The following is a 54,515-nucleotide window of genomic DNA, read 5'->3' on the forward strand; positions in this document are numbered from 1 at the left end:
CGTTGGTAAGACCTTTGAAATACCACTCAAGTTCTACAAGTAATGGCTTCTGGTTAACTGCTTTACCGGAGATCATTGGAATAATGCCCCCATCCAAATGATAGAAGCTCGGAATGAAGCAAAGCCCGATTGTGCCAACACCAGTTCTGTCTGTACTGGACGAAAGGCCGAATTGAGCTATATCTGAAACAATATCACGATACGATTCATCATTAAGAACCGGGAAATTATTCTGGCTGGCTGGTTTGTTTGATTCTGTCATTTTAAATTATCACCGTACTCATTTACTTACCATGTTTTATATAAGTTAGTTAGGTAGCAAATAAAAAAAAGCGCACTTGTTAGGCGCGCTCAAGGATGGCATTTACTATAAAAAGTCTGTCAGCATTAGTAACTTTATTACCGATAACAGCAAATAAGGCATAGTAAATATTAATAGGTATTTATTTACTTATCAATACATATTTTATAAGGAATTACATTGTTCAACAAAAGGTGTCAAATCAACAGGTGTATAACTCGGTGACTTCAATATCTTATCGTCTGAAATACGATAACCAATCATTCCATCACGAGAGATACAGGTACGGAACGCTAAATCTGCTGGATTATATTTACAGTTAGCAATCTGCCTTTTACGAATTTCAGTGTCAGAAGACCACAATTTCGACATGTTAGATTCATGAATAGCCTGAATCAGCCCATACAAAGGTACATTACTTAAGTGCAATACGTGCCGAAATACCATCAAACAGTCTGAAATGTAAGTTGGCAAACGAGAAATGTCTTCACAGGCACACTCCTCCTCACCAGCGTCTAAATAATCAGCGATATCAACCAACAACCCAGCTGTAGTAATAGCTAAATTAAAGCCTGTTTCTAAATCTCTCATAAAGCCTGAACCAATTTCAGTTGCCATTATGTTGAAAATTGTTGCAGCACCTAACTGAAAATGATCAAGTGATAAAGCATGGCTCATTGAATTCTTTATAACAACAAGAGTACCTGCTAGTACATAAACCGTGTCGCCCACCGCATCAAGAATTTCCTTCGCATTACCTTCATCAATCGCAGCTAAGCCTTCTTCTGCTTCTTCGCGAATCAAATTAGCACGTAAATACAACATGTCAGGTGTTATCGCTGTTTCGTCTATCGGGTGACCAAAAACCTGATGAAATTCCTTCACCAATTCATAGATTGGTTTAATGTGGTTGTTAATAGTAATTGCAGGTTTATCAGAGGATTTTAGGCTAAGTGTCAGGCTATTTTTCTTCATTAAATTATTTTCCAAAATAAGATATTTTTGTTAATTAGATAATGCTAATAACATTAAAAGAGTGAAGAAGGCAGTCACTCTTTTTTGAACGGCGCTTGAATTAAATTTCAAAGCCCACTAAAGAACCTGCGTTCACTTGAGAATCAATCTGACCAGTTAAATAGTCTGCCTTTTCGGCCTCTTGAGGGGCAACTTGCACATTGTCGGATAGCAACCAACTATCCATCCACGGTAGTGGATCGTTTTTCACATCATCAAAGATAGGAGTAAAATGAATACGTTTCATCGCTACATTCGCGCGATGCTTAACGTATTTTTTCAACATATCAGCGTTAAGGCCAATCATTGAGCCGTCTTTAAACAGGTATTCAGCCCAAGCCATTTCCTGCTCGGCAACAGACTTCATTGTATCAATGACAAAATGGCGATTACGTTCAGCTATACGCTTCCACATATCACCCTCACGACCGGAATACATCAGTTTGATCATTTCCTGAGTAACGTGGCAGTGTAGAGCTTCGTCACGGGCAATAAACTTCATAATCTTAGCGTTAGCTTCCATTACACCACGTTCGCCGAATGCAAACGTACAAGCGAAACTCACATAAAATCGGATAGATTCAAGGGTATTCACCGCCACCAATGTTTTAAACACTTGTTCATGAATTGTCTCCGCGCCGTATTTGCGTTCAAATACCTCAATGCCGAGATATTCACGAGCAACAAAGAGCTTAATCAGTTTGTCATATTCCTCTGAAACAGATGCGGCGCGAGCCAGAATCATTTCGTCTTCAACGATTCCATCAAAGATGGTATCGGGATCATTAACCAGATTACGAATAATGTGGGTATAGCTACGGCTATGAATAGTTTCAGAGAACGACCACGTTTCTATCCATGTTTCCAGCTCCGGCAGCGAGCAAATTGGCAAGAAAGCAATATTTGGCGCGCGGCCTTGTACTGAATCCAACAGAGTTTGATATTTTAGGTTAGAGATAAAAATATGGCGTTCATGTTCCGACATGGCTTGGTAGTCAATACGATCTCTACTTACATCCACTTCTTCCGGTCGCCAAAATAGACTTAATTGGCGCTCAATAGCTTTTTCAAATAAACGATGCTTTTGTTGATCGTAACGAGCAACGTTTACGCTTAACCCGAAAAACATGGGTTCCTTAGTAGCATCATTTTTCTCTTGTCGGAATACGGAATAACCTGACATACTTTTTCCTTTCAATTTAGTATTTTTATATTATTAATCAGTCAATTAGGTGTTTAATTCGAATAAAAAGGCGGGTTTTCACCCACCTTAAAGTAACGATTAGGAGCAGTTAGATTTTGCAGGCATCACCGCAATCATCACCGGCTGGAGCTGCTGGGGTTTCTCGCTCATCCTCTTCGCCAGAACGGTCACGAGTGTTGTGGTAATACAATGTTTTCACTCCCATAGAGTAAGCCATTAGCAGATCACGCAATAACTCCTCCATCGGCACACGTCCTTTAGGATAAATTTCAGGGTCATAATTGGTGTTGGCAGAGATAGATTGGTCAACAAACTTCTGCATAATTGCTACCTTAGTCAGATAACCCTTGTTGCCGCCCATCTGCCACAAGTATTCATACTGATCTTTTAGAAGCTCATATCCCGGCACGACCATTTTCACCGCTCCTTCTTTGCTCATCTTCACAGAGACAGGGCCACGAGGTGGTTCAATACCGTTAGTACTGTTTGTAATTTGGCTAGAAGTTTCACATGGCATCAAAGCAGAAACAGTTGAGTTACGTAGGCCATAGGCTTTGATATCTTCGCGTAATGCTTCCCAATCCATTTTCAGAGGTTCAGTAACGCTACTTGCCATCTTATCTAACTGCTTACGATAGTGGTCGACAGGCAATTCTCCCCTTGCATAGCGGGTGTCGTTAAACATAGAACATGCACCGAATTCTTTCGCCAAACGGTTAGATGCTTTTAACAGGTAATATTGGAAAGCCTCAAAGGTGTCATGGACGAACTGATCACCAGCAGAATCAGAGTACTTAAATCCATTATTCGCCAAGTAATAAGCAAAGTTAGTCACTCCCACTCCTAAGCTACGGCGGCCTTTTGTAGAACGTTCAGCCGCTTTCAGTGGGTAGTTTTGATAGTCCAGTAATACATCAAGAGCAGCTACCAATAGATAGGAAAGGTGTTCAAGCTCATCGATATTGTCTATTGCACCTAAGTTAAATGCAGAAAGAGTACACAGAGAAATCTCGCCGTTAGGATCATCTGCATATTCCAATGGCTTTGTAGGCAATGCTATTTCCATACAGAGATTGGATTGGTGAATTGGTGCAAGAGCAGGATTAAATGCACCATGAGTGTTCATGTGATCTACGTTAGCAATATACACTCGACCAGTAGAGGCACGTTCCTGCATCAAGGATGAGAAAAGATCGACTGCCGGAACAGAAATTTTCTGAATATTTTCATCTAATTCTGCCGCTTCATACAAACGAGCAAATTCAGATTGCTCAGCAAAAAATGCCTCATAAAGACCTGGCATATCGTTAGGGCTAATCAATGAAATGTTTTTACCGTCAATCAGACGCTTGTACATATAGCCGTTGAGCATTACACCATAATCCATGTGGCGAACGCGGTTTTCTTCAACACCTCTATTATTTTTTAACACCAGCAAACTTTCGGATTCTCTATGCCACAGAGGATAAAATGCCGTTGCTGCGCCGCCTCGAACTCCCCCCTGAGAACAAGATTTTACCGCAGCCTGAAAGTATTTAAGGAACGGGATTACCCCTGTGTGATTCGCTTCACCACCACGAATTTCGCTACCAAGAGCACGAATAGCGCCAAAACCAAGACCGATACCAGCGCGTTGGGAGATGTAACTAACGATAGCTGCTGCGGTTGCGTTAATTGATGGCAGGGAATCACCTGCTTCCATGACCACGCAAGAACTGAATTGACGGGTAGGGGTGCGTAAGCCTGCCATGATCGGAGTAGGTAAAGACAGTTTGAAAGTTGAAGTAGCATCATAGAAGTCTTTTACCATTTGTAGACGAGTATCTTTCTTCCAGTTTTGGAAAAAACACATCGCCGATAACATGTAGACATGCTGTGGTGCTTCATAAAGCTGTCCAGTAACGCGGTTCTGAACTAAATATTTGCCACGTAGCTGAACAGTTGCAGCATAACCAAACAACTCATCACGATCAGGTTCAAGGTATTCACCAAGTACCTTAATTTCTTCCTCAGTGTATTTTGTCAGTAAATCTTTATCATATTTATTAATGGCAACGATTCGCTGAATGTGCTCAAACAGGTCAGGATATTCATAGCCACCAAAGGCCTCTTTGCGAATCAGGCCGATATTGAGGCGAGCAGCTACTTGGCTGTAATTAGGAGAATCAACCGATATCAAGTCAGCCGCAGCTTTTACCATCAGAGCATGAATATCAGTAGTTTTAACTCCATTCTGTGCGCCAATATGCACTCTCATAGCAATAGCAGATGCACTTACACCATCAATACCCTGTGTACCATACATAGCAACACGATTGAATTTTTCAGTATCGAACGGTACTTGTGATCCGTCACGTTTAGTAACTACTAAGGCCATACATATTTCCATTCATTTGATAAATTTTGATGATAATAGGTAAGTATTTACCTATTATCAACCACACAAAAACTATATCTTGTGTGGTTGATTTTTAAGTAACCAATATATTGGGTTAGATTAGAGAGGATAGAACGGAGGCTATTTGACGGTACTGATCTGTTTGCATACCTGTATGGATTGCAGCAATAGCATCAGCTAAGTGTTCATTTTTATTGACCAACTTAACTTTGCCTTTTTCTTTACGAGTTAACCACGGGGCTTCTGGATGCTTTTGTGTCGCCCAAGCGATTATTTCTTCTTTAGTCGTTGTCTTTTTGCCTGCAACAAACTTTTTGATTTCAATAGGTGTAACTTGAATCAAAGGCTTATCTATACAGGCCAGAACGCCAATACAAATGCCGTATGATGTTTGTGCCCGACTTGACTGGCTCCCAACCGGTAACTCGCAGAATATTAACTGAGCCTGTTCTATAATGGGTTTAGCCTTTTTCCAAATCTCCGATGCTCGGCGTAGGTCATCGCTATTCACCCGAACAGATTTTTTAGTATCGCCGGATTCTGTTTGCGTCAACTCCATACGTTCAATTTTCACAACCGTGTTATTTCCGATGTCCAGCTCCCCAAAAACGATACCAAAATTAGAGAGAGAGGGGTCGATACCAACTACTTTGATAATTTTATTCACTGTGTTACCTGTGTTTTTAGGAATTAAAAAGAACCAAATTCAAATGCTCTACCGTTAACAGCAATACACACAGTGCCCTCATCAATGCTCATTTCCGACACTTTCGCTATTTCGATCTTTGTAGTTTCAGGGATTCTTGTGGCTAAATTAAATTGTCTGAGATTAAATTGTTCTGACACCGTGTAGTTTTGTGATAAAGCCGCAATTGCGTTTAGATCTTGAGTTAGTTCAGAACATTCATGCTTTACCATTACTTTAAACACGAAGTCTCCACACGTTACCCCATAAATATTGTCTGTATGGCTCATACAGCGCTTTTTTGAAACTGATAGCCACTCGTATCGCCAGAATCCAAAAAACTCCTCTTGAGCGTTTTAGTGAGTTTTTGAATAGCAGAATGATAGGAGGTTGCCATTTGTAGTATTGCGTTTAAATCAAGGTGATTAATCTCCTCAATCAGGACACGTCGGTTCTCCTTAATATCTTTGCCATCTCCGTCAGTCAGGATAGGCATGATGATATATTCACTTTTTCCATCAAGCACCGTGTTAATACGGTGAAAATGAACCATTGCAGACTCTTTTCCCTCTAGCATTTTCATCGACAACCAACTATCAACTTTTTCAATAGCTGCGGACGACATAACTTTTTGCAGTAACGGTTTAGAAATACGCCATTTTTCAGAAGTAATAGCAAAACTGCCTGTAGAGTCTGATTTCTCGAACTCCATCCCAGCCTCAGCTACACATAAATTTTCATCAATTGAATGGGAGTAATCTAAAACCGGAATCCCTTTAACGTTCATGATGTTGTAGATGCGACTTAGATTGATTGTATCAGCAATAGCTATTGCCGAAGCTATAGCTGATTCGATAGGTAACTTAGTTGACATAGGAACGACCACCTTTTGATTCGACAGTGATTGTTTCCCTGAACCATGATTTCATTTCTTTGTGGGAAATAATCATCACTGTTCCGCGTTCACGAGCCTTAACTTCAAGAATCGCCATCAAGCGCTCCAGACCTGCTACGTCCAGTGCATCATCAATTTCATCACCGATAAATAATTGAATGTTCTTAGTTGCGCGATTAGCAACGAGATCTTGAAGTGCTAGTGCGGTAGCAATACGGACTTTACGCTTTTCACCGCCAGATAACCCAGCAAAAGACTTAGACGCTCCCTCTTTAGAGACAGCAATATTAAATTTGTCTTTAATTTCGCCTTTTTTGGTAGTTTCCATCGTAGACCAAACAGCCTCGATAGAACCGTCAGACAGCGTATTGAGATATTCCGCAGTACGGGAATTCAAGAAAGGAGTAACATTAGATAAAATATGGCTTCTGACACCAGATGGAGAGAATACTTTCCGCGCATGTTCTAGCAAAGAACATTCTCCATCTAAAACTACCTTATTCTCTTTTAAATTCTTTAAATTATCTTTTAGGAGCAAGGCTTCTTTTTTGGTCTTTTCAATGAGTCCGGTGAATGGGTTTACTTCCTCTTCAATCGCTTTTAATTTATCAGCTTCTGCTTTGTAATAAACTTCTGCGGCTTTCTCATTTGCTGCTGATTTCTCAATATAAACTCGTTGTTTTTGAAGGTTAGCGATGTTCTCCATCTGAACATCAATGTTTGGACGAGAGGCTTTTAAGATAACCAACTGTGCCTTTGCTTTTGTAAGCTGATCAGTGATTTTACTAATCTCCGGTATAAGCTCAGCAGTAATGGTAGCCATATCTGCTCTAGCTTTATCAACATGACCTTTTTTTACCGTCTCCAAATCGCCTTCACAGTAAGGTTTACCGCATTCAGAACATGGCATACCGATTTTAGCCACTACTTCTGTAGCATCGGTCATAGCACGTTTAGCCTGTGCTTTTAGACGATCTATTTCATTCTGTTTAATTGTATGCATTGAACGAATTTTGGCTATTGCCGACTCAAACTCACCGACTTTGCAATCGTGTTCTGTTACACCAGTTATTTCAGTGCGGATTACTGCAATTTTTTTGTCAATGGACTCTAGTGAAGGGCTGTCTTTGCTAGACAATTGCAATTCAGCCAGATTAACTTCTGCCAATTCAATTGTTTTTTTCACCTCTGCAATGCGTACCTTGCGTTGTGATTCCCATTTTTCAGCAGAGCGTTCAGTTTCCTCGGAGGTCTCCAGAGCACTGATAAATGCACGATCGGCAACAGTAATTTTCCCATCAACACCATCACGTTCAGCAAGTTTTGTATTGTGCCTATCACGAGCGATTTCATACGAATAGGTAAGACGATCAATTCCTGCCGCTTCTTCAACAATAGCTTTCAGGTTCTTATCGGTCATACCCGGTAAATCAGGCATGTTTTCCTGACTGGCATAAATTGAAGCTAGAAAAACCTCTTTAGACGCGCCTATCAGCTTTTCGATAAATTCTTGAGTGAGCTTGTCAGTGCCTTTTGTTAGATCACCGTCTTCGCAGGACACTATCAGGCGGTTCTTATTAGCTGTGTGGGCACGGTGGCGGATTATGGAGTAGCGTTTGCTGTCTTCATCTTCAACAATGATAGAAACACGGCAGTTCTTTTCAAATCCGGTGCTTAACACATCATCAGCTTTCAACCCATTAGCGGTTTCACCGTAAAGTCCCCAGCATAACGCATTCATCAGTGTGGATTTACCTGAACCATTACTGTTAGCGGAGGTATCGTCAGTATTTTTACCTTGAATCAATATCAGACCACGGTCATTTAGTTCAACTTCTGCTTCGGCAATCCGCATGAAATTTTCGACGGTCATTTTGATAAATTTCATTATTCTTTACCTTCTGCTTGAGATAAGACGTCTTCACATACGGCTGTCAATTTTGATACATCGATAGAGGTATCTGATTTCCCTACAAGCGCACAGTAATTACTAACAGACTCTTTAAGGCTGTCGATCTTGGCTGTTCCTGCTGTAACCGTCCCAACACTTATCAGAGAGGATTCTTTCGTAAAATTACGAGTAATTCCGCTTGCTCCCAGTAGTTTTGCCATTTCTTCTAACTTTTTGCCGTCTTCATCGTCTTTGATAACAGCACGAATTCGAACGTAATTGCCTTTTACCATTTCAGGAGGCAACTCATTATCTAATTCGAGGAAAATAGGGGCTTTGGTCGAATGTTGGTTATATGTTCCGTCTTGATTTATCAGCATATAGCCCGCTGTAGTTCCTATATCGCCCCAGTTTTGGTGAGTCAGTGCCCCAACTGAAATAACGCCGGGAATGACTTCTTTATGATTGTGATAATGACCGGAGAGGACATAACGAAAACCTAAACCTTCAAATTCCTCTGCTTCCATGCCTACATCTGGCATACCGGGAATAGCTTTATTAATTGAAGTATGAATAATCAGATCATTCGGCACAGATGTATTGATAGTTTTCGCTAGTTCTTTGACTGTGTTCAGCAGAGATTTATGATCGCTATACCAGCTAACCATATGAACTTTTACACCATCAATATCAAATGATTGTGGTGTTTTAGAACAGACAATATTAGCTCCTATCTTTGAAAATGAAGCCGAAGCATTCGCTGAAAAAACTGAATCATTAGTTTCTAGATCGTGATTACCAGCAAGGATATATACTGGTAAACCGAGTGTATTAATGATCTTGTTATACAGTTCTGATGTGAAATGAAGGACTGTAGGTGCAATAGAACCACGGACATGAAAAACATCACCAGCATGGAATAACGCTTTTGCTCCAGCCTCTTTAGCTACTACAGCTGCCTCCCAAGTAGCGTCTAACTGGATTTTTAAGCGAGAATTCATTCCATCATGTGAAGTGGTCGCAAAGGCGTCCCAAACATGGTAATGCGTGTCTGATATTAAGCCATATAGTGCTTCTTTCATTTACATTTGCCTTTATGTAAGTATGTGGTTACGTATAAGAATGAGGATAATAACAGAATAGAAAAGGCAAAGAAGAAAGAATACAAGGCACTATTGATAGTTAGCGCCTTTAAAAAGGGGATTAAGTATTATTTGTTACGATGCCAAGATAGGTTAATCACATTCGATTGAATAGCTTCAGGTGGATCACCGAGCTTTCTATCTATCTTATCGATAAGTGAATGACTAACTTTTTCAATATAGATAGCGGTTAATTTGGAATCAGGCTTTAGAAAGTGGCCGTAGGACTTTTGAATAACAGTTTTCACTTCATTGATAGATTTACCACCCATAGCTAGATGGTTGAATTGAGCGTGTATCTCAAGCATTTTATCGATAGCACCAGAAACAACGTTACGTACCATCCCAAACCGTAGAATTTCCCCTGTTTTAGAGTCAGTAAGTGCAATAACTTTCCCTTTAACCAATCTTTCCTGCCATGTTGTACCAGCTCTTAGTGTATTAAAAATAGGAAACTCTAATCCAACGTAGGGCGCTCTGAACGAGATAGAGGGTACGAATCTGGCACAAGTACGTATGGTGGCTTCTGCATGATTTTCAGTGAGTTTTAGAGCACGTTGAATAGGGCAGTTAGATATGATGGAGCAAATTTGACATAGATGGTCATTACGAGATCGCAGGGATTCTGGTTCGATGGTATAGACACCAGTTTCCAAGCGTCTGACCTTTTTCTGTTTTTGTTTATGATCGGTCATTAATTTGTCTTATTTACGGCATGTCAGATTATGCGATAAATCATATCTGAAAAAATAAAGTTATGCTGCTTTGCTTGCTTTTATTCTCAAGCGTGAATATTTAAAATTAGTTATTTAACAAATAGTTATGGATGTATAAGTAATTAAACGGCAAGTTACTCATATTTTCCACAGGATAGATCTAATAATAAGACCCTAAGAGATCTATATAAGATCAAAACAGATCCCCGTAGCTGGGAACCCGCATCATATAAGGTATAAGAGTAGATCTATGACCACTATAAAGAGTATTTCAACCACTATCATGAGCGTTTATGACTACTGTAGAGAGTAAACAAACCACTATAGGAAGAAGCTACGACTACTATGGAGAGTAAAGTGAAATTCTATCCACAAGGACATTGTTTGTAGCGTTTCTACATATCAACAGGCCAGATCCTAATAAATAAGTACCAAAGAGTTCTATAAGTACCTAGAGATCCTTGTTCTTATTTTCTTTTTTATATCAAATAGATTCAGCATTATTTGACCACTATGAAGAGTGAAATGACTACTGTAAGGAGTAAATAAACCACTATAGAGAGTGACATGACCACTATCGGCAATAATAATAGACTACTATGATGAGTAAACGAGCCTAATTAATTCAATTGAGAGGGGACTGTTTTGCCTGAAAATACCTTATTTGACGAGGAATTAATTCAAGCTTTTTCAGAGGTGAGAAAAGAAACAGGTGAATTAGTCACGTTAATGCCAAACACGAATAATACAGTTCAGCCAGTGGCTTTAATGCGCCTCGGATTGTTTGTTCCAACCCTTAAATCGACGAATCGTAGTAAACGTAATCTAATGGCTTCGATGGATGCGACTGATGAATTGAAACAATTATCGCTCGCTAAATCTGAAGGTTATACGAATATCAAGATAACTGGCGAACGGCTTGATATGGATAACGACTTCAAAACGTGGGTAGGCGTGATCCATTCATTTGCCAAACACAAAGTCATTGGTGACAAGGTCACGTTGAAGTTTGTTGATTTTATTAAGTTATGCGGTATTCCTTCATCCCGCTCATCAAAGCGATTACGTGAAAGACTAGATGAATCTTTGAGGCGTATTGTCTCTACAACTCTCTCGTTTACCAATGATACAAAGGCGTATCACACCCATTTGGTTCAGTCAGCCTACTACGACATGCAGAAAGATACGGTGACGTTACAAGCCGACCCGAAAATTTTTGAGTTGTACCAATTCGATCATAAGGTTCTATTGCAACTTAGGGCTATTAATGAATTATCGCGTAAAGAGAGCGCTCAGGCACTTTATACGTTCATTGAGAGTTTACCCTCAAATCCAGCGCCGGTGTCGTTAGCGAGGCTTAGAGCACGGTTAAATTTGAAATCTCGTGTAAACACCCAGAATGCCACTGTTCGCCGTGCTATGGAGCAATTGAAAGAAATTGGGTATCTAGACTTTACCGAAACGAAGAAAGGGAACTCAGTTTACTTCATGATCCACGAGCGAACGCCTAAGCTCAAAAAAAACAAGGTTATCAAAACAGTTGGGAAACGAAAGACCACTAAAGATAGTAAAACCACTAAAGGAAGTAGAGGGGAGAGTGATACTGTCCTTGCTGAACTGACAAGGGAAGAGTTAGAGTTACTAGAAAAAATAAGAAAATCAAAATAATAACTCGATAAAGACCACTATAAAGAGCAAGTATCTAGTGACCACTATAGAGAGATATCAACTCCTTATAGTGGTCTTTTTATTTCGATGATTTTCCATTGTGACAACGTCACAATAAAAGTTTCGACTTCTAGACGAGAGAATAATCAATGGGTTGCCATAGCCTTATAGAAATTAGGATTTTCCTGTATAACCGCTAATACTTTTGCGGCTAGTCCGGTAGGGTTCCGGTAATTTGATCAATGTGACCACTATAGTGAGAACTAAGTAACTCTTTATAGTAGTCTCTTTATCTAAGGTTTTCAGCGAGGTAACTGTGAGATTGTTACTTCGCTGTATTACTTACATCATTAAGGTTATAAATCTGGTTTTAGTGTTAGCTTCCTTAGATATTTGCTGCCATAATTATATAAACATCAAATTTTAAAATATGAGGTATTATGGCAAAACATCCTGTAGAACAATCACCTAAATATGATTTTTTATCTTCAAATTCTCAAGATTTTTTTAGATACCTCAATGAGTATGGCATTGTTGATAGTCAAGGTAGATATCTTCATTGGAGTCAACTTAAGTGGCGAGTTCCCAGTAAAGAAGCTGAAGGTATTTGGTATGCTGTACAGTTTCTCAGAAATCAAGTAAAGAAAGGGACAGGCTTGTTTGATAAAAGCGGGAATGAATTTCATTTCTGTATACACGATTCGCTAGAACCAAAGTTACACAAAATTGTACAACTTGGTGCAGGTAAAGTTGCCGCAATTGCAGGATCTCAAGCATCAGATAATATTCAACAGAATTATTTGGTTTCATCTTTACTGATGGAGGAAGCTATCACTAGTGCTCAATTGGAGGGAGCTGCAACTACTAGAGCTGATGCAAAAAAGATGCTAGAAGAAAAATTAATACCTAGCACTTCTGATGAGAGAATGATTCTGAATAATTATATGCTATTAAGACTAGCGAAGAACAGCAAACAGGAATCCCTTACAAGGGATTTGATACTTGAATTTCATAGAACAGCTACTAATGGTGTATCTGAGAACGAGAATGTACCGGGAGAATTTAGATGTAGTAATGATATTTACATTGGAAATGATGATAACCCATTATTTTACCCTCCAAACTATGAAGATTTAGAAAATAGGTTGGGGAAATTATGTGATTTTGCTAACGAGAATCATGATGGAGAGGGTGGTAGAAAATTCATACATCCAGTAATAAAAGCCATTATTCTTCACTTTATGATAGGGTATGAACACGCATTTAGAGATGGGAATGGGAGAACTGCAAGGGCAATATTTTATTGGTATATGCTAAAGAATGGGTATGATATTTTTGAATATATTTCAATAAGTAAGGTTATCAAAGAACATGCCAAAAACTATGGTATGTCATATCTTTATGTTCAAAAAGATTATGGAGATCTCACTTATTTTATCGATTTTAATGTGGATGTTATTCTGAGAGCATTTGATGAACTACAAGAGTATTTAAAAGTAAAAACAAACGAATTTTATGAAATTGTTAATTTGTTGGAAAAATCAAAATATAAAAATAAATTGAATTTCATTCAGAAGGATTTAATAAAGAAAGGTGTTAAAGAACCCGGGAAATTGTTTAATGTTAAATCAGTTGAAAGTATATATGATATTAGTGAAAATACAGCTAGAAAATTGCTTAGAGAGCTTGAGGGTATGAATATATTCTTTTCCACAAAAATAGGGAGAACCACTCACTATATAGCTCCCGCAGATCTACGAGGTAGATTACATAAGGTATCAAAATAGCAGAGTAATCTTTCTTTCTCCCTGTGTTGCTTGGAGTAGGGGATTTTTTGCGTTTATCGCTGTTATGAAAACGCCTTAAATATAGTCTTATCTTTAAATTGATGAGGGATACATGAATTTTATTGATTTTGTTTTAGAAAATCATACCGCTATTTTAGCTATATCTGGTGCATTTTTTGGCGGGGCTTTGGGGGTGATGCAATTAATTCATAAAGGGGTGATTTTTTTTAAAGATAGAAATGTTTCGAAAAATATGAATTATCTTGATAAATATTCTAGTGTTTTAAGTCCTGAAAGTAAAAGGTATATCAGTGATATTATAAATGCAAAAATAATTATTAATGTCACAGAAGGAGTATCAAAGCGTTTCATTAATTTAATTTTAAAATTAAAGCTTGATGGTGTTAGGTCTGATTTCATCCATGATATTAAGTATCTAAAAAACTATATGGTTTTTATTTCGGACATTCCTGAAATAAATGTCGGTATTAACTATAAAATAGCTAGATTTCTTAAGCAGATAGTAGGTTTTATGTTTATTATTATTGTGTTTATTATGCTACCTTATGTATCTGATCCTAGTATATCAAATAATAACGATGTATCTATTGGATTATGGATTGGCCTCATGTCATTTTTTGAATTTTATGGGGTATATCTAATGTTCTCAAGTCCTTCCGATAGACGAATTAGAAAAATAAATGAAGTGCTATCTGGGTACCCTACCAATACTTTACTATAAGTACTTAAATGAGGTAACTATGAGATACCCGATCTATTTACATCAGGCTGATGACGGTTCATTTTCCTGCTTCGTACCAGACGTAATTGGTTGTTACTTCGCTGGCGATACTATAGATGACGCAATTTCTGATGCCACAAATGCTTTAGATACTTACTTTGAATATATGAGTGAGAATGGCAATACACCTGTAGAGGCAAAAACTGTAGCCGATTACCTCAATGACGATGATTGTCAAGGCGGGATTTGGGCTTATATCGATATAGAACTAACTCACTAAATACGACTAAATTAAACATCACATTACCACAAATTTGTGTTGGTAAGAATTGATGACTATGTAAACTCACATCGTGAGTACCACAGCCGTAGCGGATTCTTTGCAAAATTGGTTAGGCGTGCACTAGCGAAACACTCGTAACTCAAAATATCCTCTTTGCAAAATCAGAAAAACCCGTCTTATGTGTGGGTTTTTCTGTTTATCACTACTATAAAAATCAGGGTAATAACTACTATGAGAAGTAATTATTGAATATTGAATGCCATTTTAAAATAGGGAAGGGGATTCAACTTCTTTGACATAGGCCTCCCAATCAGTATATGGAGTATCCTTTTTGGACTCATGTATTAACAGAAGAGGCGGTGTTCGGTTGGTAATAACCATGTTATTTACATAAACTGGGACTTCAAGACTAGGTGCATGGCTGGTTATAAATAGTATTTTCTGATCAGGGGTTACACATTTAGCGTCTATTATTTGCGCACCTTGATTTCTGCAATATTGTTGAACATTAGGTAACAATGTGGGACTAACAGCTAATGTTACTCGTGAAGCTCCCGGTGTGCGAGCGTCGGTGGTATAGTTTTTTTCCATGTATTCTATAACTCCACCAGGTTTGGGTTCTCCTAATTTAATGGTGCAACCAGTCAGTATTAAAGTAGTAGCAATAGGAAGTATTATTTTGAACCGCATTAAATAGTTAGATATTGTCATTATATTTATTAGCATTGAATAATTTTAAAGTTATTAATTAACTAATGAAAAGTTAATTTAAACTACAATCAACTAATTAGCATGAATTTGGAGAAAAATATCTCCTCTTTGGTGATAATAAGGGAAATTGTTATTTTATCTCTTGTTTGTCTTTTTTTTGCGATAAAAATCACATAATGATGGAGTTATTGTCAGATGATTTTGGTGGAAGATATTTAATCTAAAATATAGATAACAGTAATATTTAGCAATTATTTAGAAATTAATTAGCGATCTCCCCATTCCGAAATGCCCTATTACGATTATTTTCTTGAACGCTGTTAAGTAAAAACCAGCTTTTCTTAAGACTCATCACAAGCCTTACGTTCAATGAGTTGACTATTCATATCAAAATAGCGACTAGCCCAAATTTGGATGGGTGGAGTTTAAGGCTAAGAGCAACATGCCGCCTAATGCGGCTTTTTCCATATTGATTTAATCGAATAAGAACCTGACTGTATACTAAATCGTTCAGAAAAAGTAGTTATCAATCTGACTACTTCCGATTTGATGTGAGGCCAACAAATGAACATCCACAGCCAGCATTTTAAAAATGGATGTTGCTTGTTGCGTCGCAACAAAGATTCGAGCATTAAGCCAGCTCCGCCAATGTAAAGTATGACCAGTACGGTGATTGTATTATTCATAATATGTTTTGTATGTATTTAGATGCGTATTATATTGATTTGTTTTAAGGAGTAAAGATAGAAACAATGACAGTACCTAATTTATCTTATTAAGATAATGAAGTTATTTAATTAATGATGGTATTTTTCCAAAATGGAAAAGGTGATCAATAAAATACCTTTAAAATTAATAAGATGAGTCATTTTGTTGTTCTTGATTCGGCGGCCAAAGGGGAATTGTCAGTTTGATAGCCATCTTTAACTGGGTTTTCTGTTCTGGAACTCTCTAAACCTTGTCCTTCGTAGTATTAGCATATGTTGACATATGTATGAGTTGGGATATACTATACATATGTTAAGTTTGTGGAGAGGAATATATTATGAGAACAAGAACAGTTTCTGTGTTTAAAAATGGCAATAATAGAGCCATTCGTTTACCGAAAGATTTTGATTTTGATGGAGTGAACGAATTAGAGATTACCCGTGATGGTGATAGCATCATCCTACGCCCAGCCAAACCTAATTGGATATCATTTCAAGAAAAAGAAAAAGCAGATGATGATTTTTTGATTGAGCGTAATGATGTTATCGAAGATGGACGGGTTATTCTGTGAAAAAAATATACATGCTTGATACAAACATTTGTTCTTTCATTATGAGAGAACAACCTCTATACCTGCTTGAAAAACTTCAAGAGTGTGTAATGAACCGCCATACTATTGTGGTTTCAGCAATTACCTATTCAGAAATGCGCTTTGGGGCAATAGGAAAGAAAGCATCGCCTAAACATAATGTCTTAGTTGATGCATTTTGTGAACGTCTTGATGCAATTCTATCTTGGGATAAAGAAGCAATAGATGCAACAGTTACGATAAAAAAATGCTTATCTGATACTGGGATGCCAATAGGTAATAACGATACTGCAATAGCAGGACATGCAATCGCTGTTAATGCAATATTGGTCACAAACAATACCCGTGAATTTTCACGAGTCGAAGGGCTTCAACTTGAAGATTGGACGAAACTCTAATAAGTATTAGTTTCCATTTTGTCGGCTTATGGTTGCTGAGTTAATCCTGCCTCCATATGCAGGGTTATTAGTTCAAACTCAGACTCTAATTCATCATAATCTTGCTTTACTTCTGGATTTTGTAATGCCTTATCCTTAAGGGATTGTAAGATATTGATCTATCACCATTCCTCAGTCCAACCATTGTTTGTGCCCTTATCTGGATTGCGTTCTGTAATAACTAGTTGTAGTTCTAATGCAGATAATAATTTAAATAATGTTTCAATTTTGCTTCTTTCTGGATCATTCTCGAAAGCAGATACCGTACTCTGCTTCATTCCTACAAGTTCAGCGGCATTCTTTTGGGTGAACTTCATTTCTTTGCGTTTATCTCGAATTGCTACAGCAAGTGTTTTAGGCGTAGTGATCTTCATAAGTATCCCTCCTAAAGGATAATTTAACAATATCCCCTACAGAGGATAATTGCAATATAACTAAATTAGTAAACATTAAATATAAGTTATTTATTTAATTTTTTTATCTTTTTATTTTTCTTGTTGTTTAAAACAATAAATTTTTATGTAATTGATATAAAAATAAAAGGGCGCATAGTGCGCCCTTGTTGATGATTGTATTATTCTTCTTCGTGGTCTTCCGGCTCACTACCATCCATTGCAGCATCTGCAATCTCTGCATTTTCAGTATGCCACTTTTCAAGCAACTCTATGATTTTCTCAGTAGGGAGCTTCTTGAAGTTTTCGATAACCTCTTTGCGTGAGTAGGCTTTATCACCCAAGAGAATACGACCGGATGCATTCTTTTGCAGATAACCGATATTCAGCATGTGCTCAACTAGAGATTCGGTTGAGTCAATACCAATGTCGGTATCGTAATAGAAACTCCACGATGCAGTTTTGAAAGGTGGTGCTACTTTGTTTTTAATGACTTTTGCTGTTACAACGTCACCTATACGCTCAGCTCCCTCTTTGATTTGTGCTTTGGATAACTGGATGCGAACGGAAGCGTAAAAGGCAGGAGCTTTGCCGCCCGGTGCTTTTGTGTTATCACCAAAAGTGACACCTAAATCTAGACGACACTGGTTCAGAAATATCATGCACACGTTATATTTATTCGCCCACTGTGCGAGAGCAGGGAAGTGTGAAGATGTACAACGAGCCAATGCAGTATTGTCGTTCATGTTCAGATTATCTTTATCTTTCCCTTTCCCAGAAGCTTTATTTTCGAATTTCTGGAAAATCTGATTCGGCACCATAGATGCTAGTGAATCGAAGACCAGAACAATAGGCGCTTCCGGTTTTATAACCTTGCTATCACGCATTGCTTTGACAATTGAGGCTGAGTATTCAATCGATTCCTCAAACGTCTCCGGCTGTTGGTAAATCCAATCCCCATCATCTCCTACATTAAGGCCGCATTTTTCGCCTAATAGAGAATCAAAGCTCTTTTCATGATCCATAAAGATAGCAACACCACCTGCTTGTTGTGCGGATTTCATTACTTGGGTTGCAATATAGGTTTTACCGCTGGACTCCCAACCAAAGATCTCAATGATGCGACCACATGGCAGACCACCACTGTATTTACCTGAAACAGCTTTGTTCAGATGAGGTAAGCCGGTATTGAGCCACACTTTGACGTGTTGCTGTTTAGCGTTGGATTTAACAGTGCTTTTAAAGAATTTTTTTAATGCGTCGTTCGTTGCCATGATTACACTTTCTCCAACGGGTAAACGGTTTTTAATACGTCAATTTCAATGATGGCCTGATTTAAGTATTTACAAATACGGCTATAAATAGTCAGGCAGTGGCCATACACAATTTCCAGCTCACGTTCGGTTACAGAAATTTCGCTATTTGCCAGAATGGAACGAACACGACCTAAACCATCACGACCGTATAGATTGATAATCTCTTTTGCTAATTCGGTTGGGGTAATTTTCAGGTCTTTGGTTATGAGTGAAGTGATCATGTGGTTCTACCTTTTAATCCATATCGTTCAAACGGGACAAGAAACACGTCTAGGTCTTCCAGAATTGACTGGAAATTTAATTTGAGCAGTAATTGCCGTAGTTTTTCAGGATCGTAATCCATCGGGATTTGTCGGATATTATCTGGTTTTAATGGACAGCCACGCAGCATCATTAGCTTGAGGTTGCGTTTGAAAATATCCATCATGCCAAGACCCTGCTTTTCGTTAAATTCGTTGCGTGACAGCTTTTCAAACGATTTACGAGCGCGGTTCTTCATTAGCTCTTCGCCAGAAAGGACGATGCGACGAATTTCGGCTACAGAACCATATTCAGCCATAAACTCTTTTGCTCCTTTTTCACCAATTCCACCAACTCCCGGTATGGTGTCAGAGTTATCGCCATGAAGAGCTTTCCCTTGAACGAAAGCTAGTGGAGTGTGGTAACCGGTATCTTCAAAGAATTTATCAAGGCGCAAAATATTATCGTCACGCTGATTGATATAAGACACATTTTCATCAACCAACTGCTTCCAGTCACCGTCACCGGTCAGGAGGTAAATGTGATCATATTTGTGTTTTTCTGTGTTAACCAGAAGACCAGCCAGATCGTCAGCCTCACCGTCTTCTGCAATAAATTGTTCAACGCCTAAATATGAAAATGCTTCCTGAATGAGAGGCCGTTGCTGCTTAAACTTCTCTTTCATTGCCTCCATATCAGGATTTGGCTCGCGTGTTTTGTATTTAGGAAACAAATCATTACGCTTTAGCGGCTTGCCATCCCAAAGGATGATTACACGGGATTTTTTGATGGAGGCGATACGTTTTACAGATCGCAGAGTATTGAAGATAGCCTGTACTTCCATATCTCCAACTTTCAATGTTGCTGCTGATTGTTGGTGATAGTAGCCTTGACTGTGTGCATCAACCAATAAAAGGTTCATCATTTCTCCTAATGATAAGGGCGCACGAATGCGCCCTTATCCACAACCAAAGTTACAATTACAGACCTTCTAACTGTGCCATCATGTCAGCCAGTTCATCACCGCCCAATGCTTCGGATGATGCAGGAGCAACGTGAGCTGTCTGTGTTTCAGTAACACTTTCAGTACCTTTAAACTCCGCCGCTACAGCTTCCTTTGCCGCATCTTTAGCAATATTACCTGTTGGAACAGATGTTGAGCCTATGCCAGTAGCAGGGCTTGAAAAACCCGGTAATGCAATGCCAGTTGTACCGGTGGCAGGGAGAGCCATAGTAGAACTAATAGAAACAGAAACACCGGTTAGTGTCCCGATTGCTTTACCAGCAATAGCCAGTTTATTAGCATCATTCAGGCCATTGGCGAAATTTTCGAGATTATGTACTGAAGAAAGATGTTTTGCGGGAATGGCAGCTTTACCTTCTTTACGTGATGGTGACACGCTGTACTTAGTATCACGACCAGCACCAGTACGTTCGATCTTAAAGCAGTAACCTTTTTCGATATCCAGAGGCTCGCCAATTTCATCGGACATATCTTCTTCAATGGATTTAAGAACGTCTTCAAACACAGTTTGAGGCAGTTCAACCAGTTGAGTTTTTTCGGCCAGATTGATATCGGGTGTAGTTGTTAATACACCGTTGACAATGTAGCGTTGGCTTGAACGGGTTTCGGAAATCAGCTCTTCCATACTAGGATTGCCTTTATGGACTGCTTTTGCCTCCATAATTGCTTCACATAATTCACAATGTTCACCGTATGTAGCTGTCTTACAGACAGAAGCGACGGTTTTATCTTTACCTGCATCTTTGGTTTTAACAAAGTGCATGCCGAATGGTTGATAAAAGATCGCGTTTGGATTTTCTACATTAGGGAAAATGCGAAGATATTGGACGCCACTTTGTAATTTGGCAGTATCAATGCCGCGGCTTGCGCGTTTTGATACCAGCTCTTTACGTTTTCCTTTAATAAGCTCTAACAATGTAGACATACCGATTTCCTTAATCTGTTTGTTTATTGGTTTGTGTGTTTAGATTGTTAATTAATTTAGTCAGTTAATTAATGTTCCTGCTTACTCATTTTTATCTCACAAATAATAGATCAGTAAATACATACATAAAAGCTGTTTTTTAAGGGAGTTTCATTTCTTTCCGGCAAATGTTCCTGCATTTAGATATTCGTAATCTAACGTGGCTTTCTTTGAGGCTTGAATAATCATGTCTCTACGATGGCGAAAGGCTTCTGTGGCGGCTTTATAGAGGTCTGATAACTCTTTATTGTGGTTGTAATTGTGTCGAGCCGAAACAAGAGCACGAGCAATCGCAATAACCTTTTCCGGCAATTCGTCGATAAAGGATGTGTTGAGATTTAGCTTTGTTTCTTCACCGGAATAATAGCGTTCTATCTGGCTTACCATTGCATCTATAGCTGACTCAGAACTCTTTGTGCCGTTCATGCTACGTGCTGATCTGACGATGTTATAAATAGCTGCTTCAAGCCCTTCAATACGTTGTTTTTCTTCTGAGCAGATGCGCTCAACATCTGCTTGCTTAGCTGCATATTTCATCATTAAAAGGGGCTGTGTCGTCCAGACTGTATCGAGGTCATTTAGGTTGGTCTTAAGGTCTTGCTCTATCTGGTCAATGATAGTTTCTTTGATACTTGGATTAGGTTCTTTCATATAAATAAAATTCAGTGGAAATTTAAAAGTTAATTTTATAGGTATTTAAATACCTACCATTAAGGGTTGAAATTATGTGTCAATAATCCCACATGACACAAAGAGTTATTCACAAGTACCGAATGATATTTGCTACTACGCAGCCTTTTGCCTTTCTGCTTCTTGTTGTCTAAATAAGTGAACCTTTTTGGTCAGTTCCTCGCGTGGTACGCCTTGTTCAATTAAATCGTCCAAATCGCCGCCAACAAACTCGTTCATTAAGGCTATACGTTCCTCTGCTGAAGATAGAAACCTATTACGATAACTGACAAGGTTTTGAAATGCTCTTTCTGTGTTATTACTGAAAGCAATCTCTTTGAGAAGCCGATTCAGTTCGTCCAATTCATATTTATCGATCATTCCTTTAGCCACGTCACGAAGGCGGCGATTGACACGCATTTTTTCTTTTTTTGCCAAAGCTATGACGATTTCTAACGTGGTTGTCACACTGATAAATCTCCCGTAAGGTGAGGCGAGTACCATTGATTTAGCCTTTTCACGGATCTTATCTGTAATAATCGGTTGTGCTTTTTTCATTTCCATTTGGTTTATCTCTTAACTACTTGTATTGAAATAATAAGCCATCCAGAAAGGTGTTAAACCATAACTGGACGGTAGTAGTGTTAACTTTCATTGATCGCGTTTGCTAGTTCTTCAACGATTTTTACCAGCTTTTCGTCTTCTTCTGGTCGGAAGTAGAGAATGTTAGGGTTGAATGCATAGAACACGGTTGCATCCATCGCTGAAAAATATTCTTTTCTGCCAACGAGATCTGATGGTTTTGATTTATTGTTGAATAGCGAAGCAGCTAAACTGCCACAGGTTAAGATATAGGTGGGTTTTGCTATTTCTATCTCTGCTTTCATATACTCAGTGAATGCAGAAATATCTTCTTTGGAATAGGCTTTCATCCCTTCATCTTTAGGCTTTTTAAGTACACCAGTGATGTAAATATCGCCCATTAGGAAGCCGGCATTTGTTAAAATAGATTTAAATTCGTTATAACCGGACTCCATAAAGTAACCGTGTGTTGCATCTCCTTTGCTTGCACCGTCAAGAAGGATCATAAAGCGTGGCTTACGACCAGTGCGTGGCCGGATAAGACCATCTTTTAATCCTGTTTCACTGGCTATGCGATTCATCAATAAATTGATATTGGCATTAACCTTTTCATTCATTACAAATTCACGGGAAGTTTTGACAGCTTCAACAATGAGATTACCCATCATTTCAGCCTGATTTTTCCGGCGAGATTCATCCGTGGCCGATGGTTGATCCATCTCTATCGCCGCAAAAGCCCCGACTGAATCCAAAGCCTCAATGACACGAGAATTACAAGAACGCTTGTTAACAGCTTCCACAAACTGAGCTTTGCTCTCAAATTTACCACCGACCTTATCTCTGGCATCAACAATCGCCACACTACCTGTAGATGAACAGCCTTTAATAGCGCTAAACGGAGCAAATAGAGCAGGGCGACCGTCAATGTCTCTAATCTCCATTCGCTGACTGGATATATTGATATCAGGAGGCATAATGACAATGCCGTAATCTAATGCATCATTGACGAGATCTTGATGCTTATCTTCCCCTAATATCGTCAGTGCAGCAGCAAAAAATTCAGCCGGATAATAAGTTTTGAGCCACATAGATTGGTAGCTAATTAGGGTGTAAGCCACGGCATGAGATTTATTGAATTGATATGATCCGTTTTTTTCCAGAGCTTCCCAAACTTCATTTGCTTTTTCTTCGGATAAACCTAATTGCTCTGATCCTGAAACAATAGAGTTAACTATCTTGTCTTCAATAAACAGCTCAATACCGGCATTCAGAGCATCTTCTACGGTTAACTTAGTGTCTCCACATTTAAAATGCTCTGCGCGATGCACGGTTTTGATTGCTCCATCCTCGAATAACACATCAATCCAACCAGCTCCAGCTTGTGCTTTAAATAGAGTACCCATTAAAGCCATTTTTGCTAAATCCTTCTTGCCGATTGCGGAACGGACACCATCAGCTTCGGCAAGTGTAAAACCACCGAGTATCTGTACTGTTTTCATGGTCTGTTCTTGGTAGAGAATAACACCGTTTGTTTCTTTGGTTAGCTCATCAAGTTTCGGGTGAAGTGAACTTGGTTCATGGAAGCCTTTAGCGACACCAACAAACGTATCTAACATGCCTGATTGAATTGGGCCGGGTCGGAATAATGCTGTTGTCGCAACAACCGTTTCAAAAGATATGGGGTCAAGGCCACCACCTAAATCTTTAAGTAGCTTACGCATTGGAGCAGATTCTAGCTGGAAAACACCTTTTGTACGTCCATCAGCAAAGTTTGCCATGACTTTAGGATCATCAAGAGACACTTCGTTTAACTTCACTGTACCGGAGCCATAACGCTCATCTATATAATCGACTGCCAATTGCAGCAAATCGAGCGTAGCCAGCCCTAACACGTCTAATTTGATTAACCCCATGTCTTCGCAATGGCGTTTATCCCAGTTGATTACACGCTCATTGCCGCGCAGTTCTATTACAGCCCGTTCACGAATTGGCACACTGGATACAATCATCCCAGCAGCATGGCGACCATAGCTTCGCATCATGCTTTTTAACTTACAGGCAGCGGAAAAGGCTTGTGGGTATTTATCTGCATATTTGTCTAGTGATGCCAACTCGGTACGGAGTTCTTCGAGTGGGAGGTCATCACCTTCTTTCGCAGCCCAACCAACTTCTTTTGAAACGGAAAGGTCACTTGCTGGAACGTTGAAAATTCTTGCTGAATCGCGGATTGCCGATGCTGCGCCTAAATATGAATAGTTAACGATACCAGCAACATAGTCCTGACCGTATTTACTGTAGAGATATTGAATGGCAAGGTGACGTTTGGCTTGGGAAAAGTCTAAATCGGCATCGGGCAAATCCAGACGTTCAGGATTAATGAAACGTTCAAACAACAGACCGTGACGGATAGGGTCAACGTCAGTGATCCCAACACACCAAGCTACAAGAGAGCCACCTACAGAGCCACGACCAGCCCCTACCGGTACTTTGGTTTTTAAGGCGTGCTGCATGAGGTCTGAAACCAGCAGGAAGTAACCACAAAAGCCTAAGCGACTTAACACCTCCAACTCGTATTTCAAGCGGTCGATATAAACCTGCCATTGTGTTGATGGTGGTGTATAACCAAATGATTTTTCTGTCAGCTTGGCTTTGAGTCCGGCTGCGGCCATTGCTTTCAATGTTGCAGTTTCATCATCTGCCATTTTAGGTAAAGCAACATCCATTTTATGCCACCGCCACTTGCATTTTCCTATTAGTTCATCTTGGATAGTGGAAACCATAGTTGGTGTGACAGGCGTTGATGTTCGCGTACTGAATTCTTTAAGGTTCTTGAGAAGATGAACACGATCGTTAATAGCATTATCACGTACATAAGGGATTCTCATGCGGTATATTTGGTCTGATTTGACGTTATTGCACACCTGATACGCTACATCTTTCAGATCCGCATCTTCGGGTATTTCGTAATACGCAGGGTAAAAAGCTATCTTTTTCAGTGAAAGAATATCGGCAGCAAGAGAAGATTTAATATTAATCTGGTCAAAGAAAGGCGAAGTCATAGGGTATATGGCTGCATACAGGTCATCACGATTTATGAATGCCAGTTTTTCCATTATTGCCATGTAGTCGCGACGGCGAAATACACTGTCAAAATCGGCAGTCATTAGAACGATATTGCCTTTTCGATATGTATCGATAACTTGGTCAATATCCAGCCGTGGTGTTTTATAAAATTGCTTGCGCTCATATCCGAGGCTTATTAACGAGCAAAGATCAGAAAATCCAGCTTCGTTTTTGACCATAGCAATAAATGAGTAGCTAAAATCACGCACAATCGGAAGTAGTTCTTCGTCAGCCTCTTTACGTACTTTGTTCTCTGATTCCAGAAAAGGATTATCAACAATACACAGCCGACTTCCCAACACTACTGAGAGTTCGTCAGAAGCCGCCAGTTGCATTGGAATAACAGCGGATATATTCATCGTGTCAGATGAGATAATCGCTTTGTAGCCTTTCAACTTTGCAATTTCGACTGCTTTCGATGCCTTAATAGTGGATTCACCTAGTGAAAAGTCGGTTCTAGCGAGTAGCGCTTGCATTCTTTTTACCTTTTTTCTTCCCTGCGTCCATTGGGAAACCTTCAAATTTGCCAAAGATGATGATCATTCGTTTTTGCGCCTCTGCATGACACGCATCTTTATGTGTACAGACACAACAAAGAGATGATTTTTCTGAGGCAGTGGTGATAGAGCCAAAACAGCCGATCATGCGGCCTTACCAAATATCCGTTGTGCAAACTCACCAGTTGCTACAGCAGACGCAGAAGGCAATTTATTGATGTAGGACTTTTGCAATCCGAGTACGGGGTCGTTACGCATTACACCGACAATACCGGCATTCAGTAGCTCACGAGGGCCAATTGGCTGGGATACTTCGTGAGCCTCATAAGCATCACGACAGCGTTTAGCAAACTTGACCAGATTTTTAGCCATTTGTTCAGGGATGCCGTGTGAAACCAGAATTAATATTTCTTGTGCTTCCGGCATGTATTCCACTTTTGATACCAACGCAAAACGTGAGTAGTTAGCGGCATTTTGTTGGTTTGTGCCCTGATAGAGTCCAGTTTCATCTCCAGAACCGTTAGTGTTGCCAGTAGCTACAAAGGCGAAATGTTTATGGCGAGTTGTCTTGCGCCACTCCGGTGTTGCTTCTTTCAGGATCAGCGGTTCTCCCTCTAGCACCGGTTGGTACAAAGATAGAATTTGCGGATAAGCAAAATCATATTCATCGGCGAGATAGATAAAGCCATGCTTCATCGCTAAGGTCAAAAGTCCCGGTTCAAAATAAGTACGGCCATCTTTGGCAAGTATCTGACCAGTAATGTGTGATTCTTCTGTGGATGCCGTATGCTGGGAGCGGATCAACGGACGACCTAAACGAGCAGCAATTTGCGTTGGTAAGGTCGTGTTGTGTGTAACAATAAACTCCTCAGTAACATATAGGCTATCTTCCGCTGCTACTTTGATGCACATACACTCAGCTTCACCGTCAGCATCAATTGAAGTAATAAAACGACTTGGCGGATTCTTTTTACTAGGCGACCATTCAACTAATTTTCGTGTCGAGTGAAATGGGGAAAATAAGGTTTTTACGTTGATTTCTGCGTAGTAACCGCTTTTGTGTTTTGCTTTTTCATATTCTTTGACAATTACAGTACCGCCGAGTGACTGAACTAAAAATTTAATACCTTCAGCTAACTTGCGAGATGTTGTTGAAAAGCCAGTACGGTTAGAGCGACATGTTCCGTCCGTATCCATCAAACCACGCAGTAATTCGAGGCGATTTTCTCTTGAGTCAAATAGATATTGTTCAGGGATGAATTTGTTACCTGAATAAACGTTCAGACCTAAACGAACAATTTCTTTTTTGATCCGATTGCCATGAAAAATGGTGTTGTCTGTAATACTGAATTGGCGTCCGTTTTTACTGGTAACGCGAACTCCACCAGTTTCAATACCTTCTGGAAGTAATGAGTCCACACGGCTTTTAATGTCTAAATCGCCAGCCCCTAAACTTATCACAGGCGTTGTACCTAGCAATCCACCATCACCAATCATCACACCTAAGATATACGGGTGGATGAAGTGCTCCTTTTCCGGCCATTCAACAGCTTCAACTAATGGAATTTTAAATTTATGGCCTGTGGCATGTTTAATCCCAGCATCAAGCATTTCCTGAGTTGTGCGAACCATAGGTTTTTGCTTATATCCACGCTTATATTCGTGCGTGGGTAATGTAGTCCACAGATGTTCTTTACATGCACGAGTTGAAGCACCGTCTCTGAATATGACGCGAAACATAGGTTTTATTCCTTGAGGAAATATACCCACAACGCTTGTAGGTTTTCCGTCTGAGCCAAATACCTTGTCTCCCACTCTTAGATCACCAAAGCGTTTCATACCGTCTGGTGTTGGAATAATGGTATCTATCGGTTGAGCTTTTCCTGTTCCTGCATGACCCCATAGATAGCCCGGCATTCCAGTAGTAAACATCATTAATGTATCTTTGATTAATTCAATATCATTGAAGACGTATGATTCTTTAACTTCCGGCACAAATTCTGGAAATGGACGATTAATAAAGACCTCAGTGACAATTGGCTTGCCTAGTGCATTGCATAGATGCTCAGTTGGAAGACCAAGTACTTCGTTTACCGCCACTCGTTCAGTGCGGTATTCTGTTACACCTACATGATGGCTATGCGCGGCAGTTGTTTTTGTGTCAGATTTATCTGCCGTAGTAGACATTGCTACCTTTGTACTTTCTTCGGTTAACTTTTCCTCCTGTTTTTTACGCCATGCTTCTAGTGCGCTAGGTGAAATCGTCTGCATGTTAGGATAGAGACGTTTGTATTCTGTGAGGGCATCGTCTGGATTCATTGGGGTATTATCTTCATAGGTCGGATGCTTAGAACACAGATATTCACCATCTTTGGGAGTGAAGTGCCGCTTCATCATTACGTCTGGCTTTCCGCAAAGTGCACAGTGAATAGCGGCAATCTTTTTTTCGTCAGTTTCTTTTGGCATTTTCTTGTAACCTTAATTTGCATTGATGTTATTGTTTAAATTTAAGATGATATCTTACATAAAAATAATAGGTAAGTAAGTCAATACCTATTATTTTTTTGAGTGTTTCTTATAGAAGATCTATAAATATATTATGGGAGCACGGCATTCATTTTTAGGTAACAACTTTAACTTTAAAGGGCTATAACATTCCCTAACAGCACGTTACGGATTGCTGCAATCACTGTTTTCGGCAAATCATCCACAGAATTAACCTTAGTGTGATACTTGTAAAATTTTTCCGGATCACTTGTTTGTATGCCAATAGCCAGCAAATCAATTTTGGCTTTGTTTATCAAATAATCAGCAGAGTCGACTAAATGTTTACCAAAACCGTTACCTTTAGCGCAGGGAGCACCATCAGACAGGATAAGCATGATTTGTTTATCCTCAGTTCTGCCCACATGGTGACGCGACAGGGAGAGAATGCTTTCCCCATCCACGTTATTGCATAATGGAATGTAACTAACACACGTTCCCAATCTAGCCATTGCGATACTGGAGTTAACCTTTTCGTTCCAGTTTTTTAATGTTGGAAGGAACAAAGGTTCATAACGGTTGCAGCTAATATCACTACCGCGCATCAAACCAACGGTCGTAAAACCAGTGATTATGTTAGGCACTTTAATTTTGTCTAAGGCATCAGATAGGGCGTAGGCGGCGGCAGTTGCGAGCATAATTCGTTTTCCGCCCATAGAACCGGATAGGTCAATAACAAGCTGGACGGCGGCGTTAACTGCTTTATGGTCGTATTTCCTAGAAAATACGCGATCGTCATTGATAGTAGGTAGAGCAATCTTCCATAAACTTGACGAGTTAATTTTGCCCTTACGTAATCCATTAACCTTTTGGACTCGGTTTTTGCTGGCAATTGCCCGTTCTAAATCTTTTGATAGCGTTTGAGATTTGTTAGTAAGTTGAGGCTCGATAAATTTCCTGAAACTGCTAAGCCCTAATTTTTCGTTAAATTCATAATAAATATGTGAACTATCAGCCCAAACAGCTCCACCAACCCGTTTTGTTCCATTCTTGATAAATTCAGATGCATTCTCTAACAATCCCATAAAATCATTAACGCGGGTGAGTGGCAGATAAGCACCGGAGTGGACGGATTTAATTTCATCAGAGATCATTTCACTGGCGGCATCTTCTACGCTTTTAGACTTTGGAGCATCGTCAGACTCTAATTCAGCCATATCTTCTGCCGTCAATTTTTCCGGTTCTTCTGAATCAGATAGTAATTCTGGTTCAGAAGAGTTAACTGTATCGCCTGTATCAAGTTCAGAAGATGGGCTATCACCACCTATGGTTGTATCGATTTTTTTCGATTCATCACCTGAATTTGAATTATTTTTTGACTCCCGATCATCTATTGTGGGCTTAGATTCGCTGCCGTCATTTAGTTCTGGTTCTCTAAGTTCATCACTATGTGCATTTTTTGAGTCTTTAGTGTCCTCATTGTCTTTTGGTATATCATTATTTTCTGTTTTTTTATCTGTATCTGTATCTGGATACGTATCTTCTTTATCGGAAGAATGAGGTTCTTTTTTGATGATTTTTTTATCTTTTTTTGTTTTTGAAACCTTGTGGTCTAAGTCTTCCTCAGTTGATTCTAGTTCTTTACTTGCTTCGGTTTTAGATGGTTCCTCAATTTTTTCTTTCTTTGTCTTTTTTTCATCAAGACGGAATGCACGTAACAAATCAGCAGCTAACTTAGCTGATCCCTCTGATTTGGTGATCCGGTTTATTCGAACTTTATAATTGATTGAATCGAGCACGGCTAACTCACTTTCAAACATATCCCAATATGACTCCATGAAGTCCATAAATGGTGTATGACCGCAGAATGCCCGTGAAATCGGCATCAAGAATACTTCTAAAAACAGAGCGCGAGTATTTTCTGCATAGCTGTGAATGTAGCCATCAATTTTAGAGGAGAAGTAATTTTCAATGATATATTTCTGCGTTTTTAGTAAGTTTTGTCGACTTCCCTGAAATATCGAAGACATTTTCCGCTCAATGTATGTGTCTTCTATGACATTCCAAACATAGTGCGCCTTTTTCTCAGATAAAAAGGTTGAAATTTTATGGTCAGTAAACAAAACGTGCGCGACTTCATGATCTATAAAACCACGTATAGCATTAAGCAATGTATCAGAAGCGGTGTCGGGAATTGACGGGATATTGATGTATTCGAGTTCGCCAGTCTTTTTGTTATATGCGCAATATGCTTGCGAACCAAAATCTACCACCTTGATTTTCTTCGAGGCTAATAGGCTGACGACCGTCTGAACCGACTCGCGAAAAGTCAGAACTTCTGGCCTTATTTTTCCATCCTTTATCATTTTATTTTACCTTACCTTTTCATGGTGCTATGTGATTTTTGGTGTATGAAAATAATAAAAAAAGCGTATAGGCAGTCAATCTATACGCTTTTTATTTGGAGGGGATGTGAATTTGCTAGCGTTGAGTTAAAACTCGTGTAGTCCCTGTATCTGTCAACATATAAAACTCACCATTGACTGTAAGGTGATGAATAATGAGGTCATTAGATGTGTAAATTTGCAAAAGATTGTTAGAGGCTTCGCCCATGATTTCAGCCATGTCATTTTCAGTCAAAAGAACGTATTTGCCTGAATCCATTTTCTCAAGCAATCCTGTTATCGCTGCCATGTAATTAACGCCTCTTTTGTATGTAACTAAGTACTTATATTGTTCATGCTTATTTGGGGGTTAGATTATATAAATTAGAACTCAATAAAGGCAATTGTTTTTATTCTCATTTTTAAAAACGATATAGTTTAGTCAGTAAATACACAATGTTGCCTTGAATTAGGTGACATAATGAGTGACTGTTAATAGATATGTATTTACTTATATTGAGGTTAGCGTGTATATTGTGAAAAACGTTGAAATTATAAAATTCATATTAAATAAGGCATAAAGAATGAGTAAAAATATTATCGGCGACTTTTTAGCTGCTGCAATTCTTGCAAGTGGAAAGTCGCAGGCTGAGATTGCGGAAGAAGTAGGGTATTCAGCCCATAATAATATTTCTATGCTAAAAAGTGGCAAGATGCTGTTTCCTGCAGAAAAGATATCCGTTTTTGCAAAAGCATTAGGTATTGATGAGGGGGTCTTATTCAAAATAGTTATGCAGACCCGCTACCCTGAAATCTTTGCGCTGTATGAAAAAAACGCTCGTACACTTTCCCAAGATGAAGTAAAAGTGTTAGAAGCGTATCGTAACTTTAAAGGTGGTGATGTTAGCGATATTGCACTAGCAGCTATTAGAGCTGATGAATTTATCGGTAAAGCAACAAGCAAATAATCAGTCTTCACAATAGATTTTTGAAGTAGGTGGCAGTGATAGGCTGCCTACTTCAAAGTCGTGATTTAAATTTCGATAAGAATCTGTTTCTACAATCCTTTTTACTTCATTTGAAAACAAATCAAGCGCATCCCGCATTTGATCAAAGTAATCATGCCTATCATACACTCTGTCTATACCTTCAAGAGCGTGGTTCATTATCTTGCGCGCCACATCATTTTGAATTCCTAACGCAGCCAGTTTGGTTCTAGCTGTTCTGCGTAAGTCGCGAGGTGTAAATTCTTCTAATCCAAATTTAGGATAATCACGAACCATGCGGCGTATACACTGTGCAGGAGCACCTTTCGATATAAGTTCGTTTGGATATTTAGGTGATGGGCAAAGCCACTCACTGTTAGGAGAGGCTTCAAAGAGATTGTTTAAGCATAATCGCATCATTTCGCTAATAGGTAATGAATGATTGCGGCGTGATTTGTTACGGCTGCCCTGTCGCCATATGCCGGACTCAAGGTTGAATTCGCTTTTTTTAGCCTTGAAAACTTCATCTGGCCGTCTGGCGCTTAACAAACAAAACCGTAGCCCCCATCTAATTTGATCGCTGAAATCCCACATGTCTAAACCATGCCAAAAACACCATATTTCAGCGTCAGATAATGAGCGACTACGCGGTTCAGGAGCCTTTCCACCAATATCTTTACGTGTCATTGAGGCTAGTGGGTTTCGCTCGATGTATCCCTGATGTTCGCACCATGAAAGAAACTGTTTTGTAAGAGCGAAAACTCGTTTTGCTTCGTTGACTTTGCTATCAGAAAGTAAGCGATTGAATACTCGGTTCAATTGAATTTTTGTGCATTTCCTTATGTCGATATCACCAATAATAGGTAATAGGTGAGCAAGTAATGATGAAATAGCAATCTCTGGTCTGCGTCTAGTTAGTAGTAAGGAAACCTTTACCCATATACTAATTAAATCTCTCACCTTATATTCATCTTTCAATTTATTTTCCAATGTAATAAGTGAGTAATTACTTATCATATTTAAATAATTTATGGTATTTATGCCTACATACTCATTTATACGGTATGATGCTTCATTGTTCATTTTATTCATATCAATGCCTTATTTTTATAGATTACTTATTTATATAAATAATGTTTTTTTAATTTTTTATTTGGATTAAATATAGTCTATTAGATAGCGAGACTCCAGACTAACTAAGTCTGGAGTCACAAGAAGAGGTTTTGAACGGATTTTGCACCCTTCCCCCCCCCTCCCGATAAATAAGTTCTCACTGCACAAAAATCAAACCATCTTTTTCAATCTAAAGTTAGGGTGTATCGGCTGCTGTAGATTTTTTATACTCTCCTTGGAATATGGTTACTGGTGATTACTTCCTATTTTGTCTATAATGTACATTCGAGCCATTTTAGACGGTAGGTGATTTATGGAAGTTATTCCCGCACAACTTGCTAAGAATCAGTTTGGTGATCTGCTTATGAAAGTTCAGCGTGAGCCGGTGGAAATAAGTAAGCATGGTAAGCGCGTGGCCGTAGTCATTTCTCCTGAAGAGTATGATCAGTTCGCACAGCTTAAGTTACAAAGTTTGAAAGCCATTCTTGCTGAATCTATTGCACAAGCTGATCGTGGCGAGCTGCATAGTATTGATGATGTCTTTGCACCTTTGACGGTCGATGAACTTGAAGATAAGGCTTAGAAATGAGCGTTCAGTTTACCAAGAAGGCTAGAGAGCATATTCGTGCCATAAAACGGTATTCCTTGCGCCGATGGGGGGCGAGCGTAGCAGAGGCTTACACTAATTCCTTGCGTGTGACTATGACTGATATTCTTGACCGGCACCCATCCCCCGGACGTGATCGTAGTGAGGATCTTCATGTTGGTGTGCGGAGTTTCCCTGTTGAGAGTCATATTATCTACTATCGAGAAGTTCCGGCTGGTATTGAAGTGTTGGCCGTATTGCATCAGACACAAGATCCACATAACAATCTGTAATCAATGAGTCTGGAACTTTTGTTTCCTCTGTGTCAGCCCCCATGTTGGGGGCTGTGTATAGGATTTTACTACTTGAATAATGGCAAGTGGTTTTCTGTGCGCCATTTTTTAACGCGGGCCACTACTCCTTCTGGTGAGTCATCATCACCGTCCTCTGGATAAAAAATCACATCACTGCCATCTGGATGTTGAGTTAGGCGTTCAAACTCGATAACAGCATCCACATCTTGTTGTTCCGTATCGTGATCACTATTAAAAATTTTTGTTACGAAGGCCAAAAATTCAGCTTCAGTATAATCTTCAAGTTTATTCTTACTCATAAATCAATCTCTGTTATTTGGAATGAATTTTAATGTGGTTTTTCGGGGTGACAATACGCAAGTTATCAACATCATAGACTTCACCGCCATGTTGAATTTCTTCAACATGATGTAATTCAAGTTTCTTTCTGCCTCCAACCTGATCTTTTTTACGTGCAAATGGTGCTCTGCCTTTTGCAATCGCTTTTTTATTGGCCTTTGTTTTTATGTTTTGTGCTAATTTAGGTACTTTTCCAATTTCGGTCCAAATAGCCTGTCTAAATTTATCAAATGAACTGAATTTCTTCCCTTTTAATTTTTTTGCTACCTCTTTAGGGATAGGATCTCCTAGTTCTTTAGACACACCTTCCAGCCATTTTTCACCAACATCTGTACCATCTCCTGTTGCTGTGCCGGGCTGATCCCGCTTTTTCTCCTTCTTAGCCTTTTCTTCTTTTTCTTTTTTCTTATTTTCTGCTTTTTCCCGCTTTTCTTGAGCAACTGTGAGGGCATGCTCTGATTCAGCAATTAAGCGCTTTTGTTCCAATAACTTTTGTCTGGCAAAATTAAGCTCCTCTATTGCCATTTCTGTATATATGCTGCCTGTTTCTAATACATCCTCAGTGTCACCTCGACTAATTTCTTCAAGGAATTGTCCTGGCGCAGCATATTTTTCAAATACATCTTCCCAACTAACTTCTTCTGGATAAAGTGATTCAGCTCCCTTCTCCAGCAATGAGTTAAGATTTTCTCTAGAGTTAACAACTGCATAAAAATTAAAATCAACCTTGGCATACGGTGCATAAATCGGAAACTCAATACGCTCATCCCATTTTCGCGTGACAGGATATTTTTCGGGGTTTGCCAGTGTTAATCCTAGCGGTTCATTCCTTTTAGTATCTAGAGTCTTACCAGCTTCAAGAACAGTAGCTTCTGCATCACGTAATTCTTTATCAGCTTCATCTAATTCTAATTCTGCGGCCAATAGAGGGTTCGCTGCTGCCCATTCCTGCTCCCTTTTTTTAGCCTCTTCCAGTTGTGCTTTTTTTTCTGCTTCTGTAGGCACTTTGGAAACAGAAATATAAATCGGCTCATGCTTACCATCAAAATCAAGAATGGCGTGATGGGTATCACCCGCTGATGTAGGTGAAAATATTCCCACCTCAGAGGCTGTATTCACTTGATTTTTATTTAGTTGAGACGACGGTATTGAATTATCAACAGTAATTTGCATGGGTTTCATCCCAGCCACAACCTGAGCTGAATAAACGTTGGGTTTACTTGTTTTTTCGGCCTTGACCACACTAACTTCAGTTGGCTCTCTTGTTATAGCTATTTGGCGTTGTCCGTTTTTCGTGTCAACAACAGGCTGACTTACTACATCAGCAAGTATTTTACCTGCTTCACGAATGCGTTCCATTGGAATATGAGTAGCAACTATTGCGGCCATTGGCAGTGCAGTTACGTGAAAAACATCAGTGACATTAACACGCGCTGCATCTTCTTTAGCCTTGTCGATCATTTGCTGCTGTAGTTGTGCCGCCTTTTCTTTTCGACCTTCTTCCAGACCCATCAGGAATGATCCAATTCTCCCTAGTGGAGTCCCTCTTACCGCTGCACCTGCTAAGCGGGCAGCCATAGGCTTAGCATTATCTATATAGCTTCCCCAATTCATAAAAGTGTTTTCAGGCACATTGGTACAAACAGTTGCATTTATAGTTCCACCAATGGGAAAAGTTGGTGCTGGATAGCCGGGTTTGACTAATCGGAGATCAGCTACAGCATATCTTGATGAATTGGCTGCTTGTCTACCGCCACCACTGCTCCCACCACCGTTATAATCACCAAAACCATTTGAATTTCCCCATCCAGCATCCCTTGAGGGGCCAGGTGCAGATACTGTCATTGAGTCTTGCATTGTTTTTCCTTTTTATTGATTTTTTTCCTTTCGACATACATGCAGTTATCATTTTATCTGCATAAAAAAATGTCGTTTCCACTTATCAAGAATAAAAACAATTAATTAAATTAATCTATTCATTCTTGTTTATGATATTAACAGTGGCTTAATGAATTTATTACCGAATGCAATTGTCTGACTGGCTGTACAAGGCGGGGAGAATTATAGATATGCTGTTATGACCGATTCCATTTTCATTACTCATAATGAATCTCCTTTTCAATGAGTTTTTATTAAATTTTTGTTTATTATGTATGTCCGTATACATATTGAACTTATGGATACTGTATTCATATACAGTATCTGGGCTATAAATTCCACAGTAAATAAAGTCAAAATTTTTTTATCAATTACATGTGCTATTTTTATCGATATTGTAATTAGAGTTTTACAAAATGTAAGTTGGGGTGAGAAATTGACGGGGATTAGTCTGAGATATTGAGGTTTTGCAGATAGATTACCCACTTAACTATATGAGTTAAAAATAAAATGATCCTAATTAATTTTTAAGGGATTGACATGTTTTTTCCCAAGCTCCTAATCGATATTATTTTAATGGGCATCTTCATAAACCTCAGCCAAAAGTGAATGATAAATTTATTGATTGATATCACAGGCCAACGAAATCAAATCATGTAACTCGGTCGAGCAATTATTGCTGGTTTTATCGAGAATAACTTCAAATAAAGAGGTTCCTAAACCCGCTAAATACATCGTCTGATCTAATGAAATAGAGTGTCGATGTTTTACGTAACTCAGTAGTTTTTGTGCCAATGGTTGCGGTGAATGCTTTAAAAGGGCGTGGTGAACATCCCGATTGATATCACTCACCAGTGCAAGCAGATTATTTAAATCTACTGAACATTCCTTTTACGCTTTTTCGAAAATGAATGCGAATAGAGACGTTGCTAAACCTGCACGATACACTGCTTGTTTTAGCGGGATAGGGTTATTACACACAACTTACCTCTACAATTACTACTGAACTTGGATAATTTTATTCCTGAGAATTGTTGCGAGGATTACGCTCAATTAATCGGTCATACGAATCAAAATAGCGGCTATGCTAGATTTCTGAAGGGTGTACTATAATCCATTCACCTTTCGGCCACGGACGACTGAGAATATTTGCTAGTGTGGATGAGCTGAGTCTTGCTTCACGGGAGACTGCTGCTAATGTTGCACCGCGCTTACGTAATGCAGCGATGCTTCTTAGCTGTACCAGAATTTTTGATTCCACCATATTGACATATAATCTATAACTTATATTATTGTGTATAAGTTATAGATTATATGAGGTGTGTTGTGTGGACAGTAATATTGACGGACTGTTTTTATTTTTGGTTAGCAGAACAGGATGGTGATACTCAGGAAAAAGTTTTAGCTTCCCTCGGAAATTTAGAGAGGTATGGTCCGAGATTATCCAGACCCTATGCTGACACAATAAAAGGTTCTAAATATCCAAATATGAAAGAATTAAGAGTTCAACATACAGGAAAACCGATCCGTGCATTTTTTGCTTTTGATCCAAAAAGACAAGCTATTGTTTTATGTGCTGGAGATAAAAGTAATGATAAAAAATTCTATCAAAAAATGATTCGTATTGCTGATGATGAGTTCACTACGTACCTTGCATCAATGGAGGATAAATTATGAAAACGTTAAAAGATGCAATTGCTGAACGTTCCCTAGATAGCCAGTTAAGAATTAAAGATCTTACTGATGAGATGACTTTAGAAATAGGCTTACAGCTTTTAAGAGAAGAGTTGAATATTTCACAGAAAAATCTGGCGAATAGCCTTGGCGTATCTCAGCCTGCTATCACTCAGATAGAGCAAAGAGGAAATGATGTAAAACTTGCTACGCTAAAGCGCTACATCGAAGCTATGGGGGGGAAACTTAGCTTAACAGTTGAGTTACCAACAGGTGATGGGCGAGTTTTTCATATCTGATTTTTAGTAAATTCCCTCCGTAAACCCTCGCCCAATGCGGCGAGGGGCAGTCACCCAATGCCCTTAAACAGAACAACGATGTTGTGACTATTATGAATTACTTGTTTGTTACAATGGATTCGCCGGATTTTGAACAAGTGATCCAGCAACTGATTGAACAGACAGAGAGCCATCAGGAGGTAATTGTGAATATTGCACAACGATTGTATGAAAAAGGCTGGAAAGAAGGTTTTGAGGAAGGCCTTGAACAAGGTAGGAAAGAGGCATTAATGAATATTGCGCGTGTCCTCTTGAAACATGGTGTCAGTATTGAACTGGTCATGAAAATGACATCAGAAATACAGGTTTATACCTCACTGCTATCCGATATAAAAGAACGTATTCGCAGCGGTTAGCATAGAGCAGTTCAAGCCGTTAATGCAGAGTCAGACAAAAGATCAAATATTGGCAGAATACGCGTTGCGCGGCATTCAAAAACCCATCGGGGTTTCGGATTATGAATTAACCCGCTCATTGCCAGAGAACTTGAAATCCAGTTTGCCAAATATTCGTTATTTTAGAGTGTTCTTCCACAGCCACCTTAAAAATAAAGCACCTGATAGCGCTTTGCTGATTAGATATTTAGTGTCTACAAAAGGAGATTGAAATGGCAGTAAAAAATGGAAATGTTGGTAGTAGCGTAGTAGCAGAATTTGGTGAACGGTCTATGTTGGCAGCCGGTGCAAAAGCGGGTTTAAAGCCGACATTTGCCATGTCTGCGTTTGTTAATAAATCTGCGGGATCAATCGTTACTTTTGCGTCTGGTACTTGGTCTGATTATTCGGATGGCTACTCTGATCGACAACCATTTTGGGGGTATTCGGGAATTTCACCAGAAAAAACTATCCTTGTGCCAAATATACAAATAGGAAATATAGAGCCGCAGTTATACTACAAAAATACTCAGTTGGTTTTTTTTGTTGTCCTTTCACACTTAGTTGGTGGATATCGAACGAAGGAAAATGCATATCTAGGATTTAAAGACTACGCTAACGTAGGCGGTTCTATAACGGTCAAAATCAATGATAAGCCTTATGTTTTTACTGGCGGTAATCACCCTGCAGGACCGAATCGAGCACTTAGTCCCTATATATATATTTGTAACGATAATACCATTAATGCGGTAATTAAAAGCGGTGGTGGAAAAAAAATATCTATTTTATAGATATATCCGACCATACATCATAGTATTCAATTACATTGTAAGGATAGCTTAATTTTATAACTCAGACTCAGCCTGATGGAATCTGGTTATTTACACAAATTCTATCAGGCCAAGTCATAACTAATATGCATAAACAGTAGAAGTATCTTTCAATTTAATTTTTACTGTTCTAAGGTTACGGTATTAGGACTTTGGTAATGACTCTGATTTGTTTACGGGATTATAGTTATATTGATAGATATAGCTTCTTGATTTTCTATCTAATATTTTAAGCTCAACATCAATTATGTTTCCAAATAACTGATTGTCTTTTGAATACACATCCATGTACATGGTACCGCTGTATGATATATCGGAATCACGCTGTGCTCTAAGATTCTCAATTTTTTTAACCTGAATATTTTCAGTTACAGGCAAGCTACAGAAAATATCATTTTTGATAATTATACTGACATGTTGAGGATTGGTTATTTGCCTCGGTTTGCCTTTACAACCGAGGTTATCTATCGGAAAGCTTTTTGTTATAGGGTCGTATTCTGACATTACTGGGAGTGCAAATGCCAAATCTGCTCTCATAAAGACTCGGCTGTCGATCTGTAATGAATAGTATTTATGATCTTTATACTGTTTTAAATATTTCTTAATTCTTTCCAGTTCAGTCACTCTGATTTTTTTCTTTTCAGAAAGGTCGGTTTCATGGTTGTAATCATAAGAAAGCAAGTACAGTATCTGATCATCGGTAAAGTCGCCTTTAGCAACAAAAAGTTTAGTCAACGATAAGTAGCTGTTTATGCTCTTATATTCAGACTTAGAAATTATAGGCTGAGTGCTTGCGCAACCAGAGAGCATCAACGATGTTGCTAATATAATAGATGTTTTTTTCATTTAGATCCTTTAGATTCCGTTCGCTACTGCATACCTCCAAGAGTAATGAAAACAATAGCGGTAGGTAATCACATTTATAATAAAATTGATTATCAACGCATTACTATTCTACGTCTATCATTACGGAGTTAATTGCTGAAGTAGAGTCAACCAGAGTTTGTGTTCGGCTTATAGTAGTTGATGGTCTACATGAAAACCCCACTTTAGGGGTTTATGTGTGTAGATGATATGAATTTTAAAACATACCAGCCATGCCAGCTAATTTAGAACCACGCAGTTGAATTTCCGCTATCTTCGATGAGGCTGCTTTTAATCCGAATGAAAGAGCTTGCTCTTTCATCATTCCAACTTCCGCAATCGCATTAGAGGTAAGACGTGCAGAACGATTAATTACATTGTCTGCAAAGGCGTTAGCATGGAGTACGATTTCTATTCCTGCACTAAGATTCGGTAGTATCTCTGCTCCCTGACGATCTTTAATAAAATTGAGAACTTCATTGGAAGAACCTTTAATGTCCCGATAATCAGGCATATTGGCGATAGCTTTACGATATAAAACTGATTCATCAGCTTCTTCTCGTTGCACTGCTTTTGCAAAGAGTGACAATGGCAATTCGATAAATTCCTCGTCAGATTGATGCCTATAGGCTTTAGTGAAGAGATCGAACATTTCCGACACTGTTTTCTGTTCAAGATTTGATACGGTGGCTACGAGTGCTCGGTCGTTAAAACCAATCATATAGGTGACGGGTTTATCTGTTTTATTACGAGCTATATCTTTCATGTATATAAGGTCATAGCTGACACCGTCATCGTTAGTATGAATATGGTGTATCTCTAAGCATGGAGTGTTTGGCGAATAAGGAAATTTTTCAGCAGTAAGTCGTTCGAATTCATTTGTCATCGCTTCCATACCTGCGTCAATGACACTTTGTTTTTCATTACTCTTAACGGCACCGAATCCTTCTATGGACTCAATTTTTTTAAGATAAACAGACTTATTCATTTTATAATTTACCTCTTTCTTGGTCTTAACTAAATCAATGTAATATGCATTCAAATACCTATTATTAATGGCGGATTGCTTTATGTCCTTTGATTAGCATTTCTAACGCTAATCGATGATTGAAAGGCTTAGAGCAAAAATAGGCTTTTAGTATTTCATCATCAGACGATTCTCCGGCATCTTGCCCCTCACGAGTGAAAGCAGCGATCTTCACATTCAGCCCGATCGACTGTAGTTTTTTAGCAGCCTTAATTGTGTTCTTGACCGCCTGTTTCTCTGAATCCCACAGGAAAATCACGCTCTTAAGGCCGGTTTCTTTCAGTGTTAAGAAACTACCTAGTTGATCCTGACCTTCTTCTGATAAAGCGCCTGACAAGTGCATACCAAAAGTACCTATTGGCTCAACGTAGTCGCGTAACGATTCATCACCGAATAAAGCGCGTTTAACGGCAAATACGTCAAACACCCCTTCTAAGATAACGATTGTAGATTTTCCCATAGCATTATGACCGTTATATAAAAAACGCCCTGATGCGGGTAACGTGGATGGGAACAAGTACTTTTTATCTGCGATGTCAGTGACATCACGTCCCTGAAAGGTACTCAATTTCCCCGTTAAATCGTAGATTGGAATAAGTACCCGCATTGAAAAATCTTGCGTTGATATACGACTGCGATAGTCTTGATAAACATGTGAGCCATTCACAATAAACCGCAAGTCAAAATATCGAATAAGTTCAGAAGATATGTTTCTCTGAACAAGATAATCAGGAATACGACCATCAGGTAAAGGAAGTAGATAATGTGGCGGGAGTTGAACTTCTTCTTTCAATTCCACCTTGCTCTCTAAGATGACCTCTTGTTCTTTTGGTCGCCAGCCTTGTTCAATTAATTGAGAATCAATGTAAGCATGAAGCTCTCGCCTAGCTAAACCAGAATGCTTCTGCAAAAATCGGTATAGATTGAATTGCTCATCCTGTGGGTGGCTGCCAGCAAAACACACCCCTACCTTCGTTTTTGGATTGAAATAGACTTTCCAATCATAATTGCCGCAAGTCGGGCATTCTCTGATGTTTAGCTCAAGTCCATCTTTACCGGTTGTTCTGCGATAAGAGATGCCTTCAAGATCAAGAAACTGCTCAAAATCGAATTCATTTAATTTTTCCCTAAAGTCACTGTTTATACTCATCACTTAATCTTTCTTTTTATGATAGAAGCCACAAAGAGAGGAATGAATTACCTGACAATTTGTGGCTCATTATTTAAAGGTGTTAGCTGCGTAGTTTTATATAAATTTAAGTTGATCGGGAGTCACAAATTTTAGGTAATATCGACTATTCGTTTAATAAATCGCATCTGATCAAGGTTCTGTTCGATACGAATACTGACATCACCTTTCTGGTTACGAGAACCTGCTATGAACAATCTCGCTTCGCCTTTGGCTTTTTCTTCTTCTGTTTTGTTGATAGTAATAACTAAGTCAGCAATACGAACTTTCTCAACGTTATCTGCTGCGTGCATCATAGTTGCAACTTCTGATGAACCACCTTCACGGTTTGTCTGTGATGCGGTAATACCAGCTACATTATAGGTATCAAAAACTGCTCGTAGATCTGTATAGATGCTTTTCACATCCTCCCGAACATCACCACTGCGGTAGTTAGATTTCATCAGGTCGGCATAGTCCACAACCAGCATATCTAGTGTGACACCGGTAGAAATAATTCCTTCAACAATACGGACAACATCATTTGGTGAAACAGAACCTGATGGACGCTGGACAACAAACATTTTGCCTACTTTTTCTGTCGCACCAATCTCTTTTAGTTTTTTCGATATTCTGTCACGACCGTCAACCAGTTCGTCCATATCTGTTTCAGAAAGCCGGGCATCGAAACGGTCAGCAATAATCTCTTTGTGTACTTCTAAAGAGATATAAAGGACATTAAATCCCGCCAGTGCTGCGTTAACTGAAAATTCGCCCATACCGGTCGATTTACCAGATTTGGCAAATCCCATGAACAGGGTCATTTCTTTACGACCCCATCCAGCGTGATATAACAATGCATCCAGTGCTCGATATCCAGTGGTGATCCCCTGTGGGGGAGCTTCACCACTTGCCTTTTTCTCACGAGCTTCAAAGCGTGTCGCTGATTCACTAAAGTAATCGTATACTTCGCTACTTCCCTGACCGCCAAGATGTTTGACCTTTTCCATAATCTGCATGGCCTTATCAAAGTCACCTTTATCTTTGAATTCAGCAGCTTTTATCATGGCGTTATCAAACGCGACCGAACGAGCAAACAATGTCACCTGATCAACCATATATTGAGAATCAGTTAATGTTATCTCGTTGATTTTTTTTATGGCCGCAGTAACCGCAGACACGTATTCTTTACGGATTACCTTGTCTTTCACGTCACTGGTAATCAGTGATACGAGTGTAGTCATTGACGGTGGCTGCTTGTACAATTTGTAAAAGCGACCGGCTGCGGCGACCAGAAAACCCAAAGCCATATTGTTAAATTGCTTTGGCTCAACTAAGTCGTGAGCCTGAGTGACGAAGCGGTAATCACGGCAGTAATAAGCTGCCAGTACTATCTGAAAGGCATCATCGAACCGCTCTGACAATGAGACGCTGGTATGTTCTAATCCCAATTCTGAGGCCGACATTTAAACCACCAGCCCCACGGTCATATTATGAAAACTCTCGATTGCTGAGTAATTCACAGTCTTAAAATCGTTTCTGTCATTCTTGCCAATCGTGTCAATTAGCGCCGATTGATTATCAAATTTACGCACAAAACCTGAAATTACATTACCGGTGTTAGTTGTGATCTCCAATTTCACGCCGTTGTACTTCAACCAAGACAGACGAGATTTTATAATTTCATAATCATCATTCATTTATCATTTTCCTTTAACATCAATCCATTACTGGATATTGTCATTTCCTTATAGGGGTTCTATAGAAACTTAGCGGCTTTTCTTAAATCGTCTGGAAACTGGTTCAAGAACATCTGTTGTTCAAGATAACCAAGTGAGTAGACCGCAGAGAAAATCAGCAAATATCGTTTATCTGGTCGTGCATTGGAAATTTGCGCCATTACATATGCTCTGTGAGCATCTTGAACTTCATCACCCACATAGCTGTTATTTTTGAAATAATCCAACTCTGAGCCATTCAGACGTGTTTCCTTACGCTTTTCATTCCTATTAATAAATATTTCCAACAAGTCGCCCTGCCACAAATGTTGTGGACGTGGTAATTCTCCCCATTCACGTTTTGCCGCTATAGACAACATACTCATAATGAAAAAGCTGTATTCGACACCAAGCTCATCAGCCTTCTGTCTTGCTTTCCAAAGTGAGGTTATGTTGGATTTCGACAAATTAATAAATGGGACACGCTTAAGTCCGGTTCGGAAAGGCGCTGTGCGGTAATCCTCACGACCGTGTGTACTCATTATCCGAGAGTACTCACGTTTATAAGATTCGGTGAATAGCATAGTGGCATCCATTGGATGCAAGTGCCGATAATCAAACCATTTGGATTGATACAGCTCCAACTCGCCTTTAGTGCGAGATAGACCGACATTTTCGACAACCCACTGATCTTTATCTTGTGCCGTCCATGAGAGCATAAACTCTTGTGAATCACCCTCTGACAAGAAAAAATCCATTGATAGGCACATGATTACATTCAACCTTATTTAAAATAAGCATATGAATACATTTTATATCAGTGCTAAGTTGGGAAATCAATTCCGCAGTGTCGGTCTTTATGAAATGATTAAGGGAGTGGCGTGTTTTACAACGATGTGTATCCAGCTTCACAAGGAGAGTGCAAAGCCGGAAATTTGGTGGTTAGTAATGATACCGACAAGATGCTATTTCCAAATCGTTATCAGTGACTCGATATACTAGCCTGTGCTCGTCCGAAATTCGTCTTGACCAAAATCCCGTTAAGTGATGTTTCAATGGTTCAGGTTTTCCAATTCCCGAAAATGGCGTCCTCTTAATATTTTTAATTAGGTCATTAATACGTTTAACTATTTTTTTATCTGTTTGTTGCCAGTAAAGATAATCATCCCATGACTCATCAGTGAAAATTAAATTCATTCCTGAATTTCCCTTTTAACACCTTTACCACTATTGAGTGCATCTATTGAGTTCATTAAGTGACGGGCATTAGCTGGAGAGCGCAAAAGGTAGGCCGTTTCCTCTAATGCTAGATACTCGTCATAGGACAAAAGAACACAAGAAGGAGTGTTCTTTTGTCGCGTGATTTTGATAGGAATTCGGTCATCAGCACACTCATTCATGATTGTGGCGAAATTTTGTCGTGCTTCACTGTAATTGATAGTTTTCATATTTCATATCCATTATTTGTTGTGTACTTTTTGAGTATACACCCCAAAAAAATAAGTACAAGTTATTGTACTTATTTTATGTGATTTAACTTCTATGGAATACGAATAGGTTCATGTCCATTTAAGCATTAAACCAAATAACGGGAGTCGTTAAATGCGGGAGATATCACTAACAACCTCTAAGGGATATTTCACCACCAATATAAGGTGTAATCACTCCATCTCTATCAAGCAATAAAGCGCCTTGCTGATCAATCCCACGAGCAATCCCATAAATCTCTTGTTCGCCGATAATCAATTTCACTGGACGGTCTATAAAATTATCTAATTTAAACCATCTGGAAATAAATGGTGATAACCCTGCACTTCCAAACTGGATTAGCGCTTTCTGTAGCTCAACAACAATTTCAGCGACTAATTTGTTACGCTCAATGGTTATTCCTGTTTGCTGTAAATTAGCCCATTGCTGAGTAATCAATTTCTGCTGTTCAGAACTCATCGAAATATTCATTCCAATGCCGATAACAATCTGAGCCGCATCTCCTGTTCTTCCCATCAACTCAACTAAGATTCCGGCCAGCTTTTTATCATCCAAATATAAATCATTAGGCCACTTTACCTTGACCCTTTCAGCTCCCTGCCTGTTCAGGACTTCTGCAATGACAATACCAACAACCAAACTTAATCCAACCGCAGCGGCAGGACCTTGTTCTAAACGCCAGAACATAGATAAATATAGATTCCGACCAAACGCAGAAACCCACTGTCTTCCACGGCGTCCTCTCCCTGCGTATTGATATTCTGCTACGCAGGAATCACCAGAAGTGAGTTCTGTTAATTTGTTCAATAAATGCTGATTTGTCGAATCAATAACAGGAATAACTTCAATTCGATTGTTTGGCAGGTAGCTTTCTATCGTTTTTTTGTCCAGAAGATTCATTGGAGAGGGAAAACGGTAACCTTTGCTGGGGATCGTCAAAATTTCTACGCCCCATTCTCTGATAGTCTGGATATGTTTATTTATACCTGCCCGGCTCATTCCTAATTCCAGACCTAACTGCTGCCCCGAATGTGTTTCTCCATCTGATAACAATTTAATTAATTTTAATGGGATACTAATATCTTTCATGAAATACGTTCCACCGCATCTATTTCACCTTTACCACCAATGAAACGGACTTCTGGTTCTAAATAAATATTAAATTTCTCAGCTACCTGTTTACGTACATAAGCAGCTAACGCAATCACATCCTGCCCTGTCGCATTACCTTGATTGATTAATACCAATGCCTGTTTCGTATGAACAGCCGCATCACCAATGCAATACCCTTTTAAGTGACATTGGTCTATCAACCATCCTGCCGCTATTTTCACATTATTCTCATCCTGATGATATTGAGGGCATTCAGGATATTCAGATTTAATTTTTTGGGCTAACTCAGCCGATACAACCGGATTTTTGAAGAAGCTCCCTGCATTTCCTGTAATAGCAGGATCAGGTAATTTACTCTGACGCATATGACAAACCGCATTGAATATTTGCTCTGCTGTCATGTCATCACGGGAGAATTGGGTTAAACCGCCGTAAGTTAATATTGGTTCCCATGATTTGTTCAGTCTTAAACCAACGGCAGTAATAGCATAACCATCTTTATATTGGTGTTTAAAGATACTATCTCTGTAAGCAAATTGGCACTGATCCTTAGTTAAGCGAATTTGTTTACCTGTTTTCAGTTCAACTAATTCTACATATTCACAAACTTGTTTAAATTCGATTCCATAGGCTCCAATATTTTGGATTGGAGCAGAACCAACATTACCGGGAATTAATGCCAGATTTTCTAAACCGTAAATTTGCAGTTTAAGTAGATGAGTAATCAGCTCATGCCAGTTTTCACCAGCCCCAACATGAACGTGCCATGCGGTATCAGATTCTTGTATATCGATACCGTGGATGCGGTTTAAAATTACTGTTCCCTTAAAATCTTCGGTAAACAGAACGTTGCTTCCTCCTCCCAACATCAAGACAGGGTGGTCTTTCGTTACCGCTTCTTGCCATGATGATAGAAGTGATTCAACCGAGGTTGCTATATCAATATGATCAGCATTGGCTGAAATGCCAAATGTGTTAAATGTTTTTAGTTGGTTTGGTTGACAGACAGACATTCATTTCAAACTCAATAGGTAATTTGGCTGTAGTCTAGCAGACTCGACATTTGAAAGATAAACCGATAGTCACTGGTGTGCAATCCACGATCATAGAAAGGGCAAAATGAAAGAGACAATAATATATTTAAGTTAAACAACCCAAAGATATTGGTAAGACCTTTTCATAGTAAAAATGTTATATATATTATGGGAGCAAGGTACTTGAAACGTGCGGAAAAATTGACGGTAACCATGTGATTTCTTAATAATTCCGCGTATACTATGCTTATAGATTGTCCAATATGAGGGGACAATATTATGGATAATATGTCATCAGCGCAGGTTAATAAAAAAATGCCAAGACTAATCCCTGATGCGGATTTCAACAAAAAATTAAAAATGCCGTCTAAAAATATTGATCATACAAAGCAATTTTTAGAAGAAGGTGTAACTGACTATGTTTTACCGGGACTTGCAATTCAACATGGCTATCGTTTGGTTAAGTCTCTGAAAAAAGAACAATATCGCCTTATTGCCACTGGTGATGAACCTGAAACTGTTTACCTTGTTGAGTTACGGTTTCGCCAAGATATTGTGTTTGGTAAAACCACTTGTACCCAAATTAAAGTTTGGCGTTCCACCTCTATTGAGCACAGAGGCGCTGTTATTGATCTACCAAGAGCATTCTTTTCCAATCTGTTAGAACAACACAGTATCGTTGTCACTGACGAGGAACAAACCGGAGATGGTAGACGTTTTTGGGAAACCATGATCTCATGGGCGTTTGGAACAGGCTTATACGTTTATGCCTCTGATGGCACACAAATGGATAGGCCACTGACCCAAATTGCAGATATGAGGGAGTTTCACGAGGAATGGAGTGATTTTTGTTGGGGGGAAGATCCCGATGTTCACACTCATCTTTTGGTAGTTATCAGTAAAGAGCCATTATCTCAATAAGAAAGCCGCTGATGCGGCTTTTCTTTTATGGGATTTTTTTATCCAAATCCTTTATGAGCTGTTGAATTTGTTCCGGTTTCGTCTCTAAACTCAATTCTAACGCAGCTTTTATGTCACTAAAGGGTAAGGAAGCTAAAGTAACTAAAGCAGCTCTAAACACATCAGAACGGCTTAAATTGGCACGTCTAGGCGCTACTCTAAGTAGATCTACTAATTCGTGATATTCATCTTCCATCGACACAGTACGGCTTTTGATTATTTCGGTGCTGTTCTTACGGCGACCACGCTGTTTGACTGTTTTTTCTTTCAGAGAAGAATTACTAAGAAACTCCTGTACCGCTTCTTCTCGTTCTTGTTTTGCCAGTCCAGCCATCGGGTTCTTAGCCATCTACCTTTTCTCCATACACAAATTCTTTTACTAAAAGCTCAATTTCCGCCTCAGCCTTTTTATCACGTTCTTCTTTTGTTAATTCAAAGATCGTGCGACCGGCTTCTTCTGCATCGTCATATACGTTACGGGCATAGATATTGGTATTTAAGGCGAGCATGCCAAAGGTTTCACAAACGTCTTTGGCAAATTGAATACGTGAGTATTGGTTAGGTAGTGCCGGACACTGGTTCATAACTACTCTAACCTTTAAATCTTCGTTCAAAGTCTGCGCTTTCTCAACAATGCGATCTAGCGCCGCTAATGAGCGAACGTCACGACGTTTTGGGCGAATAGGGAGTAATAAATGGGTTGCTCTCAACATAGCTTCACGTTGAGCCTCTGAGTCAAAGCCTCCGGCATCAATAACAATGTAATCAAACTGGCTTTTAATACCATCCAAATATTCGATAACACCATCGGCACGGTAATGATATGAGAGCTTGTCTGCTGGCTTTTCCGCTGGCAGGCTGTCCCTGTCTTGACACCATTGATAGGTTGTACGCTGGGCGTCGATATCTAACAGGTGAACCTTTTTCTTTGCACGGCTAAGTAAATAACCCGCAATTTGTTGAGCAATCGTACTTTTACCGGGGCCACCTTTACTGCCACCAATCAGTATTATTTGGGCTTCTCCACTCATTATATTCGCCTTATTTGTTTCGATTTATAAATCAACCACGCCGCTACTATTGTTTTGTATAAGATACATCGGTTATTTAACAAATGGAAGAAAACCTATAGATAAAAACATTTAAAAAAATACATTGTTTTGTTATTTATCTAAACAATTAATTAGTGAGCGAGGAAAATCGTTGCCTACAATCAAAGGTGGCCTTATTACGAGGTTTCAAAAATAATTCAAATTTCAGACGATTTTTTCCATCCACAAAGCCTATATCCGATAAGGTTATGAGTAAGGATATTTCTTGCCGTAAGGTCTGTCAGATTATCTTCTCTACCAATATAGATAGGGGAAGAAGTGTCACAAAAGGTAGGAGCCGTCGAACCAGTGGTATTATTTACGCATCCAGTCATTGCGAAGCTCAGTAACAGCAGCCCCGATTTCTTTTTGCTGAACTTCATGTTCAACCTCTTTCTTCACATCCAATGTGGTTTGCAGGCGTTGGTTTTCTTCCTGCCGTCGTTTTATTTCAATGGACTTTCTTGCAGCTCTGCCGCCCATGTGATAGGCGGCGAACAAAACAGCGATAATAGCCAAAGCAGTGTATAAAAACGCCGTCAGTTTATTCAATTTATTTCCACCTTGGCATAACATCTGGGGCATAAGCGACAACAGCATGATCATTATTGATAAAAGTCATACCCGAGTATTGCATTGGCTGATTGAAGTAACCAACGAATACACCTCCTTCACTATTTATTGCAGGAAAAGATATACTTTTAAGAGGATATTGATAATGATGACCAAAATTCATGCTTAAAACCATACAATTTTCATAGCCCATAATAGGTTTGGGATCAGCCATCGGATGACCAAATTCAAGTTTAACAAAATCCTTTATTCGTAAAGGGGTTTTAGACGATGAATAAAACAATTCGCCATTTTCGTTATACATATTTAACCCATAGATATCATGATTATCTCCAGATTGGATTGGACGGTAAATATATGCTTTCGTTTCTGCACCACGAAGCATAAGTTTGATTTGTCCCGATCTAAACTCATAATGTAAATAATTCTCTACTTTTACAGGTTTAACGTGTCTTGAAAAAATCAAGTAATTTGACAGAAGATTTGGATATTCAGCAATATGTATAACATTTTTTCCTAAATAAGTTTTATATTCGCCCGGTATAGATTCACTAAGATCGTATTCTTTTTCCAAAACGTAACATTTTGAACTTAATATACCCAATTCATTTCCATCTACTTCAAAAGATAGATTCATTTGTTTATCACCTTAAAAACGGTAATCACTGGAATAGTCCAAGAAGCCTGTAAAAGATGACGCGAACCATATTCCCAAATGATAGTATCGCCAGCAATTCTCAAATTTCTAACAGAGAGGTAGTTCTTCATTCCTCGTACAGGTACAAAAGTAGATTGGGACACGAAAGGTACGAATTTACCACCTCCTCGTAAAAAACGTGGATCAATTTTGATGGATGTTGTTTTAAAATCCACTCGATCACTATATACAACATATCCAATAGATTTAGTGATTTCGTCAATATGACCTTCCAAGGTTCTGCATTCTAATCCAAACATAATTAACCAATACCTTGCTTAAAACGTTTGACCTGCGAATATGCGATGACACAAGCCACCACAATAGTTGCAACTCCGAAGGCGATACGAATCACTGAGCCACTGGATAGATGACTCTCTGACTTCATTATGGCATCTGAGAGCTGAGGCATGACTTCAGCAATCTGCCCAACACCCAAAGATGCAGCAACCGTTGCACTGGCGGTTTCTTTCGTTACCGGAATTTTGGCAACTTCTTTCGTCTTTTTAACGATACCGGCACGGCGTAAACCCTCATCGAGAACTTCACGGCAGTACCATGAGTTCAGCGTTTTTACCTTGCCCTTACCATTTTCCTGACGAATAATCGCTTCCACCATTGGACAGATAGTGTCGTAATCATGCAAGTCAATATTTTGATCGGGATAAACACCCACGGCTTTACTGACAAATTGGATATATCGTTCAGTGTGGTTTTCAATTGAAGGCGCCCAGCGTTCAATGATTTCACGCACGGTATCAATGCGAGAGCCATTTGCTGCTTTGCGTTTATCGTGATAGGTAATTAACGTGACTGCTAATGCACGAATGCCATAAGCGGCATCCGTGAATGAACAAAAACGAGCATCTTGCGGTCTTTTAGTTAATCCCTGCCACGGAGAACCCATTTCAAGGTTGCCGGGATTGTTGTTTCTGATACCACGAGGTATTCCTTTACCAACCATAGCTAACTACTCCTTTAGTTACCCATACCGTTTTTTAACCCCCAAGCCGCCAGCCCCAAGATTAGAGCTGCAACCATCATAGAAGCTATTTTTGAAATTATGCCGCCGTAAAATCCACTAGAAAGGCTGTCCAGCCTAATCAGCAATTTTTCCAAATTAGCATGTTGAATACTGTGTTGTGCTGCTGTCATATCACCAAAATAAGATTTAAGGTGGCGCTCAACTTCCTCGCCGACTTTATCCTTTAAGTCGTCACTTATATTTGCAGCCACTTCTTTGGCGACTATTTTAGCAATGCGCTCAACCATTTCTGGTGAAACATTACCCACCTCGTTTGCCATTTTTAACCTCCATGTATTAGGCTATCGGGTGGATAATTTATAACATTTTTAATTTAAATAAGTAAGCAATTACCTGTTTTTGGTAAGTTCATCAACTTGTTTCTGTAGGTCTTTAACGGCCTCAACCAGTAACCCTATTACGCTGTTATAGTTCAAACGCAATAAATCATTTTCATCTTGTGTTACAGCTTCTGGCAAAACTTTTTGAACCTCCTGAGCGATAAGACCAGCAGAGCGACTACTATTTTTGTTATCGTCAGATACGGTATAGGTATAACCACTCAGTTTTGACAGTTTTTTACCTGCATCACTGATTTTTTGAATATCATTTTTGGCTCGTTTATCAGATCTGATATAGACATCGTTAAAGTTGCCATTACCATTACAATACCAAGAACCATCCGATGCTAAATATGCTGCCGCATCAACACCATTATCTTTTCTACCTTTGTTAAGCATATAGAAGCCGAACTGCAAATTACCTAACCCTGCAACCATAAAATGTCTGTCAGTATGTTCTTGGCGAACAATAGGGGCGGCCGCGGCATTGTTAACAATTCCAGTAGACGTCAAGCAGTGACCAGATCTCATGTTAATCCAAGAACTACTTGATGTGGTTAATGTCAGGGTGTTAGCTCTAATATTGTTATTAACAGTTAAAGCACCAGATAATGTTCCTCCACTTTTAGGTAAATAACGACCATCAGATTCGCCCTTGGTGTAGCTCTCGCCCTTGGTGGCAAAGTTTCCTTTCGGTTGGTATTTTCCGTCAGATTCGCCCTTGGTGTAACTATCACCTTGAAGAGCAAACACACCGCCTCTGCCGGGATGCTGAATTTCCCCTTTCCAAGTGCCGCCTTGTTGGACTGTCCATCGCCAAATACCCTCATGTTGGAAAAAGTAACTCTGGTTGTTTATTGCTCCAGTGATAACATTTGGCGATCTAATTTCACCACTAAAGTTACCATGACCACCACAATAGAACGAACCGTCAGTTCGCATCTGCCAGTCGCCACCGTGAACACCATTATTAAACATCAAGTGTCCATCAGGGTCTTTATATATATACCCATCAACCTTAGTGCCATTATTAAAGATAATATGGCGGCGAGCGGCGCTCTTTAAGGTAAAATTACCTGAAATTTCACCGCCAGATTTTCCAAAATAGCGACCATCAGATTCACCTTTGGTGTAGCTCTCGCCCTTGGTGGCAAGGTTACCTTTCAGTTGGTATTTGTTGTCTGATTCCCCTTTGGAATACGCATCGACATCACTCGCAGAAGGTTTATTTTTGGTGGTATAGAATTCTGTCCAAGGCTCTTCAAATCCATAACTATCTCTAGCTGAACGATAAGCTATGCCATTGTTCTTATACATAGTTTTTAATTGAAGAGCAGGGGTACTGCCAGAATTAATATTAAAATGAACAACAAGTACGGAGTCTCCGGCTCTGTGGATTCTATAAGCTCCAGATGCCGCGTTCCACGGTACACCATTTTCTCCTTTAACAGAATTTGTAGCCCCTATAGGGAATGCACCAACATCAGCAGCATTTAACGTCATATCTGATGACAATGCTTTTCCATTAATTTTTCGGCTGTTAGGAACGACATTCTGATTTATGGCATAATCCCCTTTCGGCTGGTATTTGCCGTCTGATTCGCCTTTAGTATAGCTATCACCTTGAAGGGCAAACACACCTCCTCTGCCGGGGTGCTGAATTTCCCCTTTCCAAGTGCCGCCTTGTTGGACTGTCCATCGCCAAACACCCTCATGTTGGAAAAAGTAACTCTGGTTGTTTACTGCTCCAGTGATGAGACTTGGCGCTCGAACTTCACCACTAAAGTTACCATGACCCCCACAATAAAACGAACCGTCAGTTCGCATTTGCCAATCGCCACCGTGAACACCATTATTAAACATCATGTGTCCGTCAGGATCTTTATATATATACCCATCAATCTTAGCGCCATTATGAAATCTAATATGACGTCTAGCATTCTTTTGTAAGGTTAAATCGCCAAATATTTCACCGCCAGATTTCCCAAAATAGCGGCCATCAGATTCAGCTTTAGAATAACTGTCTCCTTTATTGGCAAAATTCCCTTTCAGTTGATACTTGTTATCCGACTCACCTTTGGAGTACGCATCGACATCACTCGCAGAAGGTTTATTTTTGGTGGTATAGAATTCTGTCCA

56 protein-coding genes and 5 pseudogenes (1 of these 61 running past the window's edge) are annotated in these 54,515 nt (G+C 39.3%); 15 read left to right on the forward strand and 46 right to left on the reverse strand.

Features of this window, described 5'->3' with window-relative positions; all coding sequences use genetic code 11:
* From AACS92_RS05545 to AACS92_RS05590, 10 genes are all read right to left on the reverse strand, one after another.
* Positions 1–262: the start of a thymidylate synthase gene (locus AACS92_RS05545; RefSeq protein WP_099110337.1), read on the reverse strand. Its footprint begins 869 nt before the window's first position; only the first 262 of its 1,131 coding nucleotides appear in the window; its start codon is at positions 260–262; its stop codon lies off the left edge, out of view.
* 204 nt (positions 263–466) lie between these two features.
* Entirely contained in the window at positions 467–1,276 is an 810-nt protein-coding gene (locus tag AACS92_RS05550) for a nucleoside triphosphate pyrophosphohydrolase family protein (protein ID WP_099110338.1), read from the reverse strand.
* A gap of 100 nt (positions 1,277–1,376) precedes the next feature.
* Positions 1,377–2,498 carry a class Ia ribonucleoside-diphosphate reductase subunit beta gene (gene nrdB, locus AACS92_RS05555; protein ID WP_099110339.1) on the reverse strand — a complete coding sequence of 374 codons (1,122 nt, stop codon included), beginning with the start codon at positions 2,496–2,498 and terminating at the stop codon, positions 1,377–1,379.
* A gap of 109 nt (positions 2,499–2,607) precedes the next feature.
* Positions 2,608–4,896, reverse strand: coding sequence for a class 1a ribonucleoside-diphosphate reductase subunit alpha (gene nrdA, locus AACS92_RS05560; RefSeq protein WP_241537956.1), 2,289 nt, complete (start codon positions 4,894–4,896; stop codon positions 2,608–2,610).
* A gap of 115 nt (positions 4,897–5,011) precedes the next feature.
* A complete protein-coding gene (locus tag AACS92_RS05565) occupies positions 5,012–5,584 on the reverse strand; it encodes a hypothetical protein (RefSeq protein ID WP_099110341.1) in 573 nt (190 codons plus the stop codon).
* A 23-nt stretch (positions 5,585–5,607) separates the two neighbouring features.
* The gene (locus tag AACS92_RS05570) at positions 5,608–5,847 is read right to left on the reverse strand and encodes a hypothetical protein (protein WP_153044766.1); all 240 of its coding nucleotides are present in this window, start codon (positions 5,845–5,847) and stop codon (positions 5,608–5,610) included.
* Positions 5,848–5,888: 41 nt separating this feature from the next.
* Positions 5,889–6,476 (reverse strand): hypothetical protein, encoded by a 588-nt coding sequence (locus tag AACS92_RS05575; RefSeq protein WP_099110343.1) that lies wholly within the window; start codon positions 6,474–6,476, stop codon positions 5,889–5,891.
* Positions 6,466–8,385 (reverse strand): AAA family ATPase, encoded by a 1,920-nt coding sequence (locus AACS92_RS05580; RefSeq protein WP_099110344.1) that lies wholly within the window; start codon positions 8,383–8,385, stop codon positions 6,466–6,468. The genes AACS92_RS05575 and AACS92_RS05580 overlap by 11 nt, the downstream gene beginning before the upstream one ends.
* The gene (locus AACS92_RS05585; RefSeq protein ID WP_099110345.1) at positions 8,385–9,470 is read right to left on the reverse strand and encodes a metallophosphoesterase family protein; all 1,086 of its coding nucleotides are present in this window, start codon (positions 9,468–9,470) and stop codon (positions 8,385–8,387) included. The genes AACS92_RS05580 and AACS92_RS05585 overlap by 1 nt, the downstream gene beginning before the upstream one ends.
* A 128-nt stretch (positions 9,471–9,598) precedes the next feature.
* Positions 9,599–10,225 (reverse strand): hypothetical protein, encoded by a 627-nt coding sequence (locus AACS92_RS05590; protein ID WP_241537957.1) that lies wholly within the window; start codon positions 10,223–10,225, stop codon positions 9,599–9,601.
* A 666-nt stretch (positions 10,226–10,891) separates the two neighbouring features.
* Between AACS92_RS05590 and AACS92_RS05595 the strand changes: the two are divergent.
* A pseudogene (locus AACS92_RS05595) lies at positions 10,892–11,764 on the forward strand (RepB family plasmid replication initiator protein); the annotation flags it as partial.
* A 296-nt stretch (positions 11,765–12,060) separates the two neighbouring features.
* Here the strand turns inward: AACS92_RS05595 and AACS92_RS05600 are convergent.
* Positions 12,061–12,153: pseudogene (locus AACS92_RS05600) on the reverse strand (NadS family protein); the annotation flags it as partial.
* 201 nt (positions 12,154–12,354) lie between these two features.
* Here AACS92_RS05600 and AACS92_RS05605 point away from each other — a divergent pair.
* The 3 genes from AACS92_RS05605 (at position 12,355) to AACS92_RS05615 (ending at position 14,723) form a co-directional block, all read left to right on the forward strand.
* The gene (locus AACS92_RS05605) at positions 12,355–13,701 is read left to right on the forward strand and encodes a Fic family protein (protein ID WP_099110346.1); all 1,347 of its coding nucleotides are present in this window, start codon (positions 12,355–12,357) and stop codon (positions 13,699–13,701) included.
* Positions 13,702–13,813: 112 nt separating this feature from the next.
* Positions 13,814–14,443: a hypothetical protein gene (locus AACS92_RS05610; RefSeq protein WP_099110347.1), complete on the forward strand. Its 630-nt coding sequence runs from the start codon at positions 13,814–13,816 to the stop codon at positions 14,441–14,443.
* Between the two features lie 19 nt (positions 14,444–14,462).
* Entirely contained in the window at positions 14,463–14,723 is a 261-nt protein-coding gene (locus tag AACS92_RS05615; RefSeq protein WP_099110348.1) for a type II toxin-antitoxin system HicB family antitoxin, read from the forward strand.
* Positions 14,724–14,990: 267 nt separating this feature from the next.
* Here the strand turns inward: AACS92_RS05615 and AACS92_RS05620 are convergent, their stop codons facing one another.
* A complete protein-coding gene (locus AACS92_RS05620; RefSeq protein WP_153044767.1) occupies positions 14,991–15,317 on the reverse strand; it encodes a hypothetical protein in 327 nt (108 codons plus the stop codon).
* Positions 15,318–16,482: 1,165 nt separating this feature from the next.
* Here AACS92_RS05620 and vapB point away from each other — a divergent pair.
* Positions 16,483–16,716 (forward strand): type II toxin-antitoxin system VapB family antitoxin, encoded by a 234-nt coding sequence (gene vapB / locus AACS92_RS05625; RefSeq protein WP_099110350.1) that lies wholly within the window; start codon positions 16,483–16,485, stop codon positions 16,714–16,716.
* Entirely contained in the window at positions 16,713–17,132 is a 420-nt protein-coding gene (locus AACS92_RS05630; RefSeq protein ID WP_099110351.1) for a type II toxin-antitoxin system VapC family toxin, read from the forward strand. Before vapB ends, AACS92_RS05630 begins: the two co-directional genes overlap by 4 nt.
* Positions 17,133–17,293: 161 nt before the next feature.
* Here AACS92_RS05630 and AACS92_RS05635 read toward each other — a convergent pair whose 3' ends face one another.
* From AACS92_RS05635 to AACS92_RS05690, 12 genes and pseudogenes are all read right to left on the reverse strand, one after another.
* Entirely contained in the window at positions 17,294–17,545 is a 252-nt protein-coding gene (locus AACS92_RS05635; RefSeq protein ID WP_099110352.1) for a helix-turn-helix domain-containing protein, read from the reverse strand.
* Between the two features lie 200 nt (positions 17,546–17,745).
* The gene (locus AACS92_RS05640) at positions 17,746–18,837 is read right to left on the reverse strand and encodes a recombinase RecA (RefSeq protein WP_099110353.1); all 1,092 of its coding nucleotides are present in this window, start codon (positions 18,835–18,837) and stop codon (positions 17,746–17,748) included.
* 2 nt (positions 18,838–18,839) lie between these two features.
* Entirely contained in the window at positions 18,840–19,100 is a 261-nt protein-coding gene (locus tag AACS92_RS05645) for a hypothetical protein (RefSeq protein ID WP_099110354.1), read from the reverse strand.
* On the reverse strand, positions 19,097–20,044 hold the full coding sequence (locus AACS92_RS05650) for a 5'-3' exonuclease family protein (protein ID WP_241537959.1): 948 nt from the start codon (positions 20,042–20,044) through the stop codon (positions 19,097–19,099). Before AACS92_RS05650 ends, AACS92_RS05645 begins: the two co-directional genes overlap by 4 nt.
* 55 nt (positions 20,045–20,099) lie before the next feature.
* Positions 20,100–21,068 (reverse strand): regulator, encoded by a 969-nt coding sequence (locus tag AACS92_RS05655; RefSeq protein ID WP_099110356.1) that lies wholly within the window; start codon positions 21,066–21,068, stop codon positions 20,100–20,102.
* A gap of 150 nt (positions 21,069–21,218) precedes the next feature.
* The gene (locus AACS92_RS05660) at positions 21,219–21,758 is read right to left on the reverse strand and encodes a hypothetical protein (protein ID WP_099110357.1); all 540 of its coding nucleotides are present in this window, start codon (positions 21,756–21,758) and stop codon (positions 21,219–21,221) included.
* A gap of 135 nt (positions 21,759–21,893) precedes the next feature.
* On the reverse strand, positions 21,894–22,340 hold the full coding sequence (locus tag AACS92_RS05665; protein WP_099110358.1) for a hypothetical protein: 447 nt from the start codon (positions 22,338–22,340) through the stop codon (positions 21,894–21,896).
* 80 nt (positions 22,341–22,420) lie between these two features.
* Positions 22,421–25,957: a DNA polymerase III subunit alpha gene (dnaE, locus tag AACS92_RS05670; RefSeq protein WP_099110359.1), complete on the reverse strand. Its 3,537-nt coding sequence runs from the start codon at positions 25,955–25,957 to the stop codon at positions 22,421–22,423.
* A gap of 165 nt (positions 25,958–26,122) precedes the next feature.
* Positions 26,123–26,833: pseudogene (locus AACS92_RS05675) on the reverse strand (AAA family ATPase); the annotation flags it as partial.
* Between the two features lie 189 nt (positions 26,834–27,022).
* Positions 27,023–28,444: pseudogene (locus tag AACS92_RS05680) on the reverse strand (LAGLIDADG family homing endonuclease); the annotation flags it as partial.
* Positions 28,445–28,617: 173 nt separating this feature from the next.
* Complete coding sequence (locus AACS92_RS05685) at positions 28,618–30,828, reverse strand: cobaltochelatase CobT-related protein (RefSeq protein ID WP_099110361.1); 2,211 nt, start codon at positions 30,826–30,828, stop codon at positions 28,618–28,620.
* A gap of 115 nt (positions 30,829–30,943) precedes the next feature.
* Positions 30,944–31,156 carry a hypothetical protein gene (locus AACS92_RS05690; RefSeq protein WP_099110362.1) on the reverse strand — a complete coding sequence of 71 codons (213 nt, stop codon included), beginning with the start codon at positions 31,154–31,156 and terminating at the stop codon, positions 30,944–30,946.
* 274 nt (positions 31,157–31,430) lie between these two features.
* Between AACS92_RS05690 and AACS92_RS05695 the strand changes: the two genes are divergently transcribed.
* Positions 31,431–31,814: a helix-turn-helix domain-containing protein gene (locus AACS92_RS05695; RefSeq protein WP_099110363.1), complete on the forward strand. Its 384-nt coding sequence runs from the start codon at positions 31,431–31,433 to the stop codon at positions 31,812–31,814.
* Here the strand turns inward: AACS92_RS05695 and AACS92_RS05700 are convergent, their stop codons facing one another.
* Complete coding sequence (locus tag AACS92_RS05700) at positions 31,815–32,924, reverse strand: tyrosine-type recombinase/integrase (RefSeq protein ID WP_099110364.1); 1,110 nt, start codon at positions 32,922–32,924, stop codon at positions 31,815–31,817.
* Between the two features lie 334 nt (positions 32,925–33,258).
* Between AACS92_RS05700 and AACS92_RS05705 the strand changes: the two genes are divergently transcribed.
* Together AACS92_RS05705 and AACS92_RS05710 are read left to right on the forward strand one after the other, a co-directional pair.
* The gene (locus tag AACS92_RS05705; protein WP_099110365.1) at positions 33,259–33,528 is read left to right on the forward strand and encodes a type II toxin-antitoxin system Phd/YefM family antitoxin; all 270 of its coding nucleotides are present in this window, start codon (positions 33,259–33,261) and stop codon (positions 33,526–33,528) included.
* A gap of 2 nt (positions 33,529–33,530) precedes the next feature.
* Positions 33,531–33,824: a type II toxin-antitoxin system RelE/ParE family toxin gene (locus AACS92_RS05710; RefSeq protein WP_099110366.1), complete on the forward strand. Its 294-nt coding sequence runs from the start codon at positions 33,531–33,533 to the stop codon at positions 33,822–33,824.
* A gap of 68 nt (positions 33,825–33,892) precedes the next feature.
* Here AACS92_RS05710 and AACS92_RS05715 read toward each other — a convergent pair whose 3' ends face one another.
* The 3 genes and pseudogenes from AACS92_RS05715 to AACS92_RS05725 form a co-directional block, all read right to left on the reverse strand.
* Complete coding sequence (locus AACS92_RS05715) at positions 33,893–34,144, reverse strand: bacteriocin immunity protein (protein WP_099110367.1); 252 nt, start codon at positions 34,142–34,144, stop codon at positions 33,893–33,895.
* Positions 34,145–34,157: 13 nt separating this feature from the next.
* Positions 34,158–36,041, reverse strand: a complete 1,884-nt coding sequence (locus AACS92_RS05720) for a colicin-like bacteriocin tRNase domain-containing protein (protein ID WP_099110368.1) — start codon at positions 36,039–36,041, stop codon at positions 34,158–34,160.
* A gap of 1,039 nt (positions 36,042–37,080) precedes the next feature.
* Positions 37,081–37,326 (reverse strand): annotated as a pseudogene (locus tag AACS92_RS05725) (helix-turn-helix domain-containing protein).
* A 50-nt stretch (positions 37,327–37,376) separates the two neighbouring features.
* Here AACS92_RS05725 and AACS92_RS05730 point away from each other — a divergent pair.
* From AACS92_RS05730 to AACS92_RS05750, 5 genes are all read left to right on the forward strand, one after another.
* Complete coding sequence (locus AACS92_RS05730) at positions 37,377–37,739, forward strand: type II toxin-antitoxin system RelE/ParE family toxin (protein ID WP_099110370.1); 363 nt, start codon at positions 37,377–37,379, stop codon at positions 37,737–37,739.
* Positions 37,736–38,035, forward strand: coding sequence for a helix-turn-helix domain-containing protein (locus AACS92_RS05735; protein WP_099110371.1), 300 nt, complete (start codon positions 37,736–37,738; stop codon positions 38,033–38,035). The genes AACS92_RS05730 and AACS92_RS05735 overlap by 4 nt, the downstream gene beginning before the upstream one ends.
* A 92-nt stretch (positions 38,036–38,127) precedes the next feature.
* A complete protein-coding gene (locus AACS92_RS05740) occupies positions 38,128–38,430 on the forward strand; it encodes an Rpn family recombination-promoting nuclease/putative transposase (RefSeq protein WP_193756944.1) in 303 nt (100 codons plus the stop codon).
* Positions 38,431–38,452: 22 nt separating this feature from the next.
* On the forward strand, positions 38,453–38,680 hold the full coding sequence (locus tag AACS92_RS05745; protein ID WP_241537960.1) for a PDDEXK nuclease domain-containing protein: 228 nt from the start codon (positions 38,453–38,455) through the stop codon (positions 38,678–38,680).
* Between the two features lies 1 nt (position 38,681).
* A complete protein-coding gene (locus tag AACS92_RS05750; protein WP_099110372.1) occupies positions 38,682–39,239 on the forward strand; it encodes a hypothetical protein in 558 nt (185 codons plus the stop codon).
* A 183-nt stretch (positions 39,240–39,422) separates the two neighbouring features.
* Here the strand turns inward: AACS92_RS05750 and AACS92_RS05755 are convergent, their stop codons facing one another.
* The 10 genes from AACS92_RS05755 to murB form a co-directional block, all read right to left on the reverse strand.
* Positions 39,423–40,124: a hypothetical protein gene (locus AACS92_RS05755; protein WP_099110373.1), complete on the reverse strand. Its 702-nt coding sequence runs from the start codon at positions 40,122–40,124 to the stop codon at positions 39,423–39,425.
* Positions 40,125–40,359: 235 nt separating this feature from the next.
* Positions 40,360–41,130, reverse strand: a complete 771-nt coding sequence (locus AACS92_RS05760) for a hypothetical protein (RefSeq protein WP_099110374.1) — start codon at positions 41,128–41,130, stop codon at positions 40,360–40,362.
* A 64-nt stretch (positions 41,131–41,194) separates the two neighbouring features.
* Positions 41,195–42,319 (reverse strand): DNA primase, encoded by a 1,125-nt coding sequence (locus AACS92_RS05765; RefSeq protein ID WP_099110375.1) that lies wholly within the window; start codon positions 42,317–42,319, stop codon positions 41,195–41,197.
* Positions 42,320–42,450: 131 nt separating this feature from the next.
* A complete protein-coding gene (locus AACS92_RS05770; RefSeq protein ID WP_099110376.1) occupies positions 42,451–43,803 on the reverse strand; it encodes a DnaB-like helicase C-terminal domain-containing protein in 1,353 nt (450 codons plus the stop codon).
* Entirely contained in the window at positions 43,804–44,037 is a 234-nt protein-coding gene (locus AACS92_RS05775) for a hypothetical protein (protein WP_099110377.1), read from the reverse strand.
* Positions 44,038–44,096: 59 nt separating this feature from the next.
* The gene (locus tag AACS92_RS05780) at positions 44,097–44,801 is read right to left on the reverse strand and encodes a hypothetical protein (protein ID WP_206602248.1); all 705 of its coding nucleotides are present in this window, start codon (positions 44,799–44,801) and stop codon (positions 44,097–44,099) included.
* 196 nt (positions 44,802–44,997) lie between these two features.
* On the reverse strand, positions 44,998–45,252 hold the full coding sequence (locus AACS92_RS05785; RefSeq protein ID WP_099110379.1) for a Txe/YoeB family addiction module toxin: 255 nt from the start codon (positions 45,250–45,252) through the stop codon (positions 44,998–45,000).
* A complete protein-coding gene (gene yefM / locus AACS92_RS05790) occupies positions 45,249–45,503 on the reverse strand; it encodes a YoeB-YefM toxin-antitoxin system antitoxin YefM (protein ID WP_099110380.1) in 255 nt (84 codons plus the stop codon). The genes AACS92_RS05785 and yefM overlap by 4 nt, the downstream gene beginning before the upstream one ends.
* Before the next feature lie 169 nt (positions 45,504–45,672).
* Positions 45,673–46,632, reverse strand: coding sequence for a bifunctional biotin--[acetyl-CoA-carboxylase] ligase/biotin operon repressor BirA (gene birA / locus AACS92_RS05795; RefSeq protein ID WP_099110381.1), 960 nt, complete (start codon positions 46,630–46,632; stop codon positions 45,673–45,675).
* Positions 46,629–47,669, reverse strand: a complete 1,041-nt coding sequence (gene murB / locus AACS92_RS05800; RefSeq protein ID WP_099110382.1) for a UDP-N-acetylmuramate dehydrogenase — start codon at positions 47,667–47,669, stop codon at positions 46,629–46,631. The genes birA and murB overlap by 4 nt, the downstream gene beginning before the upstream one ends.
* Before the next feature lie 300 nt (positions 47,670–47,969).
* Here murB and AACS92_RS05805 point away from each other — a divergent pair, with 300 nt between their 5' ends.
* On the forward strand, positions 47,970–48,611 hold the full coding sequence (locus tag AACS92_RS05805; protein ID WP_099110383.1) for a hypothetical protein: 642 nt from the start codon (positions 47,970–47,972) through the stop codon (positions 48,609–48,611).
* Between the two features lie 25 nt (positions 48,612–48,636).
* Here the strand turns inward: AACS92_RS05805 and AACS92_RS05810 are convergent, their stop codons facing one another.
* The 8 genes from AACS92_RS05810 to AACS92_RS05845 form a co-directional block, all read right to left on the reverse strand.
* Positions 48,637–48,999, reverse strand: a complete 363-nt coding sequence (locus tag AACS92_RS05810; RefSeq protein WP_099110384.1) for a hypothetical protein — start codon at positions 48,997–48,999, stop codon at positions 48,637–48,639.
* On the reverse strand, positions 48,992–49,681 hold the full coding sequence (locus AACS92_RS05815) for a division plane positioning ATPase MipZ (protein ID WP_099110385.1): 690 nt from the start codon (positions 49,679–49,681) through the stop codon (positions 48,992–48,994). The genes AACS92_RS05810 and AACS92_RS05815 overlap by 8 nt, the downstream gene beginning before the upstream one ends.
* A 375-nt stretch (positions 49,682–50,056) precedes the next feature.
* Positions 50,057–50,293, reverse strand: a complete 237-nt coding sequence (locus AACS92_RS05820) for a hypothetical protein (protein WP_241537961.1) — start codon at positions 50,291–50,293, stop codon at positions 50,057–50,059.
* Position 50,294: 1 nt separating this feature from the next.
* The gene (locus AACS92_RS05825; protein WP_099110387.1) at positions 50,295–50,951 is read right to left on the reverse strand and encodes a hypothetical protein; all 657 of its coding nucleotides are present in this window, start codon (positions 50,949–50,951) and stop codon (positions 50,295–50,297) included.
* Entirely contained in the window at positions 50,948–51,271 is a 324-nt protein-coding gene (locus AACS92_RS05830) for a hypothetical protein (protein ID WP_099110388.1), read from the reverse strand. Before AACS92_RS05830 ends, AACS92_RS05825 begins: the two co-directional genes overlap by 4 nt.
* Before the next feature lie 2 nt (positions 51,272–51,273).
* Positions 51,274–51,975, reverse strand: a complete 702-nt coding sequence (locus tag AACS92_RS05835; protein WP_099110389.1) for a hypothetical protein — start codon at positions 51,973–51,975, stop codon at positions 51,274–51,276.
* A gap of 14 nt (positions 51,976–51,989) precedes the next feature.
* Positions 51,990–52,316: a hypothetical protein gene (locus AACS92_RS05840; RefSeq protein ID WP_099110390.1), complete on the reverse strand. Its 327-nt coding sequence runs from the start codon at positions 52,314–52,316 to the stop codon at positions 51,990–51,992.
* Between the two features lie 69 nt (positions 52,317–52,385).
* On the reverse strand, positions 52,386–54,515 hold a 2,130-nt coding region (locus AACS92_RS05845), incomplete at its 5' end, for a tail fiber domain-containing protein (RefSeq protein ID WP_193756945.1).

The organism is Xenorhabdus sp. KJ12.1 (assembly GCF_963876495.1).
In the GTDB taxonomy this organism is placed as follows: Bacteria; Pseudomonadota; Gammaproteobacteria; order Enterobacterales; family Enterobacteriaceae; genus Xenorhabdus; species Xenorhabdus stockiae.

What these genes read in the sequence shown, in the direction of transcription:
- AACS92_RS05550 (WP_099110338.1), bottom strand. Translation starts at nt 1,276, where the DNA reads ATGAAGAAAAATAGCCTGACACTTAGCCTAAAATCCTCTGATAAACCT.
- nrdB (WP_099110339.1), bottom strand. Translation starts at nt 2,498, where the DNA reads ATGTCAGGTTATTCCGTATTCCGACAAGAGAAAAATGATGCTACTAAG.
- nrdA (WP_241537956.1), bottom strand. Translation starts at nt 4,896, where the DNA reads ATGGCCTTAGTAGTTACTAAACGTGACGGATCACAAGTACCGTTCGAT.
- AACS92_RS05575 (WP_099110343.1), bottom strand. Translation starts at nt 6,476, where the DNA reads ATGTCAACTAAGTTACCTATCGAATCAGCTATAGCTTCGGCAATAGCT.
- AACS92_RS05580 (WP_099110344.1), bottom strand. Translation starts at nt 8,385, where the DNA reads ATGAAATTTATCAAAATGACCGTCGAAAATTTCATGCGGATTGCCGAA.
- AACS92_RS05585 (WP_099110345.1), bottom strand. Translation starts at nt 9,470, where the DNA reads ATGAAAGAAGCACTATATGGCTTAATATCAGACACGCATTACCATGTT.
- AACS92_RS05590 (WP_241537957.1), bottom strand. Translation starts at nt 10,225, where the DNA reads ATGACCGATCATAAACAAAAACAGAAAAAGGTCAGACGCTTGGAAACT.
- AACS92_RS05605 (WP_099110346.1), top strand. Translation starts at nt 12,355, where the DNA reads ATGGCAAAACATCCTGTAGAACAATCACCTAAATATGATTTTTTATCT.
- AACS92_RS05610 (WP_099110347.1), top strand. Translation starts at nt 13,814, where the DNA reads ATGAATTTTATTGATTTTGTTTTAGAAAATCATACCGCTATTTTAGCT.
- AACS92_RS05615 (WP_099110348.1), top strand. Translation starts at nt 14,463, where the DNA reads ATGAGATACCCGATCTATTTACATCAGGCTGATGACGGTTCATTTTCC.
- AACS92_RS05620 (WP_153044767.1), bottom strand. Translation starts at nt 15,317, where the DNA reads ATGGAAAAAAACTATACCACCGACGCTCGCACACCGGGAGCTTCACGA.
- vapB (WP_099110350.1), top strand. Translation starts at nt 16,483, where the DNA reads ATGAGAACAAGAACAGTTTCTGTGTTTAAAAATGGCAATAATAGAGCC.
- AACS92_RS05635 (WP_099110352.1), bottom strand. Translation starts at nt 17,545, where the DNA reads ATGAAGATCACTACGCCTAAAACACTTGCTGTAGCAATTCGAGATAAA.
- AACS92_RS05640 (WP_099110353.1), bottom strand. Translation starts at nt 18,837, where the DNA reads ATGGCAACGAACGACGCATTAAAAAAATTCTTTAAAAGCACTGTTAAA.
- AACS92_RS05645 (WP_099110354.1), bottom strand. Translation starts at nt 19,100, where the DNA reads ATGATCACTTCACTCATAACCAAAGACCTGAAAATTACCCCAACCGAA.
- AACS92_RS05650 (WP_241537959.1), bottom strand. Translation starts at nt 20,044, where the DNA reads ATGATGAACCTTTTATTGGTTGATGCACACAGTCAAGGCTACTATCAC.
- AACS92_RS05655 (WP_099110356.1), bottom strand. Translation starts at nt 21,068, where the DNA reads ATGTCTACATTGTTAGAGCTTATTAAAGGAAAACGTAAAGAGCTGGTA.
- AACS92_RS05660 (WP_099110357.1), bottom strand. Translation starts at nt 21,758, where the DNA reads ATGAAAGAACCTAATCCAAGTATCAAAGAAACTATCATTGACCAGATA.
- AACS92_RS05665 (WP_099110358.1), bottom strand. Translation starts at nt 22,340, where the DNA reads ATGGAAATGAAAAAAGCACAACCGATTATTACAGATAAGATCCGTGAA.
- dnaE (WP_099110359.1), bottom strand. Translation starts at nt 25,957, where the DNA reads ATGCAAGCGCTACTCGCTAGAACCGACTTTTCACTAGGTGAATCCACT.
- AACS92_RS05685 (WP_099110361.1), bottom strand. Translation starts at nt 30,828, where the DNA reads ATGATAAAGGATGGAAAAATAAGGCCAGAAGTTCTGACTTTTCGCGAG.
- AACS92_RS05690 (WP_099110362.1), bottom strand. Translation starts at nt 31,156, where the DNA reads ATGGCAGCGATAACAGGATTGCTTGAGAAAATGGATTCAGGCAAATAC.
- AACS92_RS05695 (WP_099110363.1), top strand. Translation starts at nt 31,431, where the DNA reads ATGAGTAAAAATATTATCGGCGACTTTTTAGCTGCTGCAATTCTTGCA.
- AACS92_RS05700 (WP_099110364.1), bottom strand. Translation starts at nt 32,924, where the DNA reads ATGAATAAAATGAACAATGAAGCATCATACCGTATAAATGAGTATGTA.
- AACS92_RS05705 (WP_099110365.1), top strand. Translation starts at nt 33,259, where the DNA reads ATGGAAGTTATTCCCGCACAACTTGCTAAGAATCAGTTTGGTGATCTG.
- AACS92_RS05710 (WP_099110366.1), top strand. Translation starts at nt 33,531, where the DNA reads ATGAGCGTTCAGTTTACCAAGAAGGCTAGAGAGCATATTCGTGCCATA.
- AACS92_RS05715 (WP_099110367.1), bottom strand. Translation starts at nt 34,144, where the DNA reads ATGAGTAAGAATAAACTTGAAGATTATACTGAAGCTGAATTTTTGGCC.
- AACS92_RS05720 (WP_099110368.1), bottom strand. Translation starts at nt 36,041, where the DNA reads ATGCAAGACTCAATGACAGTATCTGCACCTGGCCCCTCAAGGGATGCT.
- AACS92_RS05730 (WP_099110370.1), top strand. Translation starts at nt 37,377, where the DNA reads ATGAGGTGTGTTGTGTGGACAGTAATATTGACGGACTGTTTTTATTTT.
- AACS92_RS05735 (WP_099110371.1), top strand. Translation starts at nt 37,736, where the DNA reads ATGAAAACGTTAAAAGATGCAATTGCTGAACGTTCCCTAGATAGCCAG.
- AACS92_RS05740 (WP_193756944.1), top strand. Translation starts at nt 38,128, where the DNA reads ATGAATTACTTGTTTGTTACAATGGATTCGCCGGATTTTGAACAAGTG.
- AACS92_RS05745 (WP_241537960.1), top strand. Translation starts at nt 38,453, where the DNA reads ATGCAGAGTCAGACAAAAGATCAAATATTGGCAGAATACGCGTTGCGC.
- AACS92_RS05750 (WP_099110372.1), top strand. Translation starts at nt 38,682, where the DNA reads ATGGCAGTAAAAAATGGAAATGTTGGTAGTAGCGTAGTAGCAGAATTT.
- AACS92_RS05755 (WP_099110373.1), bottom strand. Translation starts at nt 40,124, where the DNA reads ATGAAAAAAACATCTATTATATTAGCAACATCGTTGATGCTCTCTGGT.
- AACS92_RS05760 (WP_099110374.1), bottom strand. Translation starts at nt 41,130, where the DNA reads ATGAATAAGTCTGTTTATCTTAAAAAAATTGAGTCCATAGAAGGATTC.
- AACS92_RS05765 (WP_099110375.1), bottom strand. Translation starts at nt 42,319, where the DNA reads ATGAGTATAAACAGTGACTTTAGGGAAAAATTAAATGAATTCGATTTT.
- AACS92_RS05770 (WP_099110376.1), bottom strand. Translation starts at nt 43,803, where the DNA reads ATGTCGGCCTCAGAATTGGGATTAGAACATACCAGCGTCTCATTGTCA.
- AACS92_RS05775 (WP_099110377.1), bottom strand. Translation starts at nt 44,037, where the DNA reads ATGAATGATGATTATGAAATTATAAAATCTCGTCTGTCTTGGTTGAAG.
- AACS92_RS05785 (WP_099110379.1), bottom strand. Translation starts at nt 45,252, where the DNA reads ATGAATTTAATTTTCACTGATGAGTCATGGGATGATTATCTTTACTGG.
- yefM (WP_099110380.1), bottom strand. Translation starts at nt 45,503, where the DNA reads ATGAAAACTATCAATTACAGTGAAGCACGACAAAATTTCGCCACAATC.
- birA (WP_099110381.1), bottom strand. Translation starts at nt 46,632, where the DNA reads ATGAAAGATATTAGTATCCCATTAAAATTAATTAAATTGTTATCAGAT.
- murB (WP_099110382.1), bottom strand. Translation starts at nt 47,669, where the DNA reads ATGTCTGTCTGTCAACCAAACCAACTAAAAACATTTAACACATTTGGC.
- AACS92_RS05805 (WP_099110383.1), top strand. Translation starts at nt 47,970, where the DNA reads ATGGATAATATGTCATCAGCGCAGGTTAATAAAAAAATGCCAAGACTA.
- AACS92_RS05810 (WP_099110384.1), bottom strand. Translation starts at nt 48,999, where the DNA reads ATGGCTAAGAACCCGATGGCTGGACTGGCAAAACAAGAACGAGAAGAA.
- AACS92_RS05815 (WP_099110385.1), bottom strand. Translation starts at nt 49,681, where the DNA reads ATGAGTGGAGAAGCCCAAATAATACTGATTGGTGGCAGTAAAGGTGGC.
- AACS92_RS05825 (WP_099110387.1), bottom strand. Translation starts at nt 50,951, where the DNA reads ATGAATCTATCTTTTGAAGTAGATGGAAATGAATTGGGTATATTAAGT.
- AACS92_RS05830 (WP_099110388.1), bottom strand. Translation starts at nt 51,271, where the DNA reads ATGTTTGGATTAGAATGCAGAACCTTGGAAGGTCATATTGACGAAATC.
- AACS92_RS05835 (WP_099110389.1), bottom strand. Translation starts at nt 51,975, where the DNA reads ATGGTTGGTAAAGGAATACCTCGTGGTATCAGAAACAACAATCCCGGC.
- AACS92_RS05840 (WP_099110390.1), bottom strand. Translation starts at nt 52,316, where the DNA reads ATGGCAAACGAGGTGGGTAATGTTTCACCAGAAATGGTTGAGCGCATT.